This window comes from Kitasatospora sp. NPDC004289 (genome assembly GCF_053602875.1).
Genome location: NZ_JBSGEL010000062.1, coordinates 1 through 45,063, shown reverse-complemented (window position 1 = coordinate 45,063; position 45,063 = coordinate 1). Strand labels below are relative to the sequence as shown.

At 73.5% G+C, this 45,063-nt stretch carries 40 protein-coding genes, 1 tRNA gene and 3 pseudogenes; 30 read left to right on the top strand and 14 right to left on the bottom strand.

Translation table 11 applies throughout. The features are described 5' to 3' along the window. A pseudogene (locus tag ACWEPF_RS31185) lies at positions 1 to 96 on the top strand (amino acid ABC transporter permease); the annotation flags it as partial. A gap of 50 nt (positions 97 to 146) precedes the next feature. On the opposite strand, the pseudogene ACWEPF_RS31180 reads toward ACWEPF_RS31185, so the two are convergent. Then, positions 147 to 833 (bottom strand): annotated as a pseudogene (locus ACWEPF_RS31180) (endonuclease/exonuclease/phosphatase family protein); the annotation flags it as partial. 7 nt (positions 834 to 840) lie between these two features. Here ACWEPF_RS31180 and ACWEPF_RS31175 point away from each other — a divergent pair. The 5 genes from ACWEPF_RS31175 (at position 841) to nudC (ending at position 7,606) form a co-directional block, all read left to right on the top strand. After that, positions 841 to 1,452 carry a PadR family transcriptional regulator gene (locus ACWEPF_RS31175; RefSeq protein ID WP_345287349.1) on the top strand — a complete coding sequence of 204 codons (612 nt, stop codon included), beginning with the start codon at positions 841 to 843 and terminating at the stop codon, positions 1,450 to 1,452. Positions 1,453 to 1,472: 20 nt separating this feature from the next. Next, complete coding sequence (locus ACWEPF_RS31170) at positions 1,473 to 2,246, top strand: ABC transporter ATP-binding protein (RefSeq protein ID WP_345287350.1); 774 nt, start codon at positions 1,473 to 1,475, stop codon at positions 2,244 to 2,246. Continuing rightward, entirely contained in the window at positions 2,243 to 5,068 is a 2,826-nt protein-coding gene (locus ACWEPF_RS31165) for an FtsX-like permease family protein (RefSeq protein ID WP_452175182.1), read from the top strand. Before ACWEPF_RS31170 ends, ACWEPF_RS31165 begins: the two co-directional genes overlap by 4 nt. Positions 5,069 to 5,194: 126 nt before the next feature. Continuing rightward, entirely contained in the window at positions 5,195 to 6,595 is a 1,401-nt protein-coding gene (locus tag ACWEPF_RS31160) for a dipeptidase (protein ID WP_452175181.1), read from the top strand. A 78-nt stretch (positions 6,596 to 6,673) separates the two neighbouring features. Then, the gene (gene nudC, locus ACWEPF_RS31155; protein ID WP_345287352.1) at positions 6,674 to 7,606 is read left to right on the top strand and encodes an NAD(+) diphosphatase; all 933 of its coding nucleotides are present in this window, start codon (positions 6,674 to 6,676) and stop codon (positions 7,604 to 7,606) included. 106 nt (positions 7,607 to 7,712) lie between these two features. Here nudC and ACWEPF_RS31150 read toward each other — a convergent pair whose 3' ends face one another. Continuing rightward, a complete protein-coding gene (locus tag ACWEPF_RS31150; RefSeq protein WP_452175180.1) occupies positions 7,713 to 8,207 on the bottom strand; it encodes an ATP-binding protein in 495 nt (164 codons plus the stop codon). A 176-nt stretch (positions 8,208 to 8,383) separates the two neighbouring features. On the opposite strand from ACWEPF_RS31150, the gene ACWEPF_RS31145 reads away from it, so the two are divergent. Further along, complete coding sequence (locus ACWEPF_RS31145; RefSeq protein WP_452175179.1) at positions 8,384 to 9,301, top strand: GntR family transcriptional regulator; 918 nt, start codon at positions 8,384 to 8,386, stop codon at positions 9,299 to 9,301. Positions 9,302 to 9,326: 25 nt separating this feature from the next. Here ACWEPF_RS31145 and ACWEPF_RS31140 read toward each other — a convergent pair whose 3' ends face one another. After that, positions 9,327 to 9,584 carry a mycoredoxin gene (locus ACWEPF_RS31140; RefSeq protein WP_345287355.1) on the bottom strand — a complete coding sequence of 86 codons (258 nt, stop codon included), beginning with the start codon at positions 9,582 to 9,584 and terminating at the stop codon, positions 9,327 to 9,329. 303 nt (positions 9,585 to 9,887) lie between these two features. Here ACWEPF_RS31140 and ACWEPF_RS31135 point away from each other — a divergent pair, with 303 nt between their 5' ends. The 4 genes from ACWEPF_RS31135 to ACWEPF_RS31120 all read left to right on the top strand — a co-directional run bounded on the left by ACWEPF_RS31135 (position 9,888) and on the right by ACWEPF_RS31120 (position 13,662). Continuing rightward, complete coding sequence (locus tag ACWEPF_RS31135; RefSeq protein ID WP_345287422.1) at positions 9,888 to 12,056, top strand: ATP-dependent DNA helicase UvrD2; 2,169 nt, start codon at positions 9,888 to 9,890, stop codon at positions 12,054 to 12,056. A 240-nt stretch (positions 12,057 to 12,296) separates the two neighbouring features. Continuing rightward, positions 12,297 to 12,728, top strand: a complete 432-nt coding sequence (locus ACWEPF_RS31130) for a hypothetical protein (protein ID WP_345287357.1) — start codon at positions 12,297 to 12,299, stop codon at positions 12,726 to 12,728. A 170-nt stretch (positions 12,729 to 12,898) separates the two neighbouring features. Beyond that, positions 12,899 to 13,261: a WhiB family transcriptional regulator gene (locus tag ACWEPF_RS31125; protein ID WP_380150138.1), complete on the top strand. Its 363-nt coding sequence runs from the start codon at positions 12,899 to 12,901 to the stop codon at positions 13,259 to 13,261. An 8-nt stretch (positions 13,262 to 13,269) separates the two neighbouring features. Then, positions 13,270 to 13,662 (top strand): hypothetical protein, encoded by a 393-nt coding sequence (locus ACWEPF_RS31120; protein WP_452175178.1) that lies wholly within the window; start codon positions 13,270 to 13,272, stop codon positions 13,660 to 13,662. Between the two features lie 158 nt (positions 13,663 to 13,820). On the opposite strand, the gene ACWEPF_RS31115 is transcribed toward ACWEPF_RS31120, so the two are convergent. Continuing rightward, on the bottom strand, positions 13,821 to 15,173 hold the full coding sequence (locus ACWEPF_RS31115) for an ABC1 kinase family protein (protein ID WP_452175177.1): 1,353 nt from the start codon (positions 15,171 to 15,173) through the stop codon (positions 13,821 to 13,823). Positions 15,174 to 15,292: 119 nt separating this feature from the next. Then, positions 15,293 to 16,405: a TOMM precursor leader peptide-binding protein gene (locus ACWEPF_RS31110; protein ID WP_452175184.1), complete on the bottom strand. Its 1,113-nt coding sequence runs from the start codon at positions 16,403 to 16,405 to the stop codon at positions 15,293 to 15,295. A gap of 212 nt (positions 16,406 to 16,617) precedes the next feature. Here ACWEPF_RS31110 and ACWEPF_RS31105 point away from each other — a divergent pair, with 212 nt between their 5' ends. Then, positions 16,618 to 17,256 carry a M48 metallopeptidase family protein gene (locus tag ACWEPF_RS31105; RefSeq protein ID WP_345287360.1) on the top strand — a complete coding sequence of 213 codons (639 nt, stop codon included), beginning with the start codon at positions 16,618 to 16,620 and terminating at the stop codon, positions 17,254 to 17,256. On the opposite strand, the gene ACWEPF_RS31100 is transcribed toward ACWEPF_RS31105, so the two are convergent. Beyond that, positions 17,253 to 17,825 (bottom strand): NUDIX hydrolase, encoded by a 573-nt coding sequence (locus ACWEPF_RS31100; protein ID WP_452175176.1) that lies wholly within the window; start codon positions 17,823 to 17,825, stop codon positions 17,253 to 17,255. The genes ACWEPF_RS31105 and ACWEPF_RS31100 overlap by 4 nt on opposite strands. Next, entirely contained in the window at positions 17,822 to 19,318 is a 1,497-nt protein-coding gene (locus tag ACWEPF_RS31095; RefSeq protein ID WP_345287363.1) for a zinc-dependent metalloprotease, read from the bottom strand. Before ACWEPF_RS31095 ends, ACWEPF_RS31100 begins: the two co-directional genes overlap by 4 nt. A 184-nt stretch (positions 19,319 to 19,502) precedes the next feature. Between ACWEPF_RS31095 and ACWEPF_RS31090 the strand changes: the two genes are divergently transcribed. The 4 genes from ACWEPF_RS31090 (at position 19,503) to ACWEPF_RS31075 (ending at position 22,693) form a co-directional block, all read left to right on the top strand. Beyond that, positions 19,503 to 20,651: an NAD-dependent epimerase/dehydratase family protein gene (locus ACWEPF_RS31090; RefSeq protein ID WP_449795629.1), complete on the top strand. Its 1,149-nt coding sequence runs from the start codon at positions 19,503 to 19,505 to the stop codon at positions 20,649 to 20,651. A 109-nt stretch (positions 20,652 to 20,760) separates the two neighbouring features. Continuing rightward, entirely contained in the window at positions 20,761 to 21,210 is a 450-nt protein-coding gene (locus tag ACWEPF_RS31085; RefSeq protein WP_345287365.1) for a molybdenum cofactor biosynthesis protein MoaE, read from the top strand. 186 nt (positions 21,211 to 21,396) lie between these two features. Continuing rightward, positions 21,397 to 21,576: a hypothetical protein gene (locus ACWEPF_RS31080; protein WP_345287367.1), complete on the top strand. Its 180-nt coding sequence runs from the start codon at positions 21,397 to 21,399 to the stop codon at positions 21,574 to 21,576. Positions 21,577 to 21,619: 43 nt separating this feature from the next. Then, positions 21,620 to 22,693 carry a YlbL family protein gene (locus tag ACWEPF_RS31075; RefSeq protein WP_345287369.1) on the top strand — a complete coding sequence of 358 codons (1,074 nt, stop codon included), beginning with the start codon at positions 21,620 to 21,622 and terminating at the stop codon, positions 22,691 to 22,693. A 28-nt stretch (positions 22,694 to 22,721) separates the two neighbouring features. On the opposite strand, the gene ACWEPF_RS31070 is transcribed toward ACWEPF_RS31075, so the two are convergent. Next, a complete protein-coding gene (locus ACWEPF_RS31070) occupies positions 22,722 to 23,279 on the bottom strand; it encodes a PPA1309 family protein (RefSeq protein ID WP_345287371.1) in 558 nt (185 codons plus the stop codon). Positions 23,280 to 23,483: 204 nt separating this feature from the next. Between ACWEPF_RS31070 and ACWEPF_RS31065 the strand changes: the two genes are divergently transcribed. The 3 genes from ACWEPF_RS31065 (at position 23,484) to ACWEPF_RS31055 (ending at position 28,775) form a co-directional block, all read left to right on the top strand. After that, entirely contained in the window at positions 23,484 to 26,384 is a 2,901-nt protein-coding gene (locus tag ACWEPF_RS31065) for a UPF0182 family membrane protein (protein WP_452175183.1), read from the top strand. A gap of 41 nt (positions 26,385 to 26,425) precedes the next feature. Next, positions 26,426 to 26,499, top strand: a tRNA-Met gene (locus ACWEPF_RS31060). A 596-nt stretch (positions 26,500 to 27,095) separates the two neighbouring features. Beyond that, positions 27,096 to 28,775 carry a tetratricopeptide repeat protein gene (locus ACWEPF_RS31055; RefSeq protein ID WP_449795652.1) on the top strand — a complete coding sequence of 560 codons (1,680 nt, stop codon included), beginning with the start codon at positions 27,096 to 27,098 and terminating at the stop codon, positions 28,773 to 28,775. Positions 28,776 to 28,940: 165 nt separating this feature from the next. Here the strand turns inward: ACWEPF_RS31055 and ACWEPF_RS31050 are convergent, their stop codons facing one another. Further along, positions 28,941 to 29,357 carry a Fur family transcriptional regulator gene (locus tag ACWEPF_RS31050; protein ID WP_345287372.1) on the bottom strand — a complete coding sequence of 139 codons (417 nt, stop codon included), beginning with the start codon at positions 29,355 to 29,357 and terminating at the stop codon, positions 28,941 to 28,943. A 128-nt stretch (positions 29,358 to 29,485) separates the two neighbouring features. Between ACWEPF_RS31050 and ACWEPF_RS31045 the strand changes: the two genes are divergently transcribed. Next, positions 29,486 to 30,961, top strand: a complete 1,476-nt coding sequence (locus ACWEPF_RS31045; protein ID WP_345287374.1) for a catalase — start codon at positions 29,486 to 29,488, stop codon at positions 30,959 to 30,961. A 76-nt stretch (positions 30,962 to 31,037) separates the two neighbouring features. Here ACWEPF_RS31045 and hisN read toward each other — a convergent pair whose 3' ends face one another. From hisN to ACWEPF_RS31020, 5 genes are all read right to left on the bottom strand, one after another. After that, positions 31,038 to 31,835: a histidinol-phosphatase gene (hisN, locus tag ACWEPF_RS31040; RefSeq protein WP_345287376.1), complete on the bottom strand. Its 798-nt coding sequence runs from the start codon at positions 31,833 to 31,835 to the stop codon at positions 31,038 to 31,040. Between the two features lie 81 nt (positions 31,836 to 31,916). Continuing rightward, positions 31,917 to 32,240 (bottom strand): DMT family transporter, encoded by a 324-nt coding sequence (locus tag ACWEPF_RS31035; RefSeq protein ID WP_345287378.1) that lies wholly within the window; start codon positions 32,238 to 32,240, stop codon positions 31,917 to 31,919. A 121-nt stretch (positions 32,241 to 32,361) separates the two neighbouring features. Further along, entirely contained in the window at positions 32,362 to 33,417 is a 1,056-nt protein-coding gene (rsgA, locus tag ACWEPF_RS31030) for a ribosome small subunit-dependent GTPase A (protein ID WP_452175175.1), read from the bottom strand. 14 nt (positions 33,418 to 33,431) lie between these two features. Next, complete coding sequence (aroA, locus tag ACWEPF_RS31025; protein ID WP_452175174.1) at positions 33,432 to 34,751, bottom strand: 3-phosphoshikimate 1-carboxyvinyltransferase; 1,320 nt, start codon at positions 34,749 to 34,751, stop codon at positions 33,432 to 33,434. Positions 34,752 to 34,807: 56 nt separating this feature from the next. After that, positions 34,808 to 35,521: a M50 family metallopeptidase gene (locus ACWEPF_RS31020; protein ID WP_452175173.1), complete on the bottom strand. Its 714-nt coding sequence runs from the start codon at positions 35,519 to 35,521 to the stop codon at positions 34,808 to 34,810. Positions 35,522 to 35,631: 110 nt separating this feature from the next. Here ACWEPF_RS31020 and ACWEPF_RS31015 point away from each other — a divergent pair, with 110 nt between their 5' ends. The 10 genes and pseudogenes from ACWEPF_RS31015 to ACWEPF_RS30970 form a co-directional block, all read left to right on the top strand. Beyond that, complete coding sequence (locus ACWEPF_RS31015; protein WP_452175172.1) at positions 35,632 to 36,387, top strand: SOS response-associated peptidase; 756 nt, start codon at positions 35,632 to 35,634, stop codon at positions 36,385 to 36,387. Between the two features lie 58 nt (positions 36,388 to 36,445). After that, positions 36,446 to 37,063 carry an alpha/beta hydrolase family protein gene (locus tag ACWEPF_RS31010; RefSeq protein ID WP_452175171.1) on the top strand — a complete coding sequence of 206 codons (618 nt, stop codon included), beginning with the start codon at positions 36,446 to 36,448 and terminating at the stop codon, positions 37,061 to 37,063. 101 nt (positions 37,064 to 37,164) lie between these two features. After that, on the top strand, positions 37,165 to 38,037 hold the full coding sequence (locus ACWEPF_RS31005; RefSeq protein WP_452175170.1) for a sigma-70 family RNA polymerase sigma factor: 873 nt from the start codon (positions 37,165 to 37,167) through the stop codon (positions 38,035 to 38,037). Beyond that, on the top strand, positions 38,034 to 38,336 hold the full coding sequence (rsrA, locus tag ACWEPF_RS31000; RefSeq protein WP_452175169.1) for a mycothiol system anti-sigma-R factor: 303 nt from the start codon (positions 38,034 to 38,036) through the stop codon (positions 38,334 to 38,336). Before ACWEPF_RS31005 ends, rsrA begins: the two co-directional genes overlap by 4 nt. A 266-nt stretch (positions 38,337 to 38,602) precedes the next feature. Continuing rightward, entirely contained in the window at positions 38,603 to 40,018 is a 1,416-nt protein-coding gene (locus tag ACWEPF_RS30995) for an HD-GYP domain-containing protein (RefSeq protein WP_452175168.1), read from the top strand. Then, entirely contained in the window at positions 40,015 to 41,313 is a 1,299-nt protein-coding gene (locus ACWEPF_RS30990; RefSeq protein ID WP_345287395.1) for an HD-GYP domain-containing protein, read from the top strand. The genes ACWEPF_RS30995 and ACWEPF_RS30990 overlap by 4 nt, the downstream gene beginning before the upstream one ends. A 205-nt stretch (positions 41,314 to 41,518) precedes the next feature. Then, positions 41,519 to 42,499 carry a tetratricopeptide repeat protein gene (locus ACWEPF_RS30985; RefSeq protein ID WP_452175167.1) on the top strand — a complete coding sequence of 327 codons (981 nt, stop codon included), beginning with the start codon at positions 41,519 to 41,521 and terminating at the stop codon, positions 42,497 to 42,499. 80 nt (positions 42,500 to 42,579) lie between these two features. Then, positions 42,580 to 43,239 (top strand): peptide deformylase, encoded by a 660-nt coding sequence (gene def, locus ACWEPF_RS30980; protein ID WP_345287399.1) that lies wholly within the window; start codon positions 42,580 to 42,582, stop codon positions 43,237 to 43,239. A gap of 140 nt (positions 43,240 to 43,379) precedes the next feature. Next, positions 43,380 to 44,237: a hypothetical protein gene (locus ACWEPF_RS30975; RefSeq protein WP_345287401.1), complete on the top strand. Its 858-nt coding sequence runs from the start codon at positions 43,380 to 43,382 to the stop codon at positions 44,235 to 44,237. A 172-nt stretch (positions 44,238 to 44,409) separates the two neighbouring features. Continuing rightward, positions 44,410 to 45,063: pseudogene (locus ACWEPF_RS30970) on the top strand (hypothetical protein); the annotation flags it as partial.

The window sequence follows — 45,063 nt, the reverse complement described above, 5'->3', positions numbered from 1 at the left end:
ATCGTCCAGCTGGTCTTCTGGTTCAACCTCTCGTACCTCTACAAGGAGTTCGGGATCGGCATCCCGTTCGGACCGACCGTGGCCAGCTTCGAGACGGCCGCCCCGCCGAGCACGGTCCGCGGCACGGCCCCGATCAGGTTGAAGTCCCCGAGCACCAGGTGCGGCCCCGGCAGGTCGGCGATCCACCGCCGGATCGCCGCGAGCTGCGCCATGTTCCAGCCCGGCACGAAGGACAGGTGGGTGGCGACCACGGTGAACTCGCCGTTCCCGCCGCGCAGGACGGCAGCCAGCGCGGCCCGCGGCTCGTCCGGCACGGGGGTGAGCCCGCGCCGCCCGGCGACCCGCAGCGGGAGGCCGAAGGGGGCCGGGGCGAAGCGGCGGGCGCGCCAGTGGGTGACGGGCAGCCGGGTGAGCAGCGCCGTCCCGTACGAGGGGACCTGGAGGGCGGTGCCGGCCTCGGCGGGGCCGTAGACCTGGAGGCCGGGCCGGTCGGGGTCGAGGATCCAGCCGGCTCCGGCGGCCGGGCGGCCGTGCAGGGCGGCGGCGAACCGCCAGTCGCCGGCGCCCATGGCCTTGGCGGCCACCGCGGTCTGGTCGGTGAGGCCGGAGCGCTCCTGGTGGCGGTCGACCTCCTGGAGGGCGAGCACGTCCGCGTCGAGGGCGGCGACCGCTTCGGCCAGCGGTTCTCCCGGTTCGGCGGGGAAGGGCAGCGGGCTGCCGTCGGCGGCCAGCGGGCGGCCGTGCAGCAGGTTGAAGGTGGCGATGCGCAGCTGGCTCACAAGGCATGACGGTACCGGCTGCGCTTGAGCCGGTGGGGCATACCCGGTATACATACTCGGTATGTCCATCCGTCACGGTCTGCTCGCCCTGCTCGACCAGGGCCCGCGCTACGGCTACCAGCTGAGAACCGAGTTCGAGTCCCGCACCGGGGCCACCTGGCCGCTCAACGTCGGCCAGGTCTACACCACGCTGGGGCGCCTGGAGCGCGACGGCCTGGTGGTCCCGGACGGTGAGGACGAGGAGGGCCACGTCTTCTACGCCGTCACCGAGAAGGGACGCGCGGAGCTGCGCAGCTGGTTCGACACCCCGGTGCCGCGGACCAATCCGCCCCGGGACGAGCTGGCGATCAAGCTCGCGATGGCGGTCACCGTGCCCGGCGTGGACGTCACGGCCGTGGTGCAGGGGCAGCGGCGGCACAGCATGAAGGCGCTGCAGGACTACACCCGGCTCAAGGGGCAGGCGCTGACCGCCCAGGAGAGCGGGTCGGACCTGGCCTGGCTGCTGGTGCTGGAGCAGCTGATCTTCCAGACCGAGGCGGAGATCCGCTGGCTGGACCACTGCGAGACCCGTCTCGCCCAGCACCGCCCGGCCGCCCCGGCGGCTCCCGCCGAGGCCACCGAGCCCGATCCGGAGCCCGCCCCACCCCGCGCCCGCAGGCGCGCCCGATTCTGAACCACCGTCAGGGGGAAGCGATGAGCACCCAGAACGACCGGTCCGGCACCGCCCCGGTGCTGCACCTGGAGAACGTCACCCGGGTCCACGGTCAGGGGGCGGCCGAGGTGCACGCCCTGCGCGGCGTCGACCTCAAGGTCCACCCCGGCGAGCTGGTCGCCGTGATGGGGCCGTCCGGCTCCGGCAAGTCGACGCTGCTGACGCTGGCCGGCGGGCTGGACACCCCGACCTCCGGGCGGGTGCTGGTCGAGGGCAGCGCGCTCGGCGAGCTGAGCCGCCGTCAGCAGGCGCAGCTGCGCCGCCGGGCGGTCGGCTACGTCTTCCAGGACTACAACCTGATACCGGCGCTGACCGCCGCCGAGAACATCGCGCTGCCGCGCGAGCTGGACGGGGTCTCCACCCGGGCGGCCCGCAAGGAGGCGATGGCGGCCCTGGTCGAGATGGGCATCGAGGAGCTGGCCGACCGCTTCCCGGACGACATGTCGGGCGGTCAGCAGCAGCGGGTGGCGATCGCCCGGGCGCTGATCGGGGACCGCCGCCTGGTGCTGGCCGACGAGCCGACCGGTGCGCTGGACTCCACCACCGGCGAGTCGGTGCTCGCGGTGCTGCGGGCCCGCTGCGACGCGGGTGCCGCGGCCATGCTGGTGACCCACGAGGCCCGGCACGCGGCCTGGGCGGACCGGGTGGTCTTCATCCGGGACGGCCGGGTGGTGGACGAGAGCGTCAGCCGGGACGCGGCCAGCCTGCTGGTCTCGGCGGCCACCAACAGCGTGAACGGCCCGGTGGCGGAGTGAGCCTGACCTCGTGGCGGGTGGCCCTGCGGATCGCCCGGAGGGACGCGCTCCGGGCCAAGGGCCGCAGCGCGCTGGTGATCGCGATGATCGCGCTGCCGGTGCTCGGGGTGACCGGGGCCGACGTGGTTTTCCGCAGTGCCCAGCTGGAGCCGGAGCAGAAGATCGTCCGGATCATGGGCGAGGCCGACGCGATGGTGTCCGCGTACGGCCGGGGCATGACGGTCGTCCAGCCGCCGAACCCGGGCGAGGGCGCCAACGCGGACATGCCCCGGGAGGGCCAGAAGCCCACCCCGGAGCAGCAGAAGAGCCTGGACACGGAGCCGGCCGCGCTGCTGCCGACGCTGCTCCCGGCGGGCACCCGGCTAACCCCGGTGGACGAGGGTGCGTCCGCCAACGTCACCACCAAGGAGGGCCTGCTCAGGACCCGGCTGACCGAGGCGGACCTGACCGACCCGGTCTGGAACGGCCACACGGTGCTGACCGGCGGCCGCCTGCCGACCACCGCGACCGAGGTGGCGGCCACCCGGGGGTTCCTGGAGCTGTCCGGCCTGAAGGTCGGTGACACCACGACGGTGCGCGGGCCGGACCGTCCGTTCACCATCACCGCCGAGATCGAGTTCCCCGGTGACCTGGGCTTCAGCCAGCTGGTGCTGCGGCCCGGCGCCGCGCCCGCACCGGAGAAGAAGGCGGACGCCGAGCGGTTCGGCACCGGCAAGTGGCTGGTCCGGCTGCCGGCCGGGGCGGAGCTGACCTGGCACCAGGTGCTGGAGCTGAACAAGTACGGCTTCTCGGCGACCTCGAAGGCCGTGCTGCTGGACCCGCCGCCGCGCTCCGCGGTGCCGTACTACCAGCAGCAGTCGGGTTCGCAGCTGATCGACAAGACCGCGCTGGCGGTGCTGGCGACCGTGGTCGGCATGGCGCTGCTGGAGATCGTGCTGCTGGCCGGCCCGGCCTTCGCGGTCGGCGCGCGCCGTTCGCGGCGTCAGCTCGGGCTGCTGGCGGCCGGCGGCGGGGACCGCAAGCACGTCCGCGCGGTGGTGCTCGGCGGCGGTGCGGTGCTCGGCCTGTCCGGTGCGGTGGCCGGCCTGGTGCTGGCGGTGCTGCTGGTGGCGGCCACCCGGCCGTGGCTGGAGGAGCTGGCCGAACGCCGCTTCGGCAGCTTCGACCTGGCCCCGCTGGACCTGCTCGGGATCGCCGCCATCGGTCTGGTCACCGGTCTGCTGGCGGCCGTGGTCCCGGCCGTCCAGGCCTCCCGGCAGGACGTGGTGGAGGCGCTCACCGGCCGCGGCTCGGTCAAGCCGCCGAGCAAGCGGCTGGCCGTGCTGGGCCTGGTGATGCTCGCCGGCGGCGCGGCGATCGCGCTGCTCGGCTCGCAGGTGGCGGACCGGGCCCTGTCGGTGCTCGGCGGCTCGGTGCTGGCCGAGCTCGGCATGGTGGCCTGCACCCCGATGCTGGTCGGCCTGTTCGGCCGGCTGGGCCGCTGGCTGCCGCTCAGCCCCCGGCTGGCACTGCGCGACGCGGTCCGCCACCGGGGCCGGACCGCCCCGGCGGTGGCGGCGGTGATGGCGGCGGTGGCCGGTTCGGTCGCGGTCGGCATCTACACCGCGAGCTCGGACGAGCAGCAGCGGCAGAACTACACGGCCTACCTGCAGCCCGGCGCGGTGCTGCTGCACACCGGCTACGGGGAGAACCGCGACCCGGCCTCGTACGCGCTCCAGCAGGGCGCGGTGGAGGGCGTCGTCCCGAACCTCGGCCCGCGCGGCGAGGTCTACCAGGCGGAGTACAAGGGCGCCCTCCACCAGCGCGGCAGCGGGCGGGTGGAGCTGATGCTGCCGAAGGACCAGCGCTGTCCGGCCAACGACCCGGCGGCCGAGGGGCTCTCGGCGGACGAGCGCGACCGGCTCTACCAGGACGAGCGCTGCAAGCGCTCGGCCGGCTACTACTCGTCCCCGGTCGGCCAGGGGCTGCTGCTCGGCGACGCCACCGCACTGGCCAACCTGACCGGGGTCCGCGACCCGGCCGCCGTCCAGGCGCTGGCCGAGGGCAAGGTGCTGGTCTTCGACCAGGCCTACCTCAAGGACGGCAAGGTCGCCCTGGCGCTGGTCGAGCCGGAGCAGGGAAACACCGATCCGATGACCGGGATGGTCCGCGGGGCGGACGGCACGCTGTCCAGGCCCAAGGTCCAGAGCCGCGAACTCGCGGTGGACGCGGTCCGGTTCGCCCCCGTGCTGCAGAACGCCGGGGCGTTCGCCAGCCGGGAGACCGCGGCACGGCTCGGTCTGACGGCGGCTCAGGCCGGCACCGTCTGGTTGCCCGCGGCGGTGCCGAGCAGCGCCGTCGAACAGAAGGCCACGGCGGCGCTGGCCAGGCTCGGCCACGAGGGCGGTGTGACCGTCGAGCGCGGCTTCCGGCCCGAGCCCGACCTGGTGCCGCTGGCCCTGACCGGCTTCGCCGGGCTGGTCGCGCTCGGCGCGGCCGGCATCGCCACCGGGCTGGCCGCGGCCGACTCGCAGCGCGACCTGGCCACCCTCGCGGCGGTCGGTGCCACCGGCGGCATCCGGCGGCGGCTGTCCGGCTTCCAGTGCGGGGTGATCGCCGCGATCGGCGCCGTGCTCGGCACCGTCTGCGGGCTGGTGCCCTCGGTGGCGCTGCGGAAGATCGAGGCGCTGCCGCAGTTCCCGGGCGACGAGGGGAGGGAGGCGGTGATCGTCTTCCCGTGGGCGACCATGGGGCTGACCCTGGTGGTGCTGCCGGTGGTGGCGGTGCTGCTGGCGATGCTCTTCACCCGCTCGCGGCTGGGCCTGCTGAGGCGCTCCGCCTGACGGCCCGTCACCCGTGATCCGTGTCACCCCGTGGGGCCCCCGTGCCGCACGGGGTGACGCAGGTTACGGGACCGCCCGGTGGACGGGCCGCACACCGGGAGGCGGCGGCGAACTAAAGTCGTCCGTATGACGAAAACCCCGGACAGCGTCGTCCGCTCCTACATCGACCTCCACCGGGCGGAGTTCCTCTCCGACCTGGCCGACTGGCTCCGCATCCCTTCGGTCTCCGCCGACCCGGCCCGCGCCGGGGACGTCCGCCGCTCCGCCGAGTGGCTGGCGGCGAAGCTGCGGGAGACCGGCTTCCCGGTGGCCGAGGTGTGGGAGACGGAGGGGCTGCCGGCGGTCTTCGCCGAGTGGCCGTCCGGGGACGCGGACGCGCCCACCGTGCTGGTCTACGGCCACCACGACGTGCAGCCGGCCGCCAGGGAGGACGGCTGGGCGACCGACCCGTTCGAGCCCACCGTGGTCGGCGAGCGGCTGTACGCCCGCGGCGCGGCCGACGACAAGGGCCAGGTCTTCTTCCACACCCTGGGCCTGCGCGCGCACCTGGCCGTCACCGGCCGCACCGCCCCCGCCGTCAACCTCAAGCTGCTGATCGAGGGCGAGGAGGAGTCCGGCTCGCCGAACTTCGAGGCGCTGGTCCGGCGCGAGGCCGCGCGGCTGGCCACCGACGTGGTGGTGGTCTCCGACACCGGCATGTGGAACGAGACCACGCCGACCGTCTGCACCGGGATGCGCGGCCTGGCCGACGCCCAGATCGACCTCTACGGCCCGGACACCGACATCCACTCCGGCTCCTTCGGCGGCGCGGTGCCCAACCCGGCGGCGGTCGCCGCCGAGCTGGCGGCCGGCCTGCACGACCAGGACCGCCGGGTCGCCGTCCCCGGCTTCTACGACGGCGTGGTGGAACTGACGGAGCGTGAGCGCGAGCTGTTCGCCGCGCTGCCCTTCGACGAGGACCAGTGGCTGCGGACCGCCAAGTCCCACGGCGTGCTGGGCGAGGCCGGGTACTCGGTGCTGGAGCGGGTCTGGGCCCGGCCGACCGCCGAGGTGAACGGCATCTGGGGCGGCTACACCGGCCCCGGCAGCAAGACCATCGTCCCGGCCGAGGCGCACCTCAAGCTCTCCTTCCGGCTGGTCGCCGGGCAGGACGTGGACGCCGTCCGCGCCGCGGTGGCGAAGTGGGTGGAGTCCAAGGTGCCGGCCGGCATCCGGTACGAGCTGGTCTTCCCCGGCGCCACCCGGCCCTGCCTGACCCCGCTGGACCACCCCGCGCTGCAGGCCACCGTGCGGGCGATGGGCCGGGCCTTCGAGCAGGAGGTGCTGTACACCCGCGAGGGCGGCTCCGGGCCGGCCGCCGACCTCCAGGACGTGCTGGGCGCACCGGTGCTCTTTCTCGGCATCTCGGTGCCCTCGGACGGCTGGCACTCGGTGGACGAGAAGGTCGAGCTCCCGCTGCTGGCCAAGGGCGTGGAGACGGCCGCGTACCTGTGGGGCGAGCTGGCCGAGAGCTGGCCCCGGGCATGAACCCTTCCGGCACCCTTGCCGACAACCTTGCCGACACCCTTGCGACCGAAGCCTTCCGACCGATGGGGATGGACCGCGTTGAGCACCGTGCCTGACACCAAGCAGCTGGCGCTGGCCCGGGCGGGGGTCGACCGGGCCGCCGAGCACCGGTTCGACGAGCCGTGGCTGGCCGCCGCCTGGAGCCACCCGAACACCAAGGTGCTGCCGATCGCCAGCGGCGAGGCCTTCGTGGTGGACACCGAGCACGGCACCGAGCTGGTGCTGCTGCCCTCCTTCGAGGCGCCGGAGACGGGCGACCGCTACTTCCTCGGCACCGACGAGGACGGCACCTCCTACTTCGCCCTGGTGAACGAGACGCTGCCCGGGCGCCTGGACGGCGACGCCCGTCCGGCCGGGCTGCGCGAGGTCGGCGCCCAGCTCTCCGACCGGGACGCCGGGCTGCTGGTGCACGCCGTCGCGCTGGAGCACTGGCACCGGCTGCACAGCTTCTGCTCGCGCTGCGGGCACCGGACCGAGAAGGCCGGTGCCGGGCACGTGCGGCGCTGCACCTCCTGCGCGGCCGAGCACTACCCGCGGACCGACCCGGCGGTGATCATGATGATCACCGACCCCGAGGACCGCTGCCTGCTGGGCCGTCAGGCGCTCTGGCCGGAGGGCCGCTGGTCCACCCTGGCCGGGTTCGTGGAGCCGGGCGAGTCGATCGAGCAGGCGGTGGCCCGCGAGGTCTACGAGGAGGCCGGGGTCCGGGTCGCCGAGGTGGAGTACGTGGCCAGCCAGCCGTGGCCGTTCCCGTCCAGCCTGATGCTGGGGTTCCTGGGCAAGGCCGATCCGGCGGGCACGGCGATCACGGTGGACGGGGAGGAGCTGGCGGAGGCCCGCTGGTTCTCCCGCGAGGAGCTGAAGGCCGGGATGGAGGCGGGCGAGATCCTGCCGCCCTCGGGCATCTCGATCGCCCGCCACCTGGTCGAACTGTGGTACGGCGAACCGCTGCCGAGCGCGGCCCGCTGGTAACGGCGGAGACCGTAGCGAATCGTGGTGAATAAGGGGCGTGCGGTTCAAAACCGTACGCCCCTTGTGCTTTTCTTCGGCTTTTTCGAGCGGATTCGAAATCCCTCGGTCAGTCGCTCTTCCGGTCGATTTCCAACCAGCAGCTGACGGTCTTTCCGGTCAGCCTGGTGGTCACCGACCAGTCGGTGCACAGCGCCCCGACGATGGCCAGGCCGCGGCCGCTGGTCTCCTCCTCTCCGGCCTCCCGGGGCTCGGGCAGCGCCCGGCCGTAGTCGGCCACCGAGATCTGCAGCGCCTGCTCGGTCAGGGCCAGCGACACCGAGACCGCTCCCCGGCCGTAGCGGAGCGCGTTGGTGACCAGCTCGGACATCAACAGCTCGGCGCTGTCGGCGAGTTCGGCCGCGCCCCAGGCGGTCAGCACGGTCCGGGTCAGCTGCCGGGCCCGGGCCACGTTGCGCGGGCGCGGCGGGAAGCTGGCGGTGGCGTGCCAGGCCCCCCGGTCGGCGGCCTCCAGGGCCCGCCCGGGCCGCGGCCGGGCGCCGGCCGGCTCACTGGGTCGAAGGATGGTCGGCCGCGCCTCGAAGTGCTGCGCGGTACTGGTCACGGGCATGGCTCCGCCCCCGGTGGTGCGTGGGTGAATGCGGCGCTCATCCGGAAGGGCCGAGTGCCGCCGGGCGACTGCGAACGACCTGATCGGGACGGAAACCGAGATCCCCGATCCCGGGCAATATTGGCCGGTTTCGCTGAAATGGCGCAACCCGGATCGCTACATTCACTCGCGTGACAATCTCGCGGGGCAGTTCCCAATCACCGAAGTACCAGCGGCTGGCCGCCGACCTGCGCCGCCGGATCGCGGCCGGCGAGTGGCGCGGCGACGCGCCGCTGCCGGTCGAGACCGAGCTGGAGCAGCAGTACGGGGTCGCCCGGAACACCGTCCGGCTGGCCGTGGACGTCCTGGTCAACGAGGGCCGGCTGGTCCGGCTCCAGGGCAAGGGCACGTACCTCAAGGACCACCCGGTGCTGGACCACCGGGTCTTCGGGCCCGACCTGCTCCCCGGCCCGCCGCCCGGCCGCGCCTCCGGCCACTGCCTGACCGCGCCCACCGGCGTCTACGAGGCGGAGGCGGGGGACGCCGGGCGCCGGCTCTCGGTGGACTTCGAGATGCTCATCGTCCGCGCCAGGGTGGACATCGCCGAGCGGCTCGGCCTGCGGCCCGGCGAGGCGGTGGTGGTCCGCCGCCAGCTGCGGCTGCTGGACCGCGAGCCCTACTCGATCGAGGAGAGCCACTACCGGGCCGGGCTGGCGGCCGGCACCCCGCTGATGGAGCCGGACCAGGTGCCCGAGGGCGACGAGTCGGTGCTGGAGGCGCTCGGCCGGACCGAGATCGGCGCGGTGGACCACCTGGTCTCCCGGATGCCCGGGCCGGAGGAGGCCGCCTGGTTCCAGGGCGGCCCGGGGGCACCGCTGCTGGTGCAGACCCGGGTCAGCTACGACGCCCGGGGGCCGGTGCGGGTGATCGAGACCAGGTACTCGGCGGACCGCTGCCGGCTGGTCTACGGGCTCGGCGAGCTGGCCGGGCGGCCGGCGGTGCAGCCGGTGCCGGTGCCCGGGCCGTCCCGGCCGGTGGACGACGCACAGGTGGCCCCGTCCCGGGCGGGACGGGGCCACCTGGAGCACCACCAAGGAGACAGCCCCTAGGGACGGCCCCGGGGCCGACGCGGTGTCAGCCGGCCAGCGCGGCCTGGACCTGACGCAGGCTCGGGTTGGTCATCACGACCTGCTCGCCGCCGCCCGCGGGCTGGACGATCACGGTCGGCACCACCTGGTTGCCGTTGTTGACGGACTCGACGAAGGACGCCGAGGCCGGGTCCTCCTCGATGTTGATCACGTCGTAGCCGATGCCCTCGCGGTCCAGCTGGCTCTTCAGCCGGTTGCAGTACCCGCACCAGGTCGTGCTGTACATCGTGACGCTGCCGGACATTCGGGGGACTCCTTCGGGAAGGGGCGTGCGGTCTGTGCCGACAACGTCCGGGGCGCGACGGAACATTCCGCGCGCTCCCGGCGTGTGAGATACCACGCGCGCCGGTCAGTGAGGTGATTATCGTCCGCCGGCCGGGCCCTGTGGACGACGCGGACCGGAACGTCCGAGCGCCCTGCGAGGATGGACGGCATGCAGGAACAGCTCTTGGGTCTCCCCGACGGCCACGGCGACCGGTACGGCACTGCGTCAGGTGGCGGCGCGCACTACGGCGCCCCCCACGGCTCGGCCGGCAGCGCCGACGCCGTGCTGGCCGGGCTCGACCCGGAGCAGCGCGCGGTCGCCACCGCCCTGCAGGGCCCCGTCTGCGTGCTGGCGGGCGCCGGCACGGGCAAGACCAGGGCCATCACGCACCGGATCGCCTACGGCGTGCGCAGCGGCGCCTACCAGCCGCAGCAGGTGCTCGCCGTCACCTTCACGGCCCGCGCGGCCGGCGAGATGCGCGGGCGGCTGCGCCAGCTCGGCGCCGAGGGCGTGCAGGCCCGCACCTTCCACTCCGCCGCGCTGCGCCAGCTCCAGTACTTCTGGCCCCGGGCGATCGGCGGCGAGGTGCCCCGGCTGCTGGAGCGCAAGGTGCAGCTGGTCGCCGAGGCGGCCGGCCGGTCCGGCCTGCGGGTGCAGCGCACCGAGCTGCGCGACCTGACCAGCGAGATCGAGTGGGCCAAGGTCACCCAGATCGTCCCCGACGACTATCCGGCCGCGGTGCTCAAGACCGGCCGCGAGGCCCCGCGCGACGCGGCCGAGATCGCCCGGGTCTACGCCACCTACGAGCAGACCAAGCGCGACCGCGGCGTGATCGACTTCGAGGACGTGCTGCTGCTGACCGCGGCCATCCTGGAGGACCGCCCGGAGATCGCCGAGCGGGTCCGGGCCCAGTACCGGCACCTCACGGTGGACGAGTACCAGGACGTCTCGCCGCTGCAGCAGCGCCTGCTGGAGCAGTGGTCCACCGGCGGCGCCAGCCTCTGCGTGGTCGGCGACGCCAGCCAGACGATCTACTCCTTCACCGGCGCCACCCCCGACCACCTGCTGAACTTCCGCCACCGCCACCCCGAGGCCACCGTGGTCAAGCTGGTCCGGGACTACCGCTCCACCCCCCAGGTGGTCCACCTGGCCAACGGCCTGCTGGCCAAGGCCCGCGGCCAGGCCGCCCAGCACCGCCTGGAGCTGGTCTCGCAGCGCGAGGCGGGCCCGGCCCCGGTCTACGTCGAGTACGCCGACGAGCCCACCGAGGCCGAGGCCACCGCCCGGGAGATCCGCGCCCTGCTCGGCCGGGGCGTGCGGGCCAGCGAGATCGCGGTGCTGTTCCGGACCAACGGGCAGTCCGAGGTCTACGAGCAGGCCCTCGCCGACCTGGGGATCTCGTACCAGCTCAAGGGCGCCGAGCGGTTCTTCGAGCGCCCCGAGGTGCGGGACGCGGTGATGCTGGTGCGCGGTGCGGCCCGGGCCTCCGACGACCCGCTGACGGCCGACAGCCCCGCGCTGGCCGGGCAGGTCCGCGCGGTGCTGGCCACCCGGGGCTTCACCCCGGAGCCGCCGTCCGGCTCGGGCACGGTGCGCGAGCGCTGGGAGTCGTTGGCGGCCCTGGTGCGGCTGGCCGAGGAGTTCGAGTCGGCCCGCCTGACGGCCGGTCAGCCGGCCGACCTGGCGGCCTACGTGGCCGAGCTGGACGCCCGTGCGGCCGCCCAGCACGCCCCCGCCGTCGAGGGCGTCACGCTGGCCTCGCTGCACGCCGCCAAGGGCCTGGAGTGGGACGCGGTCTACCTGGTCGGCCTGACCGAGGGCACCCTGCCGATCATCTACGCCAAGACCGACGAGCAGATCGAGGAGGAGCGCCGGCTGCTCTACGTCGGCGTCACCCGGGCCCGGGTCCACCTGTCGCTCTCCTGGGCGCTCTCCCGCTCCCCGGGCGGCCGGGCCAGCCGCAAGCCCACCCGGTTCCTGGACGGCCTGCGGCCCGGCTCCTCGTACTCCGGCCCCACCAGCCGGGGCGGCCGGGGCGGCGTCGAGCAGGGCGCCGAGCGCTCCGGCGGCCGCAAGGTCCGCGGCCCGGTCAAGTGCCGGGTCTGCGACAGGACGCTGACCGAGGCGGTCGAGCGCAAGCTGCGCCGCTGCGAGAGCTGCCCCTCGGACATGGACGAGGCGCTGTACGAGCGGCTGCGCGAGTGGCGCTCCGTGCAGGCGAAGAAGCAGGGGGCCCCGGCCTACGTGGTGTTCACCGACGCGACCCTGATGGCGATCGCCGAGGCGGTGCCCTCCAGCGAGCGCGAGCTGGCCCTGATCTCGGGCGTCGGCGCGATGAAGCTGGACAAGTACGGTGCCGACGTGCTCTTGTTGTGTGCTGGCGAGGAGCCCACGGACGAGTCCGAGGCCACCGTCGAGGGGCTTCGGGGGGAGTCCGAGGAGCAGGCGTGAAGCCGCTTCCGGGAGCCGCCCGAGTCACTCCGCGAAACTCGCCGGAAAAATAGTTTGCGCGCCGTACACGGGGCGCAATAGCCTGCCGGAGCGGTCAAGGGAACGAGATCGCAAGGCCTCGGAAGGCTCCCTTCCGCACGCCTGCCAGCAGTACCGCAGTACCTGCATGACCGTCCAAACATCCGAACATCGGGGCCCGGGGGACTGGGCCGCGCGAGACGCCGAGAGGAGGCGAAGACAGTGGAAACCAAGATGATCACCAACCTGACTGGCCAGACCGTCGTCGCCGTGCCCTCGTGCGTCTCCTCGCAGGTCGTCACCGCTCCCTTCGGTCTGGGTCTCAACGGCACCGGTGTCTCCGGCGTTGTCAGTGGCTCCGGCATTAATGGCCTGGGCGGCAACGGCACCCGCGGCACCTCCGTCGAGACGGGTCTGTCCCTTGCCGGGGCGGCGTTCGGCGGCGGTCGTGGACTGCGCAGTGAGCGACCGCTCCAGGCATCGAAGGCAATCCAGGTAGACGCCGAGCATGGCGCCTATGCGGCGGCCGTCGATGCCGGGGCCCAGCAGAAGCAGGACGAGAAGCAGATCGAGGCCAAGGCCGCCTTCGCAGGCGCCGAGGCCGTCCGGATGTGGGCCTTCCGCGGCCCCGAACCCTGGAGAGTTCGAACCTGAGTAGCCTCAGGTCGGAGCCTCCAGGGCCGCGGAACCCGTCTCACACCGGGATTCGCGGCCCTTCTGTTTTGTCCGGTACGTCAAGACCCAGCCTGGACCTTCGGGTCCTCCGGTCCAGCCCCACCAGTCAGCTGGCCGGAACCACAAGCAAAGACGAGGAAGACGCCACAGTGTCCACGGTCATCACGCCGCCACTCCCGTCCGTACCGACAGACATCACCAAGGCCGACCAGGCCGACCCCCCGGAGGTTTCTCTCATGCAGCTCACCGCGATCGACGAGGCCGAGGTCAACGGCCAGCCCATCCCCTGCCGGGCCTTCGACCCGGAGGTCTTCTTCGCCGAGACCCCCGCCGACGTCGAGTACGCGAAGTCGCTCTGCGGCACCTGCCCCGTCAAGGAGGCCTGCCTGGCCGGCGCCCTCGAGCGGCGCGAGCCGTGGGGCGTCTGGGGCGGCGAGCTCTTCGTCCAGGGCGTCGTCGTCGCCCGCAAGCGCCCCCGGGGCCGTCCGCGCAAGACCGAGGTCATGGCGTGAACCCCGCGATGACCACCGCAGTGCCCGCCCGACGGGGAGAGCAGCCCCCGCTGGGCACCACCACACTGCGCCGGTCGGTCCGCGTCGCCACAGCCAAGGTCGACGCAGCCGCGAACCCCCGTCCGTTTCCGAGCACGTACCACGAGCAGGACCACCACATGACCCCCGCAGCCGACAAGACCGCCCGCGCCGACCAGGCCAAAGAACTTCTGATCCAGAACAGGACCCGCGAGATGCAACTCATGCAAGAAACCCTGGCCCGTGCCCATATGCAGGAACGACTGCACGAGGCCGAACACCAACGGATGGGCGAGCGCCTCGACCGCGCCGCCCGACTGATGCGGAAGGCCGAGCGTGCCTCGCTCCGCGCCCGCAAGGCCCTCGCCGTCGCGGTCCTGTGAGACCTGACGGACCGAGAGGTGACGGAGTGACAACCGCGTAGGCCCACGCGGCGCGTCGTTCCAGTGGTACCAACAGCAGTGCCCCGCAGTGACATTCCCCGAACGCCGATGGCCGCCCTCCTCCAGGAGGGCGGCCATCGGCGCGTTCTGACGGAGTCTCAGCCCTCTGCGGGCTCGGCGACCGGTGCGGCGAAGCCGGGCAGCCACTCCAGCATCTCGGCGCGGAACGGGGCCTTGGCGCCGAGCTGGCAGAGCACCCCGATGGTGGAGAGGGTGACCCGGTGGATCAGCAGGTAGGCGGGCGGCAGGTTGAGCTGCTTGCCCAGGTCGTACGCGGGCGAGCGCGGGTCGGCGATCCGGGCCGCCTGGGCCCGCATCCAGGCCCGGGTGAAGTGGAAGACCTCGACCGTGGCGGGCTCGATGATCGGCAGCAGGTAGTCCAGCACCGCCGTCGGGTCCAGCTTGATCGAGGGCTTGACGAAGCCCTCCTCGCGGAGCATGTCCAGCACGCCGTCGGCGTCCCCGGCCAGGGCCATCCGGAGCGAGTCGCCGATCGGGCGGGGCAGGCCGCCGGGCAGTCTGTCCACCGTGCCGAAGTCCAGCACGCCCAGCCGCCAGCCCTCGGCCGGGCCGTCGTCCTTGATCAGCCGGAAGTTCCCCGGGTGCGGGTCGGCGTGCAGCAGGCCCGTCCGGGACGGGCCGGCGAACAGGAAGCGGGCGATCAGCTGCCCCGCCCTGTCCCGCTCCTCCTGGGTGCCGCCGCTGATCACCTCGGAGAGCGGGGTGCCGTCCAGCCACTCGCTGACCAGCACCTGGTCGGCCTGGGCGACCACCTTCGGGACGGTGATGTCCGGGTCGTCGGCGAACTCCTCGGCGTGCCGGCGCTGGGCCTCGGCCTCCAGCGCGTAGTCCAGCTCCTCCGCCACCCGCTCGCGCAGCTCGGTGATCAGGGGCTTGATGTCCAGGCCGGGGACCAGCGGCCCGAGCAGCCAGGCCACCCGGCTGAGCTGGGTCAGGTCGGAGAGCAGGGCGTCGCCCGCGCCCGGGTACTGGATCTTGACGGCCACCTGCCGGCCGTCCTTCCAGACGGCGCGGTGCACCTGACCGATCGAGGCCGCGGCGGCCGGGCGGTCGTCGAAGCTGCGGAAGTTCTTGCGCCAGTCCTTGCCGAGCCGCTCGGCCAGCGCCGCGTGCACCTTGGCGGAGGGCATCGGGGGAGCGGCGTCCTGAAGCTTCGTCAGGGCGGCCCGGTAGGGGCCGGCCACCTCCTCGGGCAGTGCGGCCTCGAAGACGGACAGCACCTGCCCGAACTTCATCGCCCCGCCCTTGAGCTCCCCGAGCACCTTGAACAGCTGGTCGGCGGTGGCCTGCTGGAGCTCGGCGGTGACCACCTCGGCCGAGCGGCCGCCGATCCGCCGCCCCAGACCGAGGGTGGCCCGGCCCGCCATCCCGAGCGGCAGGGCGGCCAGCCGAGCCGTCCGGGTCACTGCCTTGCGCGGAAGATCGCTCACCCCAGGGCCTCCCTGCTACGACGCCCGTGGGTGGGCGTGTCACTACGCCATTGTGCCCGCTCCGGATGCGGGCCCGGCCGGACTGTGACCAGCGGATCACGGCCCCGCCCACGGCCCGCTCACCGGGGAGGGGCGATCACCTCCGTCCGGTGCACCGGCGGGCCGGAGGGCCAGGTGCAGCCGCAGGCCGGATGGGTGGGAAGCCGCAGGCGGCGGGCCATGCCGTCGGCGGCGGAGACCTCGCACCAGCCGTCCACGCTGGGCGGGCGGACGCCGTCCAGCCAGAGCTCCACGTGCAGGGCGGCCAGCCCCGCGACGGTGGTGGCGAGCGCGCTGTCACAGGCGGGGGTGCGGGGGCGCCCGGCGCCCTCCTCGCCGAGCTGGGCGAGCAGCCGGGGCCAGGCCTCGTCCTCGTCCCGTCTGGTCAGGGTGGCGCAGGCGCCGCAGGCCGAGGCGCCGGGCAGCACCAGCGGGCCGACCACCCCGAGGTGCTCCAGCACCCCGACGTAGAGGTGCGGCACCCCGGCGCGCATCAGCTTGTGCGCCTCGGCCGCCACCCCGGCGAAGGCGCCGGCGCCGTCCCGGGGGGCCAGCACCACCAGGGCGGGTGGCGGCTCGTCCGCGGGCCGGCGGCGCCGCTGCTCCGCGGCCGGGGTGCCCGAGGTGCGGTGCACCACCTCCCTGGCGGCGGTGGTGCGCAGCCGCCCGACGTCCGTCGGCGGGTACCCGGCGGGGGAGCAGTCCCGGGCGGTGACCCGACCCCGGTCGGTGAGGGTGACGGTGCCGACGCCCCCGGCGGCCAGCACCGCGCCGATCGCGGCCCCGACCCGGCCGGCCCCGTGCACCTCCACCCGGGAGGCGGCCCGGCCGCGGAGCACCGCCGGGGCCTCGCCGGGGGCGGGGTGCACCAGGGAGAGTGACGCCACGTCAGGGCCGAGCAGCTCCTGGCGGGCCCGGGGGAAGCCGCCGAGGGCGGCCTGCCCGGCCTCGGCGTCGTCCAGCAGCCCGGCCTGCTCCAGCGAGCCGAGCAGCTCCTCGGTCACCTCCCGGCCGAGCCCGAGCCGCTCGCCGGCCTCCAGCAGGGCCGGCCGCTCCCGGCTGCCGTCCAGCAGCTCCAGGAAGGCGGCCACCGGCTGGCCGACCTCCTCCACCACCCGTGCGTGCCGGTGCACGGTGCCGAACTGCAGGGTCGATCCGTCCCGCCAGAGGCGGGAGAGCGCGGGCTTCACCATCGGTCGCACGGGCACCTCCGGGGAGGGTGGGGCAGAGCTGACAGAGGCAGCATGCCCGACCCGGGGGCCGTCCCGCCGAGGCCTGTCCACAGGCCCGGTGGGCTGGTACGACGATCGTTCTGCACAGCCTGTGGACAACCGGGGGCCCCGAGTTGACGGTGCCCGCACCGGTGGAGGCCGGCCGTCGGTGCCGCGGGGTACCGTCGGTTGGCATGGCGACCGAACAGGACTTCCGACGGCAGGGCCCGGCAGCGGGCGGCCCCTCAGCGCGGGGCACGTCACCGCACGCCCCCGGCGAGCCCCTGACGGCCTCCGGCGAGCCCCTGGTCGAGGTCCGGCGCAGCGCCCGCCGCAGCCGCACCGTCTCCGCCCACCGCGAGGGCGACCGCACCGTGGTGCTGATCCCGGCCCGGATGTCGCTGGCCGAGGAGCGGCGCTGGGTGGCCAAGATGGTGGAGCGGCTGGCCCGGCAGGAGAGCCGCCGCGAGCTCGGCGGGGACCAGGAGCTGGCGGCCCGGGCCGAGCGGCTCTCGGCGGCCTACCTGGGCGGCCGGGCCCGCCCCAGCGTGGTCCGCTGGGTCACCAACCAGAACTCCCGCTGGGGCTCCTGCACCCCGGCCGAGCGCAGCATCCGGCTCTCCCACCGCCTGCGGGGCATGCCCGAGTACGTCGTGGACTACGTGCTGCTGCACGAGCTGGCCCACCTACTGGAGGCCGACCACGGCCCGGCCTTCTGGGCCCTGCTGGAGGCCTACCCGCGCACGGAACGGGCCCGCGGGTACCTGGAGGGCGTGGCCGCCGCTCCCAGGCTCCCGCAGGCCCGTCAGGATCCCGCCGAGGAGGCGGGTTAACGCTCCGTCAGCTTCCGCGCCAGCTCGACCAGTTCGCGCACCGCGTCGTCGGTGGGCTCGGGCAGGGCGTCGAAGGCGAACCAGCCCAGCTCCAGCGACTCCTCGCTGATCAGCGCCTCGGCCCCGGCCGGGGCCAGCGCGACGTACTGCACGTCCAGGTGGGTGTTCTCCGGCCCGGCCTTGCCGGTGCAGCGGACGGTGTGCCGGTCCAGCTTCACCGGTGCCGGGGCGCCGTCCACCGCGAGCAGCTCCAGCCCGGCGATGCCGGACTCCTCGGTGGCCTCGCGCAGCGCGGCGGCCGCCAGCGTGGCGTCGCCGGGCTCGCAGTGCCCGCCCATCTGCAGCCAGAGGCCGACCTTGGGGTGCAGCGTCAGCAGCACCCGCCCGGCCGCCGGGTCGACCACCAGGGCGCTGGCGGTGATGTGGGCGGGCAGGCAGGAGCGCCAGAGGCCCTCCGGCTCGGCGGCCAGGTGGGCCAGGTAGTCCTGCCGGAGCAGGTCCTGCCCGGCGTCGGCCACGGCCCAGTCGGTCAGTGCGCGGACCGCGTCCGCGTGCAGGGTGGTGCTCACTCGCCCTTGCCGTCCTCGTCCTCGTCGTCCTTCTTCGCGCCGGCCCCGCCCTCGGAGCCGGCCGCGGCCTCGCCGAGCAGCTTGTCCAGCTCGGAGAAGTCGATGCCGCCCTCCAGGGAGTCGCCCGGGCCCCGGTGCACGAAGCCGTCCGGGTCGTCCAGGTCGGCGGCGGTGGGCAGCATGTCGGGGTGCTCCCAGAGGGCGTCCCGGCCCTCGACGCCGCGGGCGTCGGCCAGCGAGGCCCAGAGCCGGGAGGCGTCGCGCAGGCGGCGCGGGCGCAGCTCCAGGCCGACCAGGGTGGCGAAGGTCTGCTCGGCGGGGCCGCCGGCCGCGCGGCGGCGGCGGACGGTCTCGCGCAGCGCCCCGGCCTGCGGCAGGTGCGGTTCGGCGGCGGCGTGCACCACCGCGTCCACCCAGCCCTCGACCAGCGCCAGGGCGGTCTCCAGCCGGGCCAGCGCGGCCTTCTGCTCGGGGGTGTCCTCGGGCTGGAGCAGCCCGTTGCCGAGCGCCTCCTGCAGCGCCTCGGGGTTGGACGGGTCGAGCTGGCCGACCAGCTCCTCCATCCGGGTGGTGTCCACCTTGATGCCGCGGGCGTAGGCCTCGACGGCGCCGAACAGGTGCGCCCGCAGCCACGGCACGTGGGCGAAGAGCCGCTGGTGGGCGGCCTCGCGCAGGGCCAGGTAGAGCCGGACCTCCTCGGCGGGCACGCTCAGGCCCTCGCCGAACTCGGCCACGTTCTGCGGCAGCAGCGCGGCCTTGCCGGCCGGGGCCAGCGGCAGGCCGACGTCGGTGGAGCCGACCACCTCGGCGGCCAGGGCGCCCAGCGCCTGGCCGATCTGGGTGCCGAACATGGCGCCGCCCATGGAGCGCATCATGCCCATCAGCGGCCCGGCCATCGCCTGCATCTCCTCGGGCAGCACGCCGCCCATGGCGTTGCCGACCCGCTCGGCCACCGGGTCCACCAGGTCCTTCCAGACCGGCAGGGTGGCCTCCACCCACTCGGCCCGGCTCCAGGCCACGGCGGTGCCCGCGCCGGAGGGGAACTCCGTCGCCGAGTCCAGCCAGAGGTCGGCCAGCCGGACGGCCTCGGCCACCGCCGAGCGCTCGGTGGCGCTGACCGAGCGGTCCTTGCTCTTCCCCTCGGGCTGCTCGGCGACCACGGTCTGCCGGGCGATGTCCCGGGCCAGGTCCCAGTTCACCGGGCCGCCCTCGAAGGAGAGCATCTGGCCGAGCTGCTGGAAGGCGGCGCCGAGGTCGTTCGGGTTGAGGTTGCCGAACATCGCCCCGAACGGGTTGTCCCCGGGGGCGCCGGAGCCCGCACCGGGGGCGCCCATGCCGAAGAGTGCGCCGAACGGATTGGCCCCGCCGAAGCCGAACGGCTGCTGCGGCGGGGTGGCGCCGGAGCTCTCGTCCTTCTTGTCCTTGTCGCCCTTGGCCTTGCCGTCCTCGGGCTCCTCAGGAGGAACGCCGAATCCGAAGGGAAGGTCGCTCACGGGGTCCTCGATCCGGTCGGCCGTCACGCAAGTGGTGTGGCGGGGGGCTGCGACGCCCGGGGAAAACCACCGGCGGGATCGCAGCCCGACCGCGCCGGGTGCACCGCCGGGGCCGTGCCTCGGGCAGGATGGACGTACAAGACACTCGTACGTACGCACATAAGCTAACCGTGGAGGATGGCCGGTGAGTTCCCCGCCCTCGGACGTTCGCTCTGGGCTGACCGGAGGAGAGGACGTCCCTGCCACCGCGGGTTCGCCGCCTCCAGCCTACGGCGGCAAGCCGCTGACCGTGGCCGTGACCGGCGCCGCCGGAGTGCTCGGCGAACGGGTGGCCGCCCGCCTGGTGGCCTCGCCCTCGGTGCGCAAGGTGCTGGCGCTGGACGACCGGCGGGGCGAGGTGCCCGGGGTGCTCTGGCGGGTGCTGGACGTCCGGGACCCGGCGGTGGCCGAGCGGCTGGCCGGGGTGGACGTGGTGGTGCACCTGGCGATGGACCTGGGGATGGAGTCCGACCCGCGCGCCCGGAGCGCGTACAACGTGCGGGGCGCGCAGACGGTGATCACCGCCGCCGCGGCCGCCGGGGTCTCCCGGGTGGTGCTCTGCACCTCGGCGATGGTCTACGGCGCACTGCCGGACAACGAGGTGCCGCTGGCCGAGTCGGCCGAGCTGCGGGCCACCGAGGAGGCCTCGCTGGTCGGCGACCTGCTGGAGATCGAGCGGCTGGCCCGCCGCGCGCCCCGGGCGCACCCGGGCCTCCAGGTGACGGTGCTGCGCCCGGCCGTGGTGGTCGGCCCCGGCATCGACACCGTGCTGACCAGGCACTTCGAGGCGCCCCGGCTGCTGGTGGTGGCGGGCTCCCGGCCGTGCTGGCAGTTCTGCCACGTGGACGACCTGGCGGCGGCGCTGGAGTACGCGGTGCTCGGCCTGGTCGAGGGCGAGGTGACGGTCGGCTGCGACGGCTGGCTGGAGCAGGAGGAGGTGGAGGCGCTCTCCGGCATCCGCCGGATGGAGCTGCCCGCCGCCCTGGCGCTCGGCACCGCCGCCCGGCTGCACCGGCTCGGCCTCACCCCGGCCCCGGCGGGGGACCTGGCCTACACCATGTACCCCTGGGTGGTCTCCGGCTCCCGGCTGTACGAGGCGGGCTGGCGGCCCACGCTCAGCAACGAGGAGGTGCTGGCCGAGCTGCTGGAGCAGGTCGCCGGGAAGCACGCGGTGGCCGGGCGGCGCCTCGGCGGCAAGGAGGCCACGGCCGGGCTGGGCGCGGCGGGCGCCACGGTGGCGCTGGTCGGCACGGCGGCGCTGGTGCGGCAGATGCGCAAGCGGCGGCGGATCTGACGGCGGTGGACCTGACGGAGTGTCGGCGGGCTCGGAGCTTTCCGCAGTGCGGAATGCTCCAATCGTGATGCGGAAGGCTCTTGTCGCGAGCCCGGGGGGATGAGGAATCATGGGGAGCATGTCCGAGAACCACGACCCCATCCGGCTGCTGGCCATCCGCGAGACCCCGCTCTCGCTGGACGAGGTGTACGAGGCGGTCGGCGACGACGCCGCCGGCGGCACCACCGTCTTCGTCGGCACGGTGCGGGACCACGACGGCGGCAAGTCGGTCTCCGCGCTGGAGTACAGCGCGCACCCGACCGCCGAGGCGGAGATGCGCCGGATCGCCGAGAAGATCGTCGCCGAGTTCCCGGTCCGGGCGCTCGCCGCGGTGCACCGGGTGGGCCGGCTGGAGATCACCGACAAGGCCGTGATCGTCGCGGTCTCGTGCCCGCACCGGGGCGAGGCCTTCGCGGCCGCCCGGCGGCTGATCGACGACCTCAAGCACGAGGTGCCGATCTGGAAGCACCAGGTCTTCGCCGACGGCGAGGAGGAGTGGGTCGGCGCCGGCTCCTGCTGACCGGTCCGGCCGCTCCGGCGGGTACGTCCGTTCGGTCGTGCCCGGTCACGTTCGGGCGCACCCGGTCATACGAATACTCCGCCGAGCTGAGCGCACTCCCCGCGCCGTAACCCGAATGGCGCCGTCACCGTTGGACTCCCGGGTGGTTAATCTGCTCATACGAACGAGGAGCTGGGAGTTGGGGACATGGCTGCGCTCGCCTGGTTGATCATTCCTGTGGTGGCGGCGCTCTGCGCCATGGTCTGGGCCGGCTGGGCCGCCCGCACCCCCAGGGCCACCGGCGATCCCGCCTCGCTCGCCGAGCACCAGCGGTTCAAGGCGGCGATGGAGCGCAGTACCTCGGCCGGCGGGGAACGGGACCGGTGACCCGGGCGGCGCGGTGACGGTTCCGTCCCGTACTGTCGGTCCCATGCCACGCCGCTCCGCGACGATGCTCGCCGCCACCCTGCTGCTCATAGCACTGCTCTGCGCGTCGGTCTTGATGAAGGTCCCGTACACGGAGATGAGCCCGGGCCCGACGTACAACACGCTCGGGACGCAGGAGAACAGCGACAAGCCGGTGATCCAGATCACCGGCCACGAGACCTACCCGACCAGCGGCCACCTCAACATGACGACGGTTCAGGTGACGGGGGCCAAGTACGAGCCGAGCCTGGTCTCGGCGGTGGTCGGCTGGCTGCGCGGGGACGTGCTGGTGGTGCCGCACGACAACGTCTACCCCGAGGGGCAGACCGACCAGGAGGCGCAGCAGCAGAACGCGGAGGAGTTCGCCTCCTCCGAGGACAGCGCCAAGACCGCGGCGCTGAACCAGCTGGGCATCCCGATCGGCAGCGAGGTGATCGTCAACTCGGTGGTGGCGGGCGGCCCCTCCGACGGCAAGCTGCACGCGGGCGACCGGATCCTCGCGGTGGACGGCACCACGATCACCACCGACACCCAGGTGGCCGAGCAGGTCACCAAGCACAAGCCGGGTGAGGAGGTGGTCTTCACCGTCCTGCCCAAGGACAAGGAGGCGGGCTCCGGCGAGCAGCAGCGGGTCGTCATCACCACCGCCAAGGCCCCCGACTCCGACCGGGCGGTCGTGGGCATCCGCCCCCGGGTGAACCACACCTACCCGTTCAAGATCGAGATCGGTCTGCAGGACGTAGGCGGTCCCAGCGCCGGGCTGATGTTCGCCCTCGGCATCGTGGACAAGCTGACCCCGACCGACCTGACCGGCGGCACGTTCGTGGCCGGCACCGGCACCATCACCGACGAGGGCAAGGTCGGCCCGATCGGCGGCATCTCGATGAAGCTGATCGCGGCCCGCGACAAGGGCGCCCAGTACTTCTTCACCCCGGCCGACAACTGCGCCGAGGCCTCCAAGAACACGCCGGAGGGCCTCCGCCTGGTGAAGGCGGAGACCCTCGACAGCGCACTGAAGTCGCTGGACCTGATCCGGGAGGGCAAGGCGGCGGACCTGCCGTCCTGCAAGGCCGCCTGACCCGGGGTCAGCCCTAGGAGAAGAAGCCCTAGGAGAAGGTGGAGAGCAGCGCCTCGGTCAGGCCGGGGACCAGCTCCGGGCCGGTCAGCACCTCGCGGGCGACGTCCTTGGAGCGCAGCCGCAGCGCGATCTCCTTCTTGCCGTCGCGCAGCACCGCGGCGGTGATCCGGACCTCCTCGCGGCCCGGCTGGTTGGCGACCCACTCGGCGATCTGGGCCTCGGTGGCGTTCTTCGGGCGGGTCTGCTCGGCGCCCGGCGGCAGCATCTGACGCTCCACCACCAGGGCGCAGCCGGCCACCTGCTCGGGCCAGGCGATGGTGCCGAGGAACTTGTCCAGCTCCATGCCGGCGGGCAGTTCGTCCTGCTCGACCGGGGTCAGCCCGTCGTCGTCCGGGCCCAGGCCGAGCTGCTTGGCCAGCCGCGGGTCCTGGCGGCGCAGGGCGGCGCTGTCGACCAGGGCGAACAGCCGGGCCGGGAGGTCCCAGCCGAGGGTGGCGGCGTACTCGTCGATCTCCAGCGCGGCGCGGGTCAGCGGGGAGGCGGCGGGCGGCTTGCCGCCGGCCAGGGCATCAAGGGCATCGGACATGGCTCCATCCTCACACGGCGGCGGGTGCGGTCCGCGCAGGCTCTGGGGGCCGTGGGTGGGGGGAGTGCCGCCGTCCGACCGGACGGAGTGCGTGAAGTCGTGGTGAACCGTGGGAACTCAGGTAAAGAGCCATTAAGTTGCATCAGGAGACCCGCCCGAAATCTGACGACACGACACACCAGAGGTGCCCCCTTGGTTTTCCAGATGCCGGACCGCCCGCAAGGCCCGGGCTTCCGTGCCAGAGTCGGCCCGCCCTCCCGCCGCACCCGGGTGCTCCTGCTGACCGCAGGCGTCCTCGCGGTGCTGTTCCTGCTGTTCGTGATGTTCGCGGGTCTTTGGACGGACTGGCTCTGGTTCAAGTCGCTCCACTACTCCTCCGTGTTCACCGCCCAGCTCTGGACCAAGGTGGGCCTGTTCGCCGTCTTCGGTCTGGCGATGGCGGTGGTGGTCGGACTGAACGTCTGGCTGGCGCACCGGCTGCGCCCGCCGCTGGCCGCGATGTCGGTGGAGCAGCAGAGCCTGGACCGCTACCGGATGGGCGTGGCGCCCTACCGGAAGTGGCTGCTGATCGGGATCTCGCTGCTGACCGGCCTGGTGGCCGGCGCGGCGGCGGCCGGTCAGTGGCGGACCTGGATGCTGTGGACCAACCAGACGCCGTTCGGGGTGAAGGACAGTCAGTTCCACCTGGACGTCTCGTTCTACGCCTTCGAGCTGCCCTGGTACGAGTTCCTGCTGGGCTTCGCGTTCAGCGCGGTGATCGTGTCGCTGCTGGCGGCCGCGCTGGTGCACTACCTGTACGGCGGGCTGCGCCTGCAGGGCCCCGGCCGCAAGGCCAGCCCGGGCGCGCAGGGCCACCTGGCGGTGCTGCTGGGCGTGTTCGTGCTGCTGAAGGCGGTCGCGTACTGGCTGGACCGGTACGCGCTCGCGGTGAAGACCGGCGGCTACAAGGGCGTGGACGGCTGGACCGGGCTGCGCTACGTGGACGCCAACGCGTTCCTGCCGGCCAAGACCATCCTGTTCTTCGTGGCGATCATCTGCGCCCTGCTGTTCTTCCTCACCCCGATCCGGAAGACCTGGGCCCCGGCCCTGATCGGCTTCGGGCTGATGGCGCTCTCGGCGGTGCTGATCGGCGGGCTCTACCCGGCGATCGTGCAGCAGTTCCAGGTCAAGCCGAACGAGCAGGCCAAGGAGACGCCGTACATCCAGAAGAACATCGACGCCACCCGGCAGGCGTACGGCATCGCCGACAGCGAGACGCAGCAGTACTCGCCCAAGGCGTCCACCTCCACCGAGGCGCTCAAGCAGGACGCGCAGACCATCGCCGACATCCGGCTGCTCGACCCGAACGTGGTCTCGCCGACCTTCCAGCAGATCGAGCAGCAGCGGTCGTACTACAAGTTCCCGAAGACGCTGGACGTCGACCGGTACACCAACGGCCAGATCGGTGGCCAGGACACCGTGATCGGCCTGCGCGAGCTGGACCTCAACGGGGTGCAGCAGCGGAACTGGATCAACGACCACTTCAAGTACACCCACGGCTACGGCGTCGTCTCGGCCAAGGGCAACCAGGTCAACGACAAGGGCCAGCCGGTCTTCACCGAGTCGGGCCTGCCGTCCACCGGGGCGCTGGGCGACTACCAGCAGCGGATCTACTACGGCGAGGAGACCAAGACGTACTCCATCGTCGGCGGCTCCAACGACGAGATCGACTACTCCACCGACAACGGGGACAAGACCTACAAGTACACCGGCGACAGCGGCGTCTCGCTGGACAACCCGTTCACCCGGGCCGCGTACGCGGTGCGCTTCGCCGAGCCGCAGATCCTGTACGCCGGCGCCATCACCGACGGCGCCAAGGTGCTCTACGACCGCACCCCCAAGGAGCGGGTGGAGAAGGTCGCCCCGTGGCTGTCGATCGACGCCGACCCGTACCCGGTGGTGCAGGACGGCAAGCTGGTCTGGGTGCTGGACGGCTACACCACCTCGGACGGCTACCCGTTCGCCTCCAAGACCACCCTGGGCGACGTCACCAAGGACTCGCTGACCGACCAGCGCGGGCGCACGCTCACCACGGTCAACAAGGTCAACTACATCCGGAACTCGGTGAAGGCGACCGTGGACGCCTACACCGGTGAGGTGACGCTCTACCAGTGGGACGACGCCGACCCGGTGTTGAAGACCTGGATGAAGGCCTTCCCCGGCACGGTCGAGGCCAAGGACAAGATCCCGTCCGCGCTGATGCCGCACCTGCGGTACCCGCAGGACATGTTCAAGGTGCAGCGCGACCTGCTCGGCATGTACCACATGACGGACGCCAACTCCTTCTTCAACGGCACCGACATCTGGCAGGTGCCGGTGGACCCGACCACCAACACCGGTGACGTGCAGCCGCCGTACTACATGACGGTGCGGATGCCGGACCCGGCGGTGACCCAGGCGAGCTTCTCGCTGACCACCACCTTCGTGCCCAGCAAGCGGGACAACCTGGCCGCCTTCATGGCCGTCAGCGCGGACCCGGGGCCGGAGTACGGCAAGATCCGGATCCTCAAGGTGCCCGGAGACTCCAACACGCTCGGGCCCAAGCTGGTGCAGTCGCAGTTCAACTCCAACGCCGACGTGGCGAACAAGCTGAACACCCTGAAGATCGGCGGCGACTCCGAGGTCGAGTACGGCAACCTGCTGACCCTCCCGGTCGGCGGCGGCCTGCTCAACATCGAGCCGGTCTACGTCCGCGGCCGCGGCGCCAACTACCCGGTGCTGCAGCGGGTGTTGGCGGTCTACGGGAACGACAACGTGGCCTTCGAGAGCACGCTGGAGGAGGCGCTCAAGAAGGTGCTCGGCAACGCGACCACCGGCACCACGCCGACCGCGCCGACCACCCCCGGGACGACGACGCCCACCACGCCGACCACTCCGACGACGCCCACCACGCCGGGCACCGGCGACGCGGCGCAGCAGAAGGCGGTGGCCGACGCGCAGAAGGCCTTCAACGACATGGAGCAGGCGCGCAAGGACGGCGACTGGGCCAAGTACGGCGAGGCCCAGAAGGCACTGAAGTCCGCCCTCGACGCCGCGACGGCGGCAGCGCAGCAGAAGGCCGGTTAACGACCTGCTCAGACCCCGTGCTACAGTTGTGAACACAACGACGCGGGGTGGAGCAGCTCGGTAGCTCGCTGGGCTCATAACCCAGAGGTCGCAGGTTCAAATCCTGTCCCCGCTACTCTGAACCGAAGGCCCGGAGATTCATCTCCGGGCCTTCGGTGCTTCCCGGGGCTGATCGCCCGTCAAATGGGCTCACCCGTCCGGGTCGTGCTCCGGTACGATGCGTCCCCGGGGTTTGTGGGGGGCAAGTGTCGGGAAATCGACAAAGCGCTGAAGCAATCTCGCCGGGCTTCGGCCCGCTCCCGCCAAACCTGGCCGGGGCAGGTGTACGCGGGTTGCGGGTGATGCGACGATGGAGCACATGGGGGACGCCGTACGGCAGTTGACTCCCCTGCCCCGGGGAGGTCGCCGTCGCAGCCTCGACGTCCCCGGCGGATGCCGCGGCACTCGGGGGAAGCGGGAGTCGGCATGAGGCTGATCGGAAGGAACGATCCGGGCAGGGCGGACAAGTCGGCCGTGGGGGCGGTCGACACCGAGGCGTGGGCGCAGAGCGAGGAGCCGGCCGCCGCGCTGCCGGCCCAGCGCACCAGCGGCCTGACGGTTCCCCGAGCCGCCGGCTACGGGCCCGACAGCCTGGTCCGGGTGCCCGCCAGGCAGTTCGCGCCCGCCGCGGGCAGCTACGCCGCGCCCGCCGACGAGCCCGAGCCCGACCCGATGAGCTTCGAGTCCGCCCTCGCCGCCCGCGAGCAGGCCGCCCTCGAGGTGAGGCACCGTCAGGCCGCCGACCAGGGCGACCCGAACGCGGCCAGCCAGCTCGGTGCGCTGCTGCTGCGCCGCGGTGACCTGGAGGACGCCGAGCCCTACCTGCGCAGCGCCGCCTCCGCCGGACTGCGGGCCGCCGCCAACAACCTCGGCGTGCTGCTGCACCAGCGCGGCCACCGGGCCGAGGCCGCCCAGTGGTGGCGGCAGGCGGCCGTGGCCGGCTCGGCCCCGGCCGCGCACGCGCTCGGTCTGCAGCTGCGCGACCAGGGCGAGGAGGAGGCCGCCGAGTACTGGCTGCACTTCGCCGCCGAGCACGGCCACCCGCTCGGCGCCTACGCGCTGGGCGACCTGATGGAGCACCGGCGCGACGTGCGCGCCGAGCGCTGGTTCAAGGTGTCCGCCGACGCCGGCCACCGGGAGGCCGCCTACCGCCTGGCCCGGATGCGCGAGGCGGCCGGCGACAAGGAGACCGCCGAGACCTGGTACCGCACCGCCGCCGCCCGCAGCCACGCCCGCGCGGGGCTGCGGCTCGGCGTGCTCCTGGAGGAGCGCGGCGACGTGGAGGAGGCGGCGCGCTGGTACCGGCAGGCGGCGCAGAACGGGGAGGCGCGCGCGGCGTGCGCGCTGGGCTTCCTGCACCGCGACGCGGGCGACCTGACTGCTGCCGCCGAGTGGTGGCAGGAGGCGGCCGAGGCCGGTGACGGCAACGCCGCCAACGCGCTCGGCGCCCTGCACGCCGGTCGCGGCGAGGCCGTCGAGGCCGAGCACTGGTACCGGCTGGCGCTGGAGGCCGGCGACCAGAACGGCGCCTTCAACCTCGGCCTGCTCTGCGCGGGCGCCGGGCGCGAGGCACAGGCCGAGCAGTGGTACCGGCGCGCGGCGTACGCCGGGCACCGGGAGGCCTGCAACGCGCTGGCCGTCGTGCTGCTCCAGCGCGGCGACGAGTCCGGGGCCGAGCCCTGGTTCTCGAAGGCCGCCGAGGCGGGGAGCGTCGACGGGGCGTTCAACCTCGGGGTGCTGCACGCCGGGCGCGGGGAGCAGCAGCAGGCGCACGAGTGGTACGCGCGCGCTGCGGCGGAGGGGCACGGAGAGGCGGCGCTGCAGCTCGCGGTCGTCCACGAGCAGCGCGGGCAGCTGACGGGTGCTCTGGAGCGCTACCGCCAGGCGGCGGCCGGCGGTTCAGCGGAGGGCGGCTTCCGGCTGGCCTCGCTGCTGGACCGGCGCGGCGACGCCGACGCGGAGGCCGAGCACTGGTACGCGGTCGCGGCGGACGCCGGGCACCGGCGGGCGCAGGTCCGGATGGGCGTGCGGGCCGCGGAGCGCGGGGCGCTGGAGATCGCCGAGAGCTGGTACCGGCGGGCGGCGGAGGCGGGCAGCCGCAGCGCCGCCTTCAACCTCGGCCTGCTGTTGGCCCGTCAGGACCAGGAGGGCGAGGCCATCGCCTGGTACACCCGGGCCGCCGACGCCGGCCACGGGCGGGCCGCCCTGCGGCTGGCCCTGCTGGCGCTCCGTCGCGGCGAGCCGGTCCAGGCCGAGTCCTGGTGCCGCCGCGCCGCCGACTACGGCCCCCCGGAGGTCACCGAGCGGGCCGCCCGTCTGCTGGGCGCGCTGCACACGGACCTCAGCGCTTAGTACCGGCGGCGCGAGGGACGTACGTGGTTACACCGGGGGCGCGAGGAACTGCGCGCAGGGGAACGGCAGCACCTGCAACCGGCTGACGGTGCTTCAGTTGCCGGTGGGCCGCCTCCCGAAGCGCGCAGTTCCTCGCGCCCCCGAAGGCGTAACCAATTCCGAAATTCAGGCCTGACTGCACGAAGGGCAGAGGCCCCGGTACGTGACTTCGGCCGCCGAGATGACATAGCCGAAGCGCTCGGCTGCGGGGAGGGCGGCGAGCAGGTCACCCTGGGGGTGGACGTCGCGGATGGAGCCGCAACCGGAGCAGATGAGGTGTTGGTGGGCGTGCCGCGCGTTGGGGTCGTAGCGCTTGGCGCGGCCGTCCGTGGAGACCTCGAGCACCTCACCCAGGGAGACCATCTCGCCCAGCGTGTTGTAGACCGTGGCGCGGCTGATCTCGGGGAGGCGCTCCACCGCCCGGGCGTGTACCTCGTCGGCGGTGAGGTGCACGTGCTCGCCGTCGAGGACCTCGGCCACCACACGGCGCTGCGAGGTCATGCGCCAGCCGCGTCCGCGAAGTCTTTCCAACAGGTCACTCATGCCTGACAGGGTAAGCCAGGTTCTCGACTTGGTTCCAGTGTTGACTTAGACAAAGTCCAAGCTAGGATCGAGCCGAAGCTCAGGCACACGGTTACGACCGACGACCGGACACGCGGAGGCACCCCGACATGACCACCCAGAGCGAGCGGCCCATCCTCACCACGGAGGCCGGTGCGCCGGTCTCGGACAACCAGAACACCGAGACCGCGGGTGTGGGCGGACCGGCGCTGGTCCAGGACCAGCTGCTGTTCGAGAAGCTCGCGCACTTCAACCGCGAGCGCATCCCGGAGCGCGTGGTGCACGCCCGCGGCGCCGGCGCCTACGGCACCTTCACCGTGACCGCGGACGTGACCGCGTACACCCGGGCGAACTTCCTCTCCGAGGTCGGCAAGCAGACCGAGACCTTCCTGCGGTTCTCCACCGTGGCGGGAAACCTCGGTTCGGCCGACGCGGTGCGCGACCCGCGCGGCTGGGCGCTGAAGTTCTACACCGAGGAGGGGAACTACGACCTCGTCGGCAACAACACTCCGGTCTTCTTCATCAAGGACGCGGTGAAGTTCCCGGACTTCATCCACACCCAGAAGCGCGACCCGTACACCGGCTCTCAGGAGGCGGACAACGTCTGGGACTTCTGGGGCCTGTCGCCCGAGTCGACCCACCAGGTGACCTGGCTGTTCGGCGACCGCGGCATCCCGGCGTCCTACCGCCACATGAACGGCTACGGCTCGCACACCTTCCAGTGGGAGAACGAGGCCGGCGAGTACTTCTGGGTGAAGTACCACTTCAAGACCGACCAGGGCATCAAGAACCTCACCGCGGCCGAGGCCGCCGTGCTGGCCGGCGAGGACCCGGACAGCCACCAGCGCGACCTGCGCACCTCGATCGAGAACGGCGACTTCCCGACCTGGACCGTGCAGGTCCAGATCATGCCGGCGGCCGACGCGGCGAACTACCGCTTCAACCCGTTCGACCTGACCAAGGTCTGGCCGCACGCGGACTACCCGCCGATCGAGATCGGCAAGCTGGAGCTCAACCGCAACCCGGAGAACGTCTTCGCCGAGGTCGAGCAGTCGATCTTCTCGCCGGCGCACTTCGTGCCGGGCATCGGCCCGTCGCCGGACAAGATGCTCCAGGGCCGCCTGTTCGGCTACGGCGACGCGCACCGCTACCGGGTCGGCATCAACGCCGACCACCTGCCGGTGAACCGTCCGCACGCCACCGAGGCGAACACCAACAGCCGGGACGGGTACCTCTACGACGGCCGCCACGGCCGGGCGAAGAACTACGAGCCGAACTCCTTCGGCGGCCCGGTGCAGATCGACCGTCCGCTCTGGGCCTCGGTGCCGCTGACCGGCGCCACCGGTGAGAGCGCGGCCCCCTCGCACGCCGAGGACAACGACTTCGTCCAGGCGGGCAACCTCTACCGCCTGTTCTCCGAGGACGAGAAGGCCCGTCTGATCGCCAACCTCGGCGGCTTCATCGCCAAGGTGTCGGCGGACCGCGAGGACATCGTCGAGCGCGCCGTCAACAACTTCCGCCAGGCCGACGCCGACTTCGGCAAGCGCCTGGAGGAGACCGTCCGCGAGCTGCGCACGCAGAAGTAACGGACGTTCAGAGACCGCGGGCCCCGGGTGTGTTCAGTCACCCCCGGGGCCCGCACCAATGTCCCGGGACGCGCCGTCAGACGGTCAGCGCCCGCAGCACCTCGTCGTGCAGCAGCCCGTTGGAGGCCACCGCGTCGGCGCCGCCCGGGCCGTCGACGCCGTCCAGGCCGGTGAAGCGGCCGCCGGCCTCCTGCACCACGATGCAGGGCGCGGCCATGTCCCAGAGCGAGAGCTCGGGCTCGGCCGCCACGTCCACCGCGCCCTCGGCCACCATCATGTAGGACCAGAAGTCGCCGTAGGCGCGGGTGCGCCAGCAGGAGCGGGTGAGGTCCAGGAAGGCGTCCAGCCGGGCGCGCTCCTCCCAGCCGCTGAGCGAGGAGTAGGAGAGCGAGGCGTCCTCCAGGCGGGAGACCTTGGAGACCTCGATCCGGCTGGCCTTGGCCAGGCTGCGGCCGGCGTAGGCGCCCAGGCCCTTGGCGGCCCACCAGCGGCGGTTCAGCGCGGGGGCGGAGACGATGCCGACCACCGGGTGCTGCTCGCCGTCCGGGCCGACCTCCAGCAGGGAGATCAGGGTGGCCCAGACCGGGACGCCGCGGACGTAGTTCTTGGTGCCGTCGATCGGGTCGATCACCCAGCGGCGCGGGCCGGAGCCCTGCAGGCCGAACTCCTCGCCCAGCACCGCGTCCCGGGGCCGGGCCCGGGCGAGCACGTTGCGGACCTGCTCCTCGGCGGCCTTGTCGGCGTCGCTGACGGGGGTGAGGTCGGGCTTGGTCTCGACCTTGAGGTCCAGCGCCTTGAAGCGCTCCATGGTGATCGAGTCGGCCGAGTCGGCGAGGACGTGGGCGAGTCGGAGATCGTCGTGGTAGTCGGCCATGCCGAAAACCCTAGCGAGCCGGGTCCGTCCGGGACCAGTTCGGCTCGCACTGCGGACCGGTCCGTCCCAGACCGGCCGGACTCAGTGGGCGGAGCCGCTGAGCTGGAGGCCGATCACCCCGGCGACCACCAGCGAGATGGAGACCAGCTTGAGCACCGAGGTGGCCTCGTCCAGGAAGACCATGCCGTAGATCGCGGTGCCGGCCGCGCCGATCCCGGTCCACACCGCGTAGGCGGGGCCGACCGGGAGGGTCTTCAGCGAGAGGGTGAGCAGTCCGAAGCTGCCGAGGGCGAAGACCGCGAAGCTGACGGTGGGCCAGAGCTTGGTGAAGCCCTCGCTGAGTTTGAGGTTGATCGCGAAGCCGGTCTCCAGCAGTCCGGCGATGATCACCAAAGCCCAAGCCATCCGAGCCGACTCCCCTCGCGAGGCCGGACCGGCCGGTCCGACCTTCCTATGATCGCCGCGAGGGGGCGGACCGACACTTCTGACGGGCCGAAAGGTGCCGACCAGTCATCCGGACGTCACCTCAGTCGCCCTCCCGGGCCTCCTTGGAGGCCAGCAGCCGGCGCAGCGAGTACAGCCGGGCATGCTCGGCGTGGCCCTCCTCGACCCAGGCGTCCAGCGCGCAGTCCGGCTCGTCGTGGCTGCAGGCGCGCGGGCACCCCTCCGTGCCGGGCTCCAGGTCGGGGAAGGCCAGGATCACCCGGGACGGGTCGATGTGGGAGAGGCCGAAGGAGCGGAAGCCGGGGGTGTCGATCACCCAGCCCGGCTCCAGGGCCTTCTTCGAGCCGGGCTTGGCCCCGGGCGGCGGGGGCAGCCGCAGCGCCAGCGCCGAGACGGTGGTGTGCCGGCCGCGGCCGGTCACCGCGTTGACGTGGCCGGTGGTCCGCTGACGCTCCGGCACCAGCGCGTTGACCAGGGTGGTCTTGCCGACGCCGGAGTGGCCGATGAAGACGGTGGCCATCCCGCGCAGCCGCTCCCGGACGGTCTCCGCGCCGGTGGTCTCCAGCTCGTCCCGCCGGGTCACCACGTAGTCGATGCCGAGCGGCGCGTACGTCTCCAGCAGCGGCTCGGCCGGGGCCAGGTCGGACTTGGTGAGCACCAGCAGCGGCGTCATCCCGGCGTCGTACGCGGCCACCAGGCAGCGGTCGATCAGCCGGGAGCGGGGCTCCGGGTCGGCCAGCGCGGTGACGATGGCCAGCTGCTCGGCGTTGGCCACCACGATCCGCTCGTACGGGTCGTCGTCGTCCGCGGTGCGGCGCAGCACCGAGCTGCGCTCCTCCACCCGGACGATCCGGGCCAGCGTGTCCGGCTCGCCGGAGAGGTCGCCGACCAGCTGGACCACGTCGCCGACCACCACGCCCTTGCGGCCCAGCTCGCGGGCCTTCATCGCGGTGACCTCGCGCTCGCGCTTGGTCCCGGCCTCGACCAGGCAGGTGATCCGGCCCCGGTCGACGGTGAGCACCATCGCCTCGGAGGCGTCCTCGTGCTTGGGCCGGATCCTGGTCCGCGGCCGCGAGCCCTTGCGGGCCGGGCGGTTGCGGATGTCGTCCTCGTCGGTGTCCTTGCCGTAGCGGCGCATGTCGTGATTCCCCGTCAGCCCCGGCCGAGGAGCTCGGCCCACATCTGCGGGAAGTCCGGCAGGGTCTTCGCCGTGGTGGCCACGTTCTCCACCAGCACGCCGGGCACGGCCAGGCCGAGGACGGCGGCGGCGGTGGCGAGGCGGTGGTCCTCGTAGGTGTGGAAGGTGCCGCCGTGCAGCCTGCGCGGGCGGATCCGCAGGCCGTCGGCGGTCTCGCTGACGTCGCCGCCGAGCTCGTTCAGCTCCTTGGCCAGGGCGGCCAGCCGGTCGGTCTCGTGCAGCCGCAGGTGGGCGATGCCGTAGAGGTGCGACTCGGAGTCGGCCAGCGCCGCGACGGCGGCGATCACCGGGGTGAGCTCGCCGACGTCGTGCAGGTCGGCCTCGATGCCGTGGATCCGGCCGGTGCCGGTGAACTCCAGGCCCTCGTCGGTGAAGGCGCAGGCGCCGCCCATCCGGGTGTAGAGGTCGCGGAGCTGGTCGCCCGGCTGGTAGGTGTGCTTCGGCCAGTCCCGGACCGTCACCCGGCCGCCGGTGACCAGCGCGGCGGCGAAGAACGGGGCCGCGTTGGAGAGGTCCGGCTCGACCACCAGGTCACGGCCGATCAGGGCGCCGGGGGTGACCCGCCAGACGTCCTTCTCGCCGCCGTCCTCGGGCGCGTCGACCTGGGCGCCGGCCTTGCGGAGCATGTCGACGGTCATCCGGATGTGCGGCAGGGAGGGAACGGTGGAGCCGGTGTTGCGCACCTCCACGCCGGAGTTGTAGCGGGCGCCGGAGAGCAGCAGGGCGCTGACGAACTGGGAGGAGGAGGACGCGTCCAGCTCCACCGTGCCGCCGTCCACCGCGCCGGTGCCGTGCACGGTCAGCGGGAAGCCGCCGCGGCCGCCGTCGTCGATCCGCACGCCGAGGGCGCGCAGCGCGTCGATCACGCCGTGCTGCGGCCGCTCGTGGCTGCGCGGGTCGCCGTCGAAGTGCACCGGGCCGTCGGCCAGCGCGGCCAGCGGGGGCAGGAAGCGCATCACCGTGCCGGCGTTGCCGACGTCCACCTGGGCCGGGCCGCGGAGCCGGCCGGCCGGGATGACCCGCCAGGCCTCGCCGCCGCCGGTGCCGCCGCTGGCGTTGTTGACCGTCTCCTCGACGGTCACGCCGAGGGCGCGCAGGCCGTCCGCCATCAGCTGGGAGTCCCGGCTGCGCAGCGGCCGCCGGACCCACCCGGGGCCGTCGGCCAGCGCGGCCAGCACCAGCGCGCGGTTGGTCGCCGACTTCGAGCCGGGGATGGTGACGGTCGCGTCGACGGCACCGGTCGCGACGGGTGCGGGCCACAGCTCTTCGGTCATGCGCTCAGTCTAGGGGCCCTCGCTGTACGTACCGCCCGGGCGGAGCTGACGGGGGCTCAGCCCAGCAGCCAGGCCGAGCCGAGGGCCAGGGAGACCAGGGCGACCAGCAGGAAGACCGTCACCCAGAGGAGGGGCCCGAGGCCGGTGAGGCGGGCCAGTTGGTCGGCGTCGGTGGAGCGGGCTCCCTCGCGGCGGCGCTTGCCCTGGAGCTCCAGCACCGGCCGGACCCCGGCCAGCAGCAGGAACCAGACGCCCGCGTAGGCGAAGGCGGACTGCAGCTGGCTGCCGCCGTACCAGGAGATCAGGAAGAAGGCGCCGCCGGTGACCACCACCGAGAGCAGCCCGTAGAGGTTGCGGATCATCACCAGCAGCCCGGCCAGCAGCACCACCGAGATCCAGAGCAGCTGGGTGACGTGCTGTCCGGCCAGCAGCGCGGCGCCGCCGAGGCCGAGCAGCGGGGGAGCGGTGTACCCGGCGGCGGCGGTGAGGATCATGCCGGGGCCGGTCGGCGGGCCGGAGGAGATGGTCAGGCCGGAGGTGTCCGAGTGCAGCCGGATGCCGGAGAGCCGACGGCGCGTCAGCAGCGCGACCAGCCCGTGGCCGCCCTCGTGCGCGATGGTCACCACGTTCCGGCTGAGCCGCCAGAGCGGCCGGGGCACCACCGCCAGCAGCGCGGCCCCGGCGCAGGCCAGCACCAGCCAGCGCGGCGGGGCCGGCTGGGTGGCGGTGACCGCATCGGTGACCGTCCGCCACAGTCCCGCGAAGTCCATTCCCTACCTCCTCCACCACGCCGGACCGGCAGCCTCCCATGCCAGGACGGCCGGGCGGAACCGTCCGGTTCTGCCCTTCGGGTGAGAACGGCCGTGGCAAGCTGGCCGTCATGTGCGGACGCTTCGCCTCCACCACCGCGCCCGAGGACCTGGTCGGGATCTTCGGCGTCGAGCAGTGGGACCCGACCGAGACCGTCGCGGCCAGCTGGAACGTCGCCCCGACCTCCCCGGCCTTCGTGGTGCTGGACCGCCCGCCGCGGGGCGGCGGCGCGCCGGTGCGCCAGCTGCGGGTGCTGCGCTGGGGCCTGGTGCCGGCATGGTCGCAGTCGCCGGAGACGGCGGTGAAGATGATCAACGCGCGCTCGGACACCATCCACGAGAAGCCCTCCTACCGGCAGGCCTTCGCCTCCCGCCGCTGCCTGGTCCCGGTGGACGGCTACTACGAGTGGGAGACCATACCCACGGAGAAGGGGAAGCCGAGGAAGCAGCCCTACTTCGTGCACCGGGCGGACGGCACCGTCCTCGCGCTGGCCGGGGTGTACGAGTTCTGGCGGGACCGCCGCCACCCGCCGGACCACCCGGAGGCCTGGATGGTCACCTGCGCGATCGTCACCACCGACGCCGAGCCCGCACTGGCCCCGATCCACCACCGGATGCCGCTCTTCCTGGACCCCTCCTCCTTCGACGCCTGGCTCGACCCGGCACTGGACGACCCGGGCCGGCTCTTCCCGCTGCTCGTCCCGCCCGCGCCCGGCGCCCTGGTGGCCCGGCCGGTCGGCCCGGCGGTGGGCAACATCCGCAACAACGGACCCGAACTGCTGCGCCCGGCGGACGAGGTCGAACCCGACGAGAGCGTGCTGTTCTGATACGACACAGTTCCCGGCGGCGGTTCTGACAGAGCGCCGCCCCACCTGACGGAGTGTCATGCTCGTTCCCACCCCGGCCGGCGAGGCCCGGATCACCCTCCACCCGGCCGCCGCGGAGCCCCGTGCCCTGCTGGCCCTCGGCCACGGCGCCGGCGGCGGCGTCGAGGCGCGCGACCTCCGGGCGCTGGCCACCGTGCTGCCCGGGCACGGGATCACCGTGGCCCTGGTCGAGCAGCCCTGGCGGGTGGCCGGCAGGAAGGTCGCCCCCGCGCCGAAGACCCTGGACGCCGGCTGGCTCCCGGTGATCGCCGAACTCGGCGGGCAAGGGCTGCCGTTGTACCTCGGCGGCCGCAGCGCCGGGGCCCGGGTGGCCTGCCGGACGGCGGGAGCCCTCGGCGCGGCCGGGGTGCTCGCGCTGGCCTTCCCGCTCCACCCGCCGGGGAAGCCGGAGAAGAGCCGGGCGGACGAACTGCTCTCCACCGGCTGCCGCACCCTGGTGCTGCAGGGCGGCCGGGACACCTTCGGCACGCCCGCCGAGTACCCGGCCCTGCCGGACACCCACCGGCTGGTCGAGGTCCCGTACGGGGACCACGGCTTCGCGGTGCCCAAGCGCGCGCCGGTCTCCCAGGAGGAGGCGCTGGAGGTGATCACCGCGGCGGTGCTGGACTGGCTCTGACCAGCCCTGACAGGTCCGTCCGGCGTACCGGGAATTACCGGTGCGGGTGAGGGGTTGAAGCCTCACGTCAGCACGGTGCAACCGGTGGAGAGGCAGGGCAGATGGGTTCGATCGCGTGCCCCGAGCGTCAGGGCGCGGCTTCGGCGATGCCGGACTGGTCCGAGTGGATCGGCGCGGGCGGGAAGTCCGTCAGCCCGATATCCTCGCTGTCGGGCGGGCCCACCCAGGCGCCTGCCCGTACTGCCGAGGAGGTGGGTCCGGTCGTCGGAGCGGAGCACGAGGCCGAGCCGGTCGAGGTCAGCGCGGTGCTGACGGGTGAGGAGCTGGCCGAGGCGATCGGCGAGGACACCTTCCGGGTGTCGGCCGACGAGACCGAGGACGAGCGGCGCGAGCGCTTCGAGCGCGACGCCCTCGGCTACCTGGACCAGATGTACTCGGCGGCCCTGCGGATGACCCGCAACCCGGCCGACGCCGAGGACCTGCTCCAGGAGGCGTTCGCCAAGGCGTACGCGTCCTTCCACCAGTTCCGCGAGGGCACCAACCTCAAGGCCTGGCTCTACCGGATCCTCACCAACACGTTCATCAACTCGTACCGGAAGAAGCAGCGGGAGCCCCAGCGCACCGCCGCCGAGGAGATCGAGGACTGGCAGCTGGCCCGGGCCGAGTCGCACATGTCGACCGGTCTGCGCTCGGCCGAGGCCCAGGCGCTCGACCACCTCCCGGACAGCGACGTGAAGGACGCCCTGCAGGCGATCCCGGAGGAGTTCCGGATCGCGGTCTACCTCGCGGACGTAGAGGGCTTTGCGTACAAGGAGATCGCGGACATCATGGGTACTCCCATCGGCACGGTGATGTCCCGGCTGCACCGTGGCCGCCGTCAGCTGCGCGTCATGCTGGAGGACTACGCCCGCGAGCGCGGGCTGGTCCCCGCCGGCAGCGGTGCAGGGCAGGAAGCGAAGGGCTCGGGCTCATGAGCTGCGGCGATCCGCACGACACCGACTGTGGAGAGGTGCTCGACCACCTCTACGAGCTGCTCGACAACGAGATGGCCGAGGGGGACTGCGCCAAGCTGAGGGTGCACTTCGACGAGTGCTCCCCCTGCCTGGAGGAGTACGGCCTGGAGGCCGCCATCAAGGCCCTGGTCAAGCGCTCCTGCTCCAGCGACCACTCGCCGGCCGACCTGCGCGGCAAGGTGCTCGCCCGGATCGACCTGATCCGCGCGGCCCAGCGCGAGGGCGAGCCGCAGCCGCTGGCCGCCGAGGCGGCCGAGTAGGCACGAGCATCCGCGGGGGAGCCCGGTAGGCCGTCGCGGCCTGCCGGGCTTCTCCGTGTCCGCCGCACCCTCACTCGTTCGAGTGAGTCGGCGCTGCGCCGACCGGGGCATTCCCGGATCGGGCGTCCAGCCCGCCCGCCGGGCCCCTATTCTCCCTGACGGGCCCTCAGTAGGCGGGTGCCCCAAGGGAACTGCGGCCTTGGCGGGAGGCGGAGATCGTCGGTGACGAGGCGGCCCCGGCCCTGCCGGGAGCGGCCAGACGGTACGTGGTGCTGGTGCTGTGCGGCGCGGTCGCGGGTGTGCTGACCCTCGCGCTGCCGGGCGGTGGGCCGCTGTCGGGCCCGGTCCACTGGCCCCGGCTCGGGCTGCTGGCCCTGCTGCACGCCTGCTGGGACTCGCTGGCCCAGGGCAGCCCGACCCCCTGCCTGCGCACCGCGCGGGCCGCCCGGGCGGTGCTCACCGGGCGGCCGTCGGCCCCGGTGGCCCGGCCGGTGGAGGCGGAGGCGGCCGGGCCGGTCTTCCTCCCGGTGCTGTTCGCCGGGGTGCTGATGCTGCCGCCCGCCGCGGCCGCCCTGGTCGCCGTCCCGGCCGCGCTGGTGGCCCCGGCCGCCGCGCCTCGGGCGCTGCGGCGGGCGTGGAACGCGGCCCAGCTGGGGCTCTCCGCCTTCGCGGCCGCCCTGCTGTTCCGGCTGCTGCACGGTCCCGAACTGCTGCTCGGCTCCCGCTTCCCGGGCGCGGCGCTGCCCGCACTGGCCGCCGTCCTGCTGTTCTGCCTGGTCAACGCGGCCCTGGTGGCCGCGATGCGGCGCCTGGCCACGGGCGGCCCCGGGCGGACCGCGGTGGCGGAGGGGCTCGGCGGCCGGCTGGCCGGGGCGCTGCTGCACGGGGCGGGCGGGCTGATGGTGGCGGTGCTCTGGCAGGGCCCGTACGGGGCGTTCGCCGCGGTGCTGGCGCTGTTGCCGTTCTCCATCTCGGCCTGGGTCTCGGCCCAGGGCAGCCGGGAGCGGACGGCGCACCGGGCCACCGTGCAGGCGCTGGTGCAGGCGGTGGAGATCAAGGACGCCTACACCCGGGGCCACAGCGAACGGGTCGGCCGGGCCTCGGTGATGATCGCCCGTCAGCTCGGGATGGCCGAGGACCGGCTGCGCACCCTGCACTTCGCCGGGACGCTGCACGACGTCGGCAAGCTCGGGGTGGCCACCGAGCTGCTGCGGCGCAACGGCCCGCTCACCGAGGCCGAGCGGCGGGCGGTCGAGGTGCACCCGGTGTTCGGCTTCGAGCTGGTGCGCGGGATCGACTTCCTGGGCGAGGCGCGCGGCGGCATCCTGCACCACCACGAGCGGATGGACGGGCGCGGCTACCCGCACGGGCTGGCGGGGGACCGGATCCCGGAGTTCGCCCGGATCATCTCGGTGGCGGACGCCTTCGACTCGATGACCTCCACCCGCTCCTACCGGCGGGGACGCCCGGTGGCCGAGGCGGTGACCGAGCTGGAGCGGTGCGCGGGCAGCCAGTTCGACCCGCGGATGGTGCGGGCACTGGTCGAGGCGGTGGCCGAGCACGGCTGGCGGCCCGCGCTGCCGCCGCCCGGCGGCTGGGACGGCGAGGTGCCGGACATCCCGCTCGGGGTGCCCGAGCCCGCCCGCCGCGGCTCGTCCGACCTGATGCGCGGCAGCTCGTGATCCGGGCGCTGCGGCTGGCCGCGGCCGGGCTGTTCCTGCTCTGCTGCCTGGACGTGCTGCACCACGGGGTGGCGGCGCCGCTGGTGGCGGCCGCCTTCGCGCTGGTGGTGGCGGTCGGCGAACGCGTCCGGATCACCCTGCCGGGCGACCGCGAGCAGGCCCCGATCGGCACCGCGGTGGCGCTGGCGTACGCCCTGCTCGGGCCGCTGCACGGCCTGCCCACCACGCACAGCGTCACCCAGGTGGTCGCGGTCGCGGGGGTGGGCACCCTGCTCGGCCGCTTCCCGCACCGGCGGCGCTCCCGCCGCCCCGCGCACGGGGGCGGGGAGCCGGCGCCCGGGGTGCTGGACGGGGCGGCCCGACGGGTGCTGACGGTGGGTTTCGCCGGGGTGCTGTTCCAGCCGCTGTACAACAGCGGCGCGCTGGACCAACTGCCGCTGGCCGGGCCGGTCTACGGGGTGTTCCTGACCGGGGTCGCCGCGCTGGCCGCACTCTGCGACGCCACCCTGGCGGCGGTGCAGCGGCGGGCCGCGCACGGGCTGCGGTTCGGGGCCGCGCTGGAGGACGAGCTGCGCTCGCTGCTCGGGATCGGCTCGGCGATCGTGGCCACCGGCATGCTGATCAGCCTGCTGGCGGGCGAGGTCGGGCTCTGGGCGCTGCCGCTGTTCTGCGCCCCGCTGGTGCTGGCGCAGGCCTCGTTCCGCCGGGCCGCCGGGATCCGGGCGACCACCGGGCAGACCATCGAGACGCTGGCCCGGGCCACCGAGGTGGCCGGCTACACCCCGCCGGGCCACGCCCGCCGGGTGGCCGACACGGCCTGCGCGCTCGGCCGCGAGCTCGGGCTCGGCAGCCGGGACCTGGCCCTGCTGGAGTACGCCGCCCTGATGCACGACATCGGGCAGCTCTCGCTGGTCGAGCCGGTGCCGGGCGGGGCCACCGCGCTGCTGCCGCAGGCCGAGCAGCAGCGGATCGCCCGGCTCGGCAGCGAGGTGATCAGCCGGACCGGGGTGCCCCGCCGGGTGGCCGGGCAGGTGGCCCGGCTGGCCGATCCGTGCCGGGGGCCGGACGGCCGGGAGGATCCCTCCGTCCCGCTGGCCGCCCGGATCATCCGGGTGGCCAACGCCTATGACGACCTGTCGGCCGCGGCCCGGGCCCGCGGGCTGGGCGAGCCGGACGGCCGCCGGGAGGTGCTCGGCCGGCTGCGGGCGGAGGGCGGCCGGCTCTACGACCCGAGGGTGCTGGACGCGCTGGGCGGTCTGTTCCCGTCAGCCGCGGGTGCTCGGTACCCGGACTGATCGCGGACGCCGCTACCTGACACCCCCGGGACGGTTCCGCCCGGCGTGGCCTCCGGACCTGACTGAGCACCCTCGCAAGGAGCGCGGCCCGGGGGCGTCGTGGTTGGATGCGGTCATAGCGAGGAAAGGGCCCGGTCCGGGCGGGCCGGGGGCCCGTCACCCGGCGGGCCGGTCAACCGGCGGACGACTACGGCAGGGACGGAACGTGAGGATCTTCCACCGCGCACGGCACCGGCCGTCGGCGACCTGGCGGCAGACCACCGACCGGGCGTTCACCCTGATCGGTGACGGCCGCTACGAGGACGCCGGCACCCTGCTGGTGATGGCCGCCGACCTGGAGCCCTGGCTCTCCGACTCCTGGTTCAACCTGGCCCTGCTGCACAAGTTCCGCCGCGACTGGGAGCAGGCCCGGGCGGCCGGGCTGCGCGCCGTCGCCCTGCTCGACCGCGACCAGGGCGCACCCGACTGGTGGAACCTCGGCATCACCGCCACCGCCCTCCAGGACTGGTCGCTGGCCCGGCGCGCCTGGCAGGCGTACGGCCTGCGGCTGCCCGGCGGCGCCCAGGACGGCCCGGTCCAGCTGGACCTGGGCACCACGCCCGTGCGGCTCTCGCCGGAGGGCGAGGCCGAGGTGGTCTGGGGCCGGCGCCTGGACCCGGCCCGGATCGAGGTGCTCTCCATCCCGCTGCCCTCCTCCGGCCGCCGCTGGGGCGAGGTGGTGCTGCACGACGGCGCCCCGCACGGCGAGCGGGTGGCCGACGGGGTGGCGTACCCGGTCTTCGACGAGATCGAGCTCTGGGCGCCCTCCCCGGTGCCCACCTACGTGGTGCTGCTGCACGCCCGGACGGCGGCCGACCGGGACGCGCTGGAGCGGCTGGTGGCCGACGCCGGGTACGCCGCCGAGGACTGGACCTCCTCCGTCCGCCTGCTCTGCCGGGCCTGTTCGGAGAGCCGGATGCCGAGCGACGACGGCCGCACGGTGCACCACGATCCGCACGACGACGGGGACGCCGCCCACCCGGGACACCTCAGCCACCTCAGCCAGGCCGGTTCGGGCCTGGCCTGGCTGGCCGAGCGGGAGTGCGGGATCGCCGCCCCGGCGGCGCTGGTCCGGGCACTGCTGGACGGCTGGGTGGACGGCTCGCCGGACAGCCGGGCCTACCGGGACCTCGAAGAGGTCTGCTGAGCTCCCGGGAGCAAGGACCGCGGGCGGCGGGTGCACCGTACTCTTTACCCGGAAGATCCGAGTACAGGAGAGCGGGAGCGATGGCGGACCAGCACGACCACGAGGGCCACGACCACGACCACGAGGGTCACGACCACGACCACGACCACCAGGAGTCGGGCGCGGGCCGGATCGTGGGTGAGCTGCCGGACACGTCCAAGGGCACGGCCCGTCCGATCACCGTGGTCGGGAACCCGGTGCTGCACCGGGAGACCAGGACCGTCACGGACTTCGACGCGGAGCTGTCGGCGCTGATCGACGACATGTTCGTCTCGATGTACGCGGCCGAGGGCGTCGGCCTGGCAGCCAACCAGATCGGCGTGGACGCCAAGGTGTTCGTCTACGACTGCCCGGACGACGAGGGCGTGCGCCACGTCGGCCACGTGATCAACCCGGTGCTGGAGCCCTTCCCGGCCGACCGCCCGCGCAACCTGGACGACGGCAACGAGGGCTGCCTCTCCGTCCCCACCGCCTACGCCGAGCTGCCGCGCCCGGACTACGCCGCGGTGACCGGCCAGGACAAGGACGGCAACCCGGTCCGGGTCGAGGGCACCGGCTTCTTCGCCCGCTGCCTGCAGCACGAGACCGACCACCTCTACGGCTTCCTCTACATCGACAAGCTGTCGAAGCGGGACCGCAAGGACGCCCTCAAGCAGATGGCCGAGGGCACCCCGCGCTACGCGACCGTCCCGAACGACTGACGGTCCGTCAACCGGTGGTGCGGAGGGCCCGGTATTTCGGTGCCGGGCCCTCGCCCTCCCCTGGTAGCGTGCCGCGACCGCGGATCGTGGTCCACGCGCAGACTGGGGGATCTCCTTTGAAATCAGGGCAGTTGGGGCGGATGGCCGCCTCTCTCGTCGGACTGGTACTGCTCGCCGCCACGGCTCCGGCCGCGGCGGCGGAGGACCAGCCGCTCAGCTGTGAGGCGAGGAGCCTCCCGGGCGAGTCGCAGCCGCTGTCGCCCGGCGACAGGCTGACGGCCGGGCAGACCCTGGCGACCGACAAGGTGAAGCTGGTGGTGCAGGCCGACGGCAACGTGGTGCTCCACCTCTGGGACCAGGCCCGCGGCAACGGGCTCGGCCCCGCGCTCTGGTCCACCGGCACCTGGGGGAACCCCGGCGCGTACCTGCTGATGCAGGCCGACGGCAACCTCGTGGTCTACCGCGAGGGGGGCGGCCCGACCTCCGGCGGAGCGCTCTGGTCCACCCACACCTGGGGCATCGACAGGGCCTGTGCCCGGATCGACGAGTACGGCGACTTTGCGGTCCGTGACGGGAACGGCCAGGCCTGGAGCCCCTCCAACACCCGTACCGTCAGCAGCAACCCGGGCATGGACGCGCTCTGGCCCGCGGACTGGGGCTCCGGCGCCAGCCAGTGGCTGGGCTCCAGGACGGCCTGGCTGGTGCACCAGAAGGACGGCAACCTGGTGCTCTACCGCAAGTCGGACGGCAGGCCGCTCTGGGCCACCGGCACCTCCGGGGACCTGAACTCGATCGAGCTGCAGCGGGACGGGAACCTGGTCGTCTACAGCCCGGGCGCCGGCCCCGGCCGCCGCCCGGTCTGGGCCACCGGCACCTGGGGCAACCCGGGGGCGTACGGACTGCTGCAGGACGACGGCAACTTCGTCCTCTACCGCGAGGGCGGTGGCCCGTCGGCCGGCGGGGCGCTCTGGTCCACCGGGACCTGGGGCCGGGTCTGACACCCGACACCCCCTCACCACCCGACCGGGGTGAGGGGGTGTCCGTTCTCCGTACTAGAGTCCACTCCGGCCAGCGGGGGCGGCCGCGGGGACATCCGTGCTCACCCCTGTGCGGGCCGAGCCGTCGCGTACGGCGCGGCGGCCCGTCGAACGAAGGGGTGGACCTCATTCCATGCGCAACCGTTTGAGCAGGAGCACCACCGTGCTGCTGCTGACGCTGTCCGCCGCCGCGAGCGGGGTCTCGGTGGCGGCCGCCGCCGAGGCGCCGGGCACCCAGCAGGTCTCGTACCGCGGGCTCGAGCTGGCCGTCCCGGCCGGCTGGCAGGTGGTCGACCTGGAGAAGAACCCCAGGGCCTGCGTCCGGCTGGACCGGAACGCGGTCTTCCTGGGCACCCCCGGTGCGGACCAGGACTGCCCGGCCAAGCCGGCCGCCGAGCGGGCCGACGTCCTGGTGGTCGAGCCGGTACCGGCCGGCACCTCCGCCCCGGTGGTGGAGGCCGGCCGTCCGCTGCCCGCCCCGGTCGTGGAGGCGGGCCGGATCGGCCGGGAGTTCCGGGCCGAGGTCAAGGGGGCCGCGCTGCGGGTCACCGGGACCTACCGTGACTCGGCCAAGGCGCTCGGTGACCTGATCGCCGGCGGCTCGGTGGACGCCGCGGCCGTCCAGGCCGCTCCGGCCGCGAAGCGGTCGCTCGCGGCGGCGGGCAGCCCGCAGGCGGGCCTCCAGGTGGCGTCGGTCTTGATGATGCCGGCCTTCTGGGTGCCGATCTCGCCGGTGGTGTTGCCGAGGCGGTCGGTGTGGTCCAGGCCGATGGGGGTGATGACGGAG

What these genes read in the sequence shown, in the direction of transcription:
- ACWEPF_RS31175 (WP_345287349.1), top strand. Translation starts at nt 841, where the DNA reads ATGTCCATCCGTCACGGTCTGCTCGCCCTGCTCGACCAGGGCCCGCGC.
- ACWEPF_RS31170 (WP_345287350.1), top strand. Translation starts at nt 1,473, where the DNA reads ATGAGCACCCAGAACGACCGGTCCGGCACCGCCCCGGTGCTGCACCTG.
- ACWEPF_RS31160 (WP_452175181.1), top strand. Translation starts at nt 5,195, where the DNA reads ATGACGAAAACCCCGGACAGCGTCGTCCGCTCCTACATCGACCTCCAC.
- ACWEPF_RS31140 (WP_345287355.1), bottom strand. Translation starts at nt 9,584, where the DNA reads ATGTCCGGCAGCGTCACGATGTACAGCACGACCTGGTGCGGGTACTGC.
- ACWEPF_RS31120 (WP_452175178.1), top strand. Translation starts at nt 13,270, where the DNA reads ATGACCACCGCAGTGCCCGCCCGACGGGGAGAGCAGCCCCCGCTGGGC.
- ACWEPF_RS31110 (WP_452175184.1), bottom strand. Translation starts at nt 16,405, where the DNA reads ATGGTGAAGCCCGCGCTCTCCCGCCTCTGGCGGGACGGATCGACCCTG.
- ACWEPF_RS31105 (WP_345287360.1), top strand. Translation starts at nt 16,618, where the DNA reads ATGGCGACCGAACAGGACTTCCGACGGCAGGGCCCGGCAGCGGGCGGC.
- ACWEPF_RS31085 (WP_345287365.1), top strand. Translation starts at nt 20,761, where the DNA reads ATGGGGAGCATGTCCGAGAACCACGACCCCATCCGGCTGCTGGCCATC.
- ACWEPF_RS31080 (WP_345287367.1), top strand. Translation starts at nt 21,397, where the DNA reads ATGGCTGCGCTCGCCTGGTTGATCATTCCTGTGGTGGCGGCGCTCTGC.
- ACWEPF_RS31075 (WP_345287369.1), top strand. Translation starts at nt 21,620, where the DNA reads ATGCCACGCCGCTCCGCGACGATGCTCGCCGCCACCCTGCTGCTCATA.
- ACWEPF_RS31070 (WP_345287371.1), bottom strand. Translation starts at nt 23,279, where the DNA reads ATGTCCGATGCCCTTGATGCCCTGGCCGGCGGCAAGCCGCCCGCCGCC.
- ACWEPF_RS31065 (WP_452175183.1), top strand. Translation starts at nt 23,484, where the DNA reads ATGCCGGACCGCCCGCAAGGCCCGGGCTTCCGTGCCAGAGTCGGCCCG.
- ACWEPF_RS31055 (WP_449795652.1), top strand. Translation starts at nt 27,096, where the DNA reads ATGAGCTTCGAGTCCGCCCTCGCCGCCCGCGAGCAGGCCGCCCTCGAG.
- ACWEPF_RS31050 (WP_345287372.1), bottom strand. Translation starts at nt 29,357, where the DNA reads ATGAGTGACCTGTTGGAAAGACTTCGCGGACGCGGCTGGCGCATGACC.
- ACWEPF_RS31045 (WP_345287374.1), top strand. Translation starts at nt 29,486, where the DNA reads ATGACCACCCAGAGCGAGCGGCCCATCCTCACCACGGAGGCCGGTGCG.
- hisN (WP_345287376.1), bottom strand. Translation starts at nt 31,835, where the DNA reads ATGGCCGACTACCACGACGATCTCCGACTCGCCCACGTCCTCGCCGAC.
- ACWEPF_RS31035 (WP_345287378.1), bottom strand. Translation starts at nt 32,240, where the DNA reads ATGGCTTGGGCTTTGGTGATCATCGCCGGACTGCTGGAGACCGGCTTC.
- rsgA (WP_452175175.1), bottom strand. Translation starts at nt 33,417, where the DNA reads ATGCGCCGCTACGGCAAGGACACCGACGAGGACGACATCCGCAACCGC.
- aroA (WP_452175174.1), bottom strand. Translation starts at nt 34,751, where the DNA reads ATGACCGAAGAGCTGTGGCCCGCACCCGTCGCGACCGGTGCCGTCGAC.
- ACWEPF_RS31020 (WP_452175173.1), bottom strand. Translation starts at nt 35,521, where the DNA reads ATGGACTTCGCGGGACTGTGGCGGACGGTCACCGATGCGGTCACCGCC.
- ACWEPF_RS31015 (WP_452175172.1), top strand. Translation starts at nt 35,632, where the DNA reads ATGTGCGGACGCTTCGCCTCCACCACCGCGCCCGAGGACCTGGTCGGG.
- ACWEPF_RS31010 (WP_452175171.1), top strand. Translation starts at nt 36,446, where the DNA reads ATGCTCGTTCCCACCCCGGCCGGCGAGGCCCGGATCACCCTCCACCCG.
- ACWEPF_RS31005 (WP_452175170.1), top strand. Translation starts at nt 37,165, where the DNA reads ATGGGTTCGATCGCGTGCCCCGAGCGTCAGGGCGCGGCTTCGGCGATG.
- rsrA (WP_452175169.1), top strand. Translation starts at nt 38,034, where the DNA reads ATGAGCTGCGGCGATCCGCACGACACCGACTGTGGAGAGGTGCTCGAC.
- def (WP_345287399.1), top strand. Translation starts at nt 42,580, where the DNA reads ATGGCGGACCAGCACGACCACGAGGGCCACGACCACGACCACGAGGGT.
- ACWEPF_RS30975 (WP_345287401.1), top strand. Translation starts at nt 43,380, where the DNA reads ATGGCCGCCTCTCTCGTCGGACTGGTACTGCTCGCCGCCACGGCTCCG.